Origin of the sequence: Streptomyces albidoflavus, assembly GCF_000719955.1 — a bacterium.
GTDB classification, from domain to species: Bacteria; Actinomycetota; Actinomycetes; order Streptomycetales; family Streptomycetaceae; genus Streptomyces; species Streptomyces albidoflavus.
Window position 1 is genome coordinate 57057 of record NZ_JOII01000009.1, and the last position, 57671, is coordinate 114727.

Annotated in this window: 48 protein-coding genes (2 of these 48 cut by a window edge); 26 read left to right on the forward strand and 22 right to left on the reverse strand. The window is 71.5% G+C overall.

The genetic code is table 11. The annotated features are described in order from the left end of the window. Nucleotides 1–809, forward strand: the 3' portion of a protein-coding gene (locus tag IF45_RS0112855) for a Cof-type HAD-IIB family hydrolase (RefSeq protein ID WP_174905211.1). Its footprint begins 85 nt before the window's first position; 809 of the gene's 894 nt are visible here — the last part of the coding sequence; its start codon lies off the left edge, out of view; it ends in the stop codon at nt 807–809. A gap of 2 nt (nt 810–811) precedes the next feature. Here the strand turns inward: IF45_RS0112855 and IF45_RS0112860 are convergent, their stop codons facing one another. From IF45_RS0112860 to hisC, 6 genes are all read right to left on the reverse strand, one after another. Next, entirely contained in the window at nt 812–1858 is a 1047-nt protein-coding gene (locus IF45_RS0112860) for a murein hydrolase activator EnvC family protein (RefSeq protein WP_030307472.1), read from the reverse strand. Nucleotides 1859–1982: 124 nt separating this feature from the next. Continuing rightward, on the reverse strand, nt 1983–3698 hold the full coding sequence (locus IF45_RS0112865) for a sensor histidine kinase (RefSeq protein ID WP_030307473.1): 1716 nt from the start codon (nt 3696–3698) through the stop codon (nt 1983–1985). 77 nt (nt 3699–3775) lie between these two features. Then, nucleotides 3776–7441, reverse strand: a complete 3666-nt coding sequence (gene cydD, locus IF45_RS0112870; RefSeq protein WP_030307475.1) for a thiol reductant ABC exporter subunit CydD — start codon at nt 7439–7441, stop codon at nt 3776–3778. Between the two features lie 63 nt (nt 7442–7504). Continuing rightward, entirely contained in the window at nt 7505–8506 is a 1002-nt protein-coding gene (gene cydB / locus IF45_RS0112875; protein WP_030307476.1) for a cytochrome d ubiquinol oxidase subunit II, read from the reverse strand. Nucleotides 8507–8520: 14 nt separating this feature from the next. Then, the gene (locus IF45_RS0112880) at nt 8521–10029 is read right to left on the reverse strand and encodes a cytochrome ubiquinol oxidase subunit I (protein WP_003949443.1); all 1509 of its coding nucleotides are present in this window, start codon (nt 10027–10029) and stop codon (nt 8521–8523) included. 192 nt (nt 10030–10221) lie between these two features. Further along, nucleotides 10222–11304: a histidinol-phosphate transaminase gene (gene hisC / locus IF45_RS0112885; protein ID WP_010644328.1), complete on the reverse strand. Its 1083-nt coding sequence runs from the start codon at nt 11302–11304 to the stop codon at nt 10222–10224. Between the two features lie 385 nt (nt 11305–11689). Between hisC and IF45_RS0112890 the strand changes: the two genes are divergently transcribed. The 3 genes from IF45_RS0112890 (at nt 11690) to IF45_RS0112900 (ending at nt 15187) form a co-directional block, all read left to right on the forward strand. Further along, nucleotides 11690–12811, forward strand: a complete 1122-nt coding sequence (locus IF45_RS0112890; RefSeq protein WP_003949441.1) for a LacI family DNA-binding transcriptional regulator — start codon at nt 11690–11692, stop codon at nt 12809–12811. A 182-nt stretch (nt 12812–12993) separates the two neighbouring features. Then, the gene (locus tag IF45_RS0112895) at nt 12994–14061 is read left to right on the forward strand and encodes a metallophosphoesterase (protein WP_008408200.1); all 1068 of its coding nucleotides are present in this window, start codon (nt 12994–12996) and stop codon (nt 14059–14061) included. A gap of 208 nt (nt 14062–14269) precedes the next feature. Next, nucleotides 14270–15187, forward strand: coding sequence for a hypothetical protein (locus IF45_RS0112900; RefSeq protein ID WP_030307478.1), 918 nt, complete (start codon nt 14270–14272; stop codon nt 15185–15187). 139 nt (nt 15188–15326) lie between these two features. On the opposite strand, the gene thiC is transcribed toward IF45_RS0112900, so the two are convergent. After that, nucleotides 15327–17120, reverse strand: a complete 1794-nt coding sequence (gene thiC / locus IF45_RS0112905; RefSeq protein WP_030307479.1) for a phosphomethylpyrimidine synthase ThiC — start codon at nt 17118–17120, stop codon at nt 15327–15329. A gap of 221 nt (nt 17121–17341) precedes the next feature. On the opposite strand from thiC, the gene IF45_RS0112910 reads away from it, so the two are divergent. Next, nucleotides 17342–18730: a YibE/F family protein gene (locus IF45_RS0112910; protein ID WP_030307480.1), complete on the forward strand. Its 1389-nt coding sequence runs from the start codon at nt 17342–17344 to the stop codon at nt 18728–18730. Between the two features lie 43 nt (nt 18731–18773). Here the strand turns inward: IF45_RS0112910 and IF45_RS0112915 are convergent, their stop codons facing one another. The 4 genes from IF45_RS0112915 to IF45_RS0112930 all read right to left on the reverse strand — a co-directional run bounded on the left by IF45_RS0112915 (nt 18774) and on the right by IF45_RS0112930 (nt 21034). Then, the gene (locus IF45_RS0112915; RefSeq protein ID WP_008408208.1) at nt 18774–19211 is read right to left on the reverse strand and encodes an SsgA family sporulation/cell division regulator; all 438 of its coding nucleotides are present in this window, start codon (nt 19209–19211) and stop codon (nt 18774–18776) included. Between the two features lie 97 nt (nt 19212–19308). Further along, entirely contained in the window at nt 19309–20127 is an 819-nt protein-coding gene (locus IF45_RS0112920; RefSeq protein WP_030307482.1) for an IclR family transcriptional regulator, read from the reverse strand. A 170-nt stretch (nt 20128–20297) separates the two neighbouring features. Continuing rightward, on the reverse strand, nt 20298–20513 hold the full coding sequence (locus tag IF45_RS0112925; RefSeq protein ID WP_003949434.1) for a DUF5326 family protein: 216 nt from the start codon (nt 20511–20513) through the stop codon (nt 20298–20300). 203 nt (nt 20514–20716) lie between these two features. Next, entirely contained in the window at nt 20717–21034 is a 318-nt protein-coding gene (locus tag IF45_RS0112930; protein WP_003949433.1) for a cupin domain-containing protein, read from the reverse strand. Between the two features lie 117 nt (nt 21035–21151). On the opposite strand from IF45_RS0112930, the gene IF45_RS0112935 reads away from it, so the two are divergent. The 7 genes from IF45_RS0112935 to IF45_RS0112965 all read left to right on the forward strand — a co-directional run bounded on the left by IF45_RS0112935 (nt 21152) and on the right by IF45_RS0112965 (nt 26719). Next, the gene (locus IF45_RS0112935) at nt 21152–21532 is read left to right on the forward strand and encodes a phage holin family protein (protein ID WP_003949432.1); all 381 of its coding nucleotides are present in this window, start codon (nt 21152–21154) and stop codon (nt 21530–21532) included. Between the two features lie 180 nt (nt 21533–21712). After that, nucleotides 21713–22837 carry a cystathionine gamma-lyase gene (locus IF45_RS0112940; protein WP_030307484.1) on the forward strand — a complete coding sequence of 375 codons (1125 nt, stop codon included), beginning with the start codon at nt 21713–21715 and terminating at the stop codon, nt 22835–22837. Between the two features lie 203 nt (nt 22838–23040). Then, nucleotides 23041–23946: a LysR family transcriptional regulator gene (locus IF45_RS0112945; protein ID WP_030307485.1), complete on the forward strand. Its 906-nt coding sequence runs from the start codon at nt 23041–23043 to the stop codon at nt 23944–23946. 46 nt (nt 23947–23992) lie between these two features. Continuing rightward, the gene (locus IF45_RS0112950; protein WP_003949429.1) at nt 23993–24475 is read left to right on the forward strand and encodes an NUDIX domain-containing protein; all 483 of its coding nucleotides are present in this window, start codon (nt 23993–23995) and stop codon (nt 24473–24475) included. A gap of 200 nt (nt 24476–24675) precedes the next feature. After that, entirely contained in the window at nt 24676–25554 is an 879-nt protein-coding gene (locus IF45_RS0112955; protein WP_030307487.1) for a GNAT family N-acetyltransferase, read from the forward strand. Nucleotides 25555–25706: 152 nt separating this feature from the next. Further along, entirely contained in the window at nt 25707–26165 is a 459-nt protein-coding gene (locus IF45_RS0112960; RefSeq protein WP_003949427.1) for a MarR family winged helix-turn-helix transcriptional regulator, read from the forward strand. 50 nt (nt 26166–26215) lie between these two features. Further along, on the forward strand, nt 26216–26719 hold the full coding sequence (locus IF45_RS0112965; RefSeq protein ID WP_051720693.1) for a GNAT family N-acetyltransferase: 504 nt from the start codon (nt 26216–26218) through the stop codon (nt 26717–26719). Nucleotides 26720–26876: 157 nt separating this feature from the next. Here the strand turns inward: IF45_RS0112965 and IF45_RS0112970 are convergent, their stop codons facing one another. The 3 genes from IF45_RS0112970 to IF45_RS0112980 form a co-directional block, all read right to left on the reverse strand. Continuing rightward, nucleotides 26877–28280, reverse strand: coding sequence for a serine hydrolase domain-containing protein (locus IF45_RS0112970; protein WP_030307489.1), 1404 nt, complete (start codon nt 28278–28280; stop codon nt 26877–26879). Nucleotides 28281–28447: 167 nt separating this feature from the next. Further along, complete coding sequence (locus IF45_RS0112975; RefSeq protein WP_030307492.1) at nt 28448–29596, reverse strand: serine hydrolase domain-containing protein; 1149 nt, start codon at nt 29594–29596, stop codon at nt 28448–28450. 112 nt (nt 29597–29708) lie between these two features. Then, nucleotides 29709–30251: a DapH/DapD/GlmU-related protein gene (locus tag IF45_RS0112980; RefSeq protein WP_008408225.1), complete on the reverse strand. Its 543-nt coding sequence runs from the start codon at nt 30249–30251 to the stop codon at nt 29709–29711. Between the two features lie 156 nt (nt 30252–30407). Here IF45_RS0112980 and IF45_RS0112985 point away from each other — a divergent pair, with 156 nt between their 5' ends. Next, on the forward strand, nt 30408–30977 hold the full coding sequence (locus tag IF45_RS0112985) for a dihydrofolate reductase family protein (RefSeq protein WP_030307493.1): 570 nt from the start codon (nt 30408–30410) through the stop codon (nt 30975–30977). 24 nt (nt 30978–31001) lie between these two features. On the opposite strand, the gene dnaB is transcribed toward IF45_RS0112985, so the two are convergent. Then, on the reverse strand, nt 31002–32471 hold the full coding sequence (gene dnaB, locus IF45_RS0112990) for a replicative DNA helicase (protein ID WP_003949406.1): 1470 nt from the start codon (nt 32469–32471) through the stop codon (nt 31002–31004). 469 nt (nt 32472–32940) lie between these two features. Here dnaB and IF45_RS0112995 point away from each other — a divergent pair, with 469 nt between their 5' ends. Beyond that, nucleotides 32941–34278: an MATE family efflux transporter gene (locus tag IF45_RS0112995; RefSeq protein ID WP_030307495.1), complete on the forward strand. Its 1338-nt coding sequence runs from the start codon at nt 32941–32943 to the stop codon at nt 34276–34278. A gap of 137 nt (nt 34279–34415) precedes the next feature. Here IF45_RS0112995 and rplI read toward each other — a convergent pair whose 3' ends face one another. From rplI to rpsF, 4 genes are all read right to left on the reverse strand, one after another. Beyond that, nucleotides 34416–34862 carry a 50S ribosomal protein L9 gene (gene rplI, locus IF45_RS0113000; RefSeq protein ID WP_003949404.1) on the reverse strand — a complete coding sequence of 149 codons (447 nt, stop codon included), beginning with the start codon at nt 34860–34862 and terminating at the stop codon, nt 34416–34418. A gap of 18 nt (nt 34863–34880) precedes the next feature. Beyond that, nucleotides 34881–35117, reverse strand: a complete 237-nt coding sequence (rpsR, locus tag IF45_RS0113005) for a 30S ribosomal protein S18 (protein ID WP_003949403.1) — start codon at nt 35115–35117, stop codon at nt 34881–34883. Nucleotides 35118–35183: 66 nt separating this feature from the next. Next, nucleotides 35184–35777: a single-stranded DNA-binding protein gene (locus IF45_RS0113010; protein ID WP_003949401.1), complete on the reverse strand. Its 594-nt coding sequence runs from the start codon at nt 35775–35777 to the stop codon at nt 35184–35186. 78 nt (nt 35778–35855) lie between these two features. After that, complete coding sequence (rpsF, locus tag IF45_RS0113015; protein WP_003949400.1) at nt 35856–36146, reverse strand: 30S ribosomal protein S6; 291 nt, start codon at nt 36144–36146, stop codon at nt 35856–35858. A 303-nt stretch (nt 36147–36449) separates the two neighbouring features. Here rpsF and IF45_RS0113020 point away from each other — a divergent pair, with 303 nt between their 5' ends. The 3 genes from IF45_RS0113020 (at nt 36450) to IF45_RS0113030 (ending at nt 39181) form a co-directional block, all read left to right on the forward strand. After that, nucleotides 36450–36764 carry a hypothetical protein gene (locus IF45_RS0113020; protein ID WP_003949399.1) on the forward strand — a complete coding sequence of 105 codons (315 nt, stop codon included), beginning with the start codon at nt 36450–36452 and terminating at the stop codon, nt 36762–36764. 175 nt (nt 36765–36939) lie between these two features. After that, entirely contained in the window at nt 36940–38061 is a 1122-nt protein-coding gene (locus IF45_RS0113025; RefSeq protein ID WP_003949398.1) for a lipid II:glycine glycyltransferase FemX, read from the forward strand. A gap of 88 nt (nt 38062–38149) precedes the next feature. Beyond that, a complete protein-coding gene (locus tag IF45_RS0113030) occupies nt 38150–39181 on the forward strand; it encodes an alanine racemase (protein WP_003949397.1) in 1032 nt (343 codons plus the stop codon). A 78-nt stretch (nt 39182–39259) separates the two neighbouring features. Here IF45_RS0113030 and IF45_RS0113035 read toward each other — a convergent pair whose 3' ends face one another. Further along, a complete protein-coding gene (locus IF45_RS0113035; protein ID WP_026282397.1) occupies nt 39260–40789 on the reverse strand; it encodes a glycosyltransferase family 87 protein in 1530 nt (509 codons plus the stop codon). A 122-nt stretch (nt 40790–40911) separates the two neighbouring features. Further along, entirely contained in the window at nt 40912–43587 is a 2676-nt protein-coding gene (locus IF45_RS0113040) for a transglycosylase domain-containing protein (protein ID WP_242536796.1), read from the reverse strand. 384 nt (nt 43588–43971) lie between these two features. Between IF45_RS0113040 and IF45_RS0113045 the strand changes: the two genes are divergently transcribed. The 4 genes from IF45_RS0113045 to IF45_RS0113060 all read left to right on the forward strand — a co-directional run bounded on the left by IF45_RS0113045 (nt 43972) and on the right by IF45_RS0113060 (nt 47836). After that, nucleotides 43972–44649: a PadR family transcriptional regulator gene (locus IF45_RS0113045; RefSeq protein ID WP_030307500.1), complete on the forward strand. Its 678-nt coding sequence runs from the start codon at nt 43972–43974 to the stop codon at nt 44647–44649. 58 nt (nt 44650–44707) lie between these two features. Further along, complete coding sequence (locus tag IF45_RS0113050; RefSeq protein WP_030307502.1) at nt 44708–45790, forward strand: inositol-3-phosphate synthase; 1083 nt, start codon at nt 44708–44710, stop codon at nt 45788–45790. A 141-nt stretch (nt 45791–45931) separates the two neighbouring features. Beyond that, nucleotides 45932–47191 carry an MFS transporter gene (locus tag IF45_RS0113055; RefSeq protein ID WP_030307504.1) on the forward strand — a complete coding sequence of 420 codons (1260 nt, stop codon included), beginning with the start codon at nt 45932–45934 and terminating at the stop codon, nt 47189–47191. A gap of 117 nt (nt 47192–47308) precedes the next feature. Continuing rightward, nucleotides 47309–47836 (forward strand): LppU/SCO3897 family protein, encoded by a 528-nt coding sequence (locus tag IF45_RS0113060; RefSeq protein ID WP_030307507.1) that lies wholly within the window; start codon nt 47309–47311, stop codon nt 47834–47836. 155 nt (nt 47837–47991) lie between these two features. On the opposite strand, the gene IF45_RS0113065 is transcribed toward IF45_RS0113060, so the two are convergent. Further along, complete coding sequence (locus tag IF45_RS0113065) at nt 47992–49458, reverse strand: CCA tRNA nucleotidyltransferase (protein WP_030307509.1); 1467 nt, start codon at nt 49456–49458, stop codon at nt 47992–47994. A 178-nt stretch (nt 49459–49636) separates the two neighbouring features. Here IF45_RS0113065 and IF45_RS0113070 point away from each other — a divergent pair, with 178 nt between their 5' ends. From IF45_RS0113070 to IF45_RS0113090, 5 genes are all read left to right on the forward strand, one after another. Next, nucleotides 49637–52000: a DUF6049 family protein gene (locus IF45_RS0113070; RefSeq protein ID WP_030307511.1), complete on the forward strand. Its 2364-nt coding sequence runs from the start codon at nt 49637–49639 to the stop codon at nt 51998–52000. A 48-nt stretch (nt 52001–52048) separates the two neighbouring features. Then, the gene (gene murJ, locus IF45_RS0113075; protein WP_003949388.1) at nt 52049–54238 is read left to right on the forward strand and encodes a murein biosynthesis integral membrane protein MurJ; all 2190 of its coding nucleotides are present in this window, start codon (nt 52049–52051) and stop codon (nt 54236–54238) included. A gap of 109 nt (nt 54239–54347) precedes the next feature. Beyond that, the gene (locus tag IF45_RS0113080; RefSeq protein ID WP_030307514.1) at nt 54348–56045 is read left to right on the forward strand and encodes a protein kinase family protein; all 1698 of its coding nucleotides are present in this window, start codon (nt 54348–54350) and stop codon (nt 56043–56045) included. 27 nt (nt 56046–56072) lie between these two features. Then, entirely contained in the window at nt 56073–56789 is a 717-nt protein-coding gene (gene sigM / locus IF45_RS0113085; RefSeq protein ID WP_030307516.1) for an RNA polymerase sigma factor SigM, read from the forward strand. A 5-nt stretch (nt 56790–56794) separates the two neighbouring features. Next, nucleotides 56795–57671, forward strand: partial view of an RsmA family anti-sigma factor gene (locus IF45_RS0113090; RefSeq protein WP_008408272.1) — the 5' portion only. 164 nt of this gene lie beyond the right edge of the window; only the first 877 of its 1041 coding nucleotides appear in the window; its start codon is at nt 56795–56797; its stop codon lies off the right edge, out of view.

The following is a 57671-nucleotide window of genomic DNA, read 5'->3' on the forward strand; positions in this document are numbered from 1 at the left end:
CGGACCTCGACGGCACACTGCTCCGCGACGACAAGACGATCTCCCCACGGACCCGTGCCGCCCTCGGCGCCGCGGAGCGGGCGGGGATCGGCGTGCTGTTCGTGACCGGCCGGCCGGCCCGGTGGATGGAAGTGGTCCGCGACCACGCCCACGCCGACGCCCTCGCCATCTGCGGGAACGGCGCCGCCGTCGTCGACCTCGCCGCCGACGACGAGAGCGGGCGCCCGCGCTTCGTCCGGGTCCGCCCGCTCCTGGAGGAGACGGCGCTCCAGGTCGTGTCCCGCCTGCGCGCCCACGCGCCCGGCACCAGCTTCGCCGTGGAACGCACCAGCGGCCTCTTCCACGAGATGAGCTACCCGCCGCTCCACCTGGACCCGGCGCAGGGCATCGCCCCCGCCGAGAAACTGCTGGCGGAGCCCACCGGCACCGCGCCCCAGCCGGTGCTCAAGCTCCTCGCCCACCACCACGAGCTGGCCCCCGACGCCTTCCTGACCCGTGCCCGGGCGATCCTCGGCGACCTGGCCTCGGTCACCAGGTCCAGCCCCACCGCGCTGCTGGAGATCAGCGCCCACGGCGTCTCCAAGGCCAGCACCCTGGCGCTGAGCTGCGCGGAACGCGGCATCCGCCCGGAGGAGGTGGCCGCCTTCGGCGACATGCCGAACGACATCGAGATGCTGAGCTGGGCCGGTTCCTCGTACGCCATGGGCAACGCGCACCCCGATGTCCTGGCCGCCGCCACCGGCAGCACGCTCGGGAACAACGAGGACGGCGTGGCCCTCGTCATCGAGCGCCTTCTCGCGGGCGGCTGACCTCAGAGGACGACGCCCCGCTCCGCGAACCACGGACCGGGGTCGACGGCCGAGCCGTAGTACGGGGTCAGCCGGATCTCGAAGTGCAGGTGGGGGCCGGTGGAGTTCCCGGTGCTGCCGGACTGGCCGATCCAGTCGCCGGCCTGGATCCGGTCCCCCTGGTCGACGGCGGGCGCCGACAGGTGCGCGTACTGGGAGTAGTAGCCGCCGTCGTGCCGCACCACGACCTCGATGCCGTACGCGCCGCCGCAGCCGACCCGGATGACCCGGCCGGCCCCGATCGCGCGGACCGGGGTCCCCGTGTCGACGGCGAAGTCCTGCCCGCTGTGCCGGTTGGCCCACCGGTCGCCCTGCCCGCCGTACCCGGCCGAGAGGGTGTAGGAGCGGACCGGCGTCATCCAGGGCCGTCCCGTACGGGCCGGGCTGCCGGCGTTGCCGAGGCGGACGGCGCCGCGGCACTTGCCGGCCGTCACCGAGGTCTCGGCCTGCCGCTCCAGCCGCTGCTGGGCGTCGCGCAGCTGGGTCTCGATCCGCGTCTTGAGCCTGCCCAGCTCGTCGGCGCGGCGGGCCAGCGTCCGGGAGACCTTGACGGCGGTCCGCTCGCCCTCGGCCAGCCGCCGCTCGGCCCGCTGGGTACGGCCGATGGCGTTGGTGACGGCCAGATCGGCCTGGTTGGCGGCGTGCTGACTGCGGAGCAGGCCCTCGGGGTCGTCCGCCAGGAGCAGCCGCGCGGTGTACGGCAGTCCGGCCCCGGCGCGGTACTGGGCGCTGGCGATCCGCCCCAGGTCGGCGCGGTAGGTGGCGAGCACCCGGCGCTCCTCGGCGAGCCGCCGCTCCAGCCGCTGCGCCTCCCTGCGCTGGGCCCGCGAGGCGCGCAGCCCCGCCTCGTACCGCTGGGTGGCGTCGGACGCCTGCTCGTAGAGACGCGCCACCTCGGCACCGGGGTCGGGGGGCGTGTCGCCGCTCGCGTCGTGCGGGGCGAGGTACCCGAGGGCGAGCAGCGCACACAGGACCGGCAGGAAGAGGTGGCGGCGGTCTCGGGAGCTCATGCCCGGATCGTTGCCCGCCCGGCGGGGCCCGCTCTCGCCGGACTCGTACGGGCGAGGGACGGCGTGCCCCGTACGGAGCAGGCGCGTACCGCTGAACAGGGTGGGCGCGGACGGGGCCGCGCCTTCAGAGGGCGGCCTCCCAGACGACGGAGGTGCCGCCGCCGCCCTCGCCGATGCCGGGGCCGTACCAGCTGGAGCCCCCGAGGGACTCGGCGCGCCGCCTGAGGTTGCGCAGGCCGCTGCGGCGACCGCCGGGCGCGATGCCGACCCCGTCGTCGGCGACGGTGAGGCGGACGCCCGGCGTGCCGTCGGGCAGGGCGCGTCCGGCCTCCACGACCACCTCGATGCGGCCGGCGCCGGAGTGGCGGAAGGCGTTGGAGAGGGCTTCGCGGAGCGCGGCGACGAGGTTCTTGCCGGTGGTCTCGCCGACGAGGGTGTCGACGGGGCCGAGGAAGCGGTGGGCCGGGGTGAAGCCCAACGGCACGGCGGCCAGGTTGATCTCGCGCAGGACGCGGGTGCGCAGCCCGGTGGGAGCGTCGGCGGGACCCTGTTGCAGGGCGAAGATCGCGGTGCGGATCTCCTGGATGGTGACGTCGAGTTCGTCCACCGCCTTGCCCAGCTTCTCCCGCACGGCGGGGGCGTCGGAGCGGCGCTGCGCCGTCTCCAGCATCATGCCGGTGGCGAAGAGGCGCTGGATCACCAGGTCGTGCAGGTCGCGGGCGATGCGGTCGCGGTCCTCCAGGACGGCGAGGCGCTCGCGGTCACGCTGGGCCTCGGCCATCCGCAGGGCCAGCGCGGCCTGGGTGGCGAACTGGGTGGCCAGGGTCCGTTCCGTCTCGGTGAAGTGCCGGGCGCCGACGGAGCGCGGGGTGACCAGTGCGCCCAGCACCCGGTCGTCGCTGACCAGGGGCAGCATCATGCTCGGCCCGAACCCGGCACCGACCTCGGTCCGTACGCGGGGGTCGCCGGCGGCGTCGTCCACGAGGACCGGGCGGCCCGCCAGCAGTTCGCGGACGAGCGCGCTGTCGGCGGGGATGACCAGGCCCATGGCGCCGCGTGGCGCGTCCTCCCGCGAGGAGGCGGCGACCACCTCCATCCCGCCCTCCTCGGTGGGCAGCAGGACGAAACCGGCCCGGGCGTCGGCGAGGTGGCGTGCCTGTTCCGCCACGACGGTGAGCGCCTCGTCGGCGTCGCTGCCGGAGAGGAGGCTGGTGGTGACGGCGACCGAGCCGTCGATCCACCGCTCGCGCTGCTTCGACGCCTCGTGCAGCCGGGCGTTGCCGATGGCGATGCCGGCCTCGGTGGCCAGCACCCGCAGGATCTGGAGGTCCTCCTCGGTGAAGTCGGCGCCGCCCTCCTTCTCCGCCAGGTAGAGGTTGCCGAAGATCTCCTCCCCGACCCGGATGGGGACGCCGAGGAAGGACCGCATCGGCGGGTGGTGGGGAGGGAATCCGCAGGAGCGCGGGTCGGTGGCGAGGTCGGCGAGGCGGAGCGGGCGCGGGTCGTGGATCAGCGCCCCGAGCAGTCCTCGGTGTCCGTCGGGGAGGTGGCCGATGGCGCGGGCCGTGGCGCCGTCGACGCCGTGGTGGACGAAGTCCGACAGGCCCTGCCCGTCCTCGGCGACGACCCCGATCGCCGCGTACCGCGCGCCGCCCAGTTCCGCGGCGGTCTCGCAGAGCTTGTCGAGCGTCTGGTGCAGCTCGGTGCCGGAGCCGACGGAGCGCATCGCCGCGAGCAGTTGCGGGATACGGACCGCCAGCTCGGCGGAGATCCCGTGCGGCCCGGGGAGGTCGGCCTCGTCCGGGAGTGAGCCGGAGCGGTTCTCGGCGGGGGGCGGCATGGAGGGAGCGTAGTTTGTCCGGTTGACGGCGAATGGCCGCGGCCCGGACGTGTCGAGTCCCGCCCGGGCCGCGCGGCTCATGCCGGCACCCCGGCCCGCCCGAGCAGCAGCGCGTCCGTGGCCCGCTCCCGCTCCCGCAGACGCCGGAAGGGCCCGTCCTCCGCGCTCAGTTCCTCGTACGTGCCGCGCTGCACGATCCGGCCCTCGTCGAGCACGAGGATCTCGTCGACCGCCTCCAGTCCGGCGAGCCGGTGGGTGATGAGGAGGGTGGTACGCCCCCGGGTCGCGGCCAGCAGGTCGGCGGTGAGGCGGTCGGCCGTCTCCAGATCGAGGTGTTCGGCCGGCTCGTCGAGGACCAGGAGCGGGAAGCCGGCCAGGAGCGCCCGGGCCAGGGCCAGCCGCTGCCGCTGCCCGCCGGAGAGCCGTGCGCCGTGCTCCCCGACCGGAGTGTCCAGCCCCTGCGGCAGCGTCTCGACCCACTCCAGCAGACGGGCCCCTCCCAGCACCTCGCGGAGCCGGGCCTCGGTGGCCGAACGGTCGGCGAGGAGCAGGTTCTCCCGGAGGGTGCTGTCGAAGACGTGGGCGTCCTGCGCGCAGAGTCCCACCAGCCGCCGCACGTCGTCCCCGTCGAGCCCCGGGGCGGAGGCACCGGCGAGCGTGTAGCTCCCGGTACGAGGGTCGAGGAACCTGAGCAGGAGCTGGGCCAGCGTGGTCTTGCCCGAACCGGACGGGCCCACCACGGCGATCCGGCGCCCCTCGGTCACGGTCAGGTCGATGCCGGTGAGGGCGTCGCGCGCCTGCCCGGGGTGGCGGGCGGCCACCCCGCGCAGCTCCACGGGGAACGGGCTCTCCGGCGCCGGGCCGGCCGCCTCGGGCTCGGTGACCGGGACGGGCGCGTCCAGCACCTCGTGGACCCGCTCGGCGCTGCGGCGTACCCGCTGCCGGAACTGGACGGCGAGCGGGAGCGCGGTCACCGCTTCGAAGGCGGCGAGCGGGGTCAGCACCACGACGGCGAGCGCCACCCCGTCCAGGGCGCCCGCGCTCACGCCCCGGATGCCGACGTACGCGGCGGCCACCGTGGTCAGGCCGGTGATGACCGCGGTCAGGCCGGCCCCCAGGGCGTTGGCGGCCGCGCCCCGCGCTCGGATCCGGGTCAGTTCGCGGTCCGCGTCGCCGGTCCGGGCGGTGCGGTGGGCGAGCGCGCCCGCCACCGTCAGTTCACCGGTGCCGGTCAGGACCTCGGCGACCCGGGTGGCCAGCGCTCCCCGGGCCGGTGCCAGCCGCCGTTCGGCGCGCCGGGCAAAGCCACCGCTGACCAGCGGCACTCCCACGGCCGCCGCCAGCAGGCCGATCGCGAGGATGGCCCCGGCCGCCGGCAGCAGCCAGGTCATGAAGAGGACGGAAACGGTGGAGACGAGGGCGGCCCAGCCGGCCGGGAGGAGCCACCGCAGCCAGTAGTCCTGGAGCGCGTCCACGTCGGCGACGAGACGCGAGAGCAGATCGCCCCGTCGCGTCCCGCGCAGCCCTGCCGGGGCCAGCCGCTCCAGCCGCCGGAACACCGCGACCCGGGTGTCGGCCAGCATCCGCAGGACCACGTCGTGGGAGACGAGCCGCTCGGCGTAACGGAAGACCGCCCGCCCGATACCGAAGGCCCGCGTCGCCGTCACCGCCATCATCAGGTAGAGCACCGGGGGCTGTTGCGAGGCGCGGGAGATCAGGTAGCCGGAGGTGGCCATGAGGCCCACCGCACTGCCGAGCGCCAGACTACCCAGGACCAGCGAGAGGATCAGGCGTCCGCGCGCCTCGCGACCCGCCGCGCGTACCCGCACCAGGGCGGAGCCCCGTCCGGGGAGTCGTCGGTCCGCCGTGGCCTCCGCCGCCGATGTTTCACGTGAAACATCGGCCTCGGACTCCTCCGGCCGTGACGTGGTTTCACGTGAAACATCGGAGAAGAACCACTCCCACTCCTCCGGCCGCGTTTCACGTGAAACATCAACGCCCCGAGGGCCGTCCGCCACCGTCATGGAGTCGGCGGCCGAGACGACCGGGGTCCGGACGGTGGCTCCGCGCTGCGCCGGGACACCGCGCTCGTCCTCCCCGGCCGACGCCTTCGTCACCTCGTCGAGCCGCACCACCCGGTCGGCCACGGCGAGCAGCGCGGGCCGGTGCACCACCAGGAGCACCGTCCGGCCCACGGCGAGCCGGCGTACCGCCTCGACGACGGCTTCCTCGCTCGCTCCGTCGAGCGAGGCGGTGGGCTCGTCGAGGAGCAGGACCGGCCGGTCGGCGAGGAACGCCCGGGCCAGGGCGACCCGCTGGCGCTGGCCCGCGGAGAGCCCGGCACCGTCCTCCCCCAGTTCCGTCTCGGCGCCTGCGGGGAGGCCGGCGACGAACTCCCGCGCCCCTGCCTGTTCGAGAGCCCGCGCGACCTCCACCTCACTGGCGTCGGGGCGGGCCAGCCGGACGTTCTCCGCGACGGTGCCGGCGAAGAGCTGCGGGCGCTGGGGGACCCAGGCGATGCGCTGGTGCCACAGCTCCCGGTCGACCTCCGCCAGGTCCGTCCCGCCGACGGTGACGCGGCCCTCGGCCGGGGCGACGAAGCCCAGGGCCGCCTGGAGCAGCGTGGTCTTGCCGCAGCCGCTGGGGCCGACGAGGGCGACGGTCTCCCCCGGCTCGACCGTGAAGGTGGCTTCGCGGACGGCGGGAGCGTCGCGTCCCGGGTAGCGGACGGTCACCCCTTCGAAGGCGAGGGCGCCGGCCGGCGGGGCCTGCGTCCCCGTGTGCGGCACCGGCGTCTCCAGGACGGCGAAGACCTCCTCGGCCGCGGCCAGTCCTTCCGCGGCGGCGTGGTACTGCGCCCCGACCTGGCGCAACGGCAGGTACGCCTCGGGGGCCAGGACGAGGATGACCAGCCCCGTGTACAGGTCCATGTCTCCGTGGACGAGCCGCATGCCGATGGTGACGGCCACCAGGGCCACGGAGAGCGTGGCCAGCAGTTCCAGCGCGAAGGAGGAGAGGAAGGCGATCCGCAAGGTGCGCAGCGTCGCCCTGCGGTAGTCGTGGGTGATGCGGCGGATCGACTCGGCCTGCGCCTTGGCCCGCCCGAAGATCTTGAGAGTCGGCAGTCCGGCGACCACGTCGAGGAAGTGGCCGGAGAGCCGCGACAGCAGCCCCCACTGCCGGTCCATCCGCGACTGGGTCGCCCAGCCGATGAGCGCCATGAAGAGCGGGATCAGGGGGAGGGTGACGACGATGATGGCCGCGGAGACCCAGTCCTCGGTGACGATCCGGGCGAGCACCGCGACCGGCACGACGACGGCGAGACCCAGCTGCGGCAGGTACCGGGCGAAGTAGTCGTCCAGGGCGTCCACGCCGCGGGTGGCGAGGGCGATGAGGGAACCGGTCCGCCGGTCCCCGAGCCAGCCCGGGCCCAGTTGCCCGGCCCGCTCGACCAGCCGCATCCGCAGTTCGGAGGTGACGGCGGCACTGGCCCGGTGGGCGGCGAGTTCGGTCAGCCAGGAGACCAGCGCCCGGCCGAGGGCGACCGCCACCAGGAGGAGTAGCGGCGTGGTCAGGTCACCGGTGTCGAAGCGCTGCTCGAAGGAGGAGACGATCAGCTCCGCGAGGAGCATGGCCTGGGCGATGACCAGCCCGGCGCCGAGCGCGCCGAGCACCACCACCGCGGCCAGGAAGAACCTGGTGGCGCGGGCGTACCTGAGGAGTCGCGGGTCGATCGGTTTCACGTGAAACACCCTCCGGGGGCGGGCCGGGGGCCGGGCCGTACGCTCCGGCCCCCGCGTGAGCGGTCAGTGGGCTTCGGCGATGTGGTGGGTGCCGATGCGCTTGCGGAAGACCCAGTACGTCCACCCCTGGTAGAGGAGGACCACCGGCGTCGCGATCCCCGCACACCAGGTCATGATCTTCAACGTGTACGGGCTGGAGGCGGAGTTGGCCGCAGTGAGGCTCCACGCCGGGTCCAGGGTGGAGGGCATCACGTCGGGGAAGAGCGAGACGAAGAGCATCGCCACACTGGCGACGATGGTCAGCCCCGAGAGGGCGAAGGCCCACCCCTCCCTGCCCTTGGCGACGGCGCCGAGGGCGGCGAGCAGCGCCAGGACGGCGACGGCGAGCAGGACGGCCCCGGCGGTCCTGCCGTGGTCCACCTGGGTCCAGAGCAGGAAGCCCAGAGCCGCCACGGCGGTGACGGCGCCGAGCCGCAGCGCCAGCTTGCGGGCCCGCTCCCGAATCTCCCCGACCGTCTTCAGCCCCACGAACACCGTGCCGTGGAAGGTGAAGAGGGTGAGGGTGACCACACCGCCGAGCAGGGCGTACGGGTTGAGCAGGTCGAGGACGCCGCCGATGTACTCCTTGTCGGCGTCGATCGCCACACCGTGCACGATGTTGCCGAAGGCGACCCCCCAGAGGAAGGCCGGCAGCAGGGAGCACCAGAAGATGGCGTGCTCCCAGTTGGTCTGCCAGCGGTCGTCGCTCCGCTTGGCCCGGTACTCGAAGGCGACCCCGCGGACGATGAGGCAGACCAGGATGAGCAGCAGCGGCAGGTAGAAGCCGGAGAAGAGCGTGGCGTACCAGTCGGGGAAGGCGGCGAAGGTGGCGCCGCCCGCGCTGAGCAGCCACACCTCGTTGCCGTCCCAGACGGGCCCGATGGTGTTGATCAGGACCCGCTTCTCCCGCCGGTCGCGGGCCAGCAGCTTGGTGAGGACCCCGACTCCGAAGTCGAAGCCCTCCAGGAAAAAGTAGCCGGTCCACAGGACGGCGATCAGGACGAACCAGACGTCGTGGAGTTCCATACCTCAGCGCTCCCTCAGTACGAGAAGGCCATGGGCCGGTCGGCGTCGCTGGGATCGCCGCCGATCTTCTTGGGCGGGTTGAGGTCGGCCTCCGTCAGCTCGGGCGGTCCGGCCTTGACGTACTTCACGAGCAGCCTGACCTCGATGACGGCGAGGACGGCGTAGAGCAGGGTGAAGACGATCATCGAGGTGAGGACCTCGCCCTGGGAGACGCCGGGGGAGACCGAGTCGGCGGTGCGCAGGACCCCGTAGACGGCCCAGGGCTGGCGGCCCGTCTCGGTGAAGATCCAGCCCCAGGAGCTGGCTATCAGCGGGAACGCCAGCGTCCAGAGGGTGAGGCGCCAGTAGAGGCGGCTCAGCCGGGGGCTCAGCAGCTTGGTGCGGGTGAGCACGAGGTTCGGGACCTCGTCCTCGCCGGTGCGCAGGCGGTGGGGGAGGAGGAACTTCCGCCGGGTGAGCCAGAGCCCGAGCAGGCCGATCCCGAAGGAGGTCATGCCGAACCCGATCATCCAGCGGAAGCCCCAGTAGGCGACCGGGATGTTGGGCCGGTAGTCCCCGGGCCCGTACTTCTCCTGGTACTGGGCGTTCAGCTCGTTGATGCCGGGCACCCGGTCGGTGAAGTTGTTGTGGGCGAGGAAGGAGAGGAGCCCAGGCACCTCGACGGTGACCACGTTGTGGCCCTTGTCGACGTCGCCGACGGCGAAGAGGGAGAAGGGCGCCGGCTCCTCGCCCTCCCAGAGCGCCTCGGCGGCGGACATCTTCATCGGCTGCTGCTGGTACATGATCTTGCCGAGGGTGTCGCCGCTGACCGCGGTGAGCAGGCCGCCGACGGCCAGGGTGACCAGGCCCAGGCGGAGCGAGAGCCGCATCGAGTCGATGTGCTTCTTCCGCATCAGGTGGTAGGCCGCGATGCCCGCCATGAAGGCACCGCCGGTGAGGACGGCCGCCGCCATGGTGTGGAAGAACTGCGCCAGGGCGGTGTTCTGGGTCAGGACCAGCCAGAAGTCGGTCAGCTCGGCGCGGCCGGTGACCTCGTCGATCCGGTAGCCGACCGGGTGCTGCATCCAGGAGTTGGCGGCCAGGATGAAGTACGCGGAGAGAATGGTGCCGATCGACACCATCCATATGCAGGCGAGGTGGATCTTGGGCGGCAGCTTGTCCCAGCCGAAGATCCACAGACCGATGAAGGTCGACTCGAAGAAGAAGGCGATCAGCGCCTCGAACGCCAGCGGTGCGCCGAAGACGTCCCCGACGAAGCGCGAGTAGTCGGACCAGTTCATGCCGAACTGGAACTCCTGGACGATGCCGGTGACGACCCCCAGGGCGATGTTGATCAGGAAAAGCTTGCCCCAGAACTTGGTCGCCTTGAGGTACTTCTCCTTGCCTGTCCGCACCCACGCGGTCTGGAGCCCGGCGGTGAGACCGGCGAGCGAGATCGTCAGGGGGACGAAAAGGAAGTGGTAGACGGTTGTGATGCCGAACTGCCATCGCGACAGGGTTTCCGGCGCCAGTGCAAGATCCACGTCTCCTCCTTGGATCACCCGTGGACGGCGCCCACTTCGCCCACCTTGATCCCCCGCAAAGGGGTGGAAAACAGGATGCGCTTGTGAACGCGTTCACATTCACAAGCATTATGTCCTACCACCTGACAAGCGAAAGAGGCGGGGCCCCCTTTCCGGGAACCCCGCCTCCGTGCGCCCTGTCCGGCGCCGCCGTCAGCCGCTCTTGCGGAACGCCTCCGCCGCCTTCAGGAAGAGATCGTTCGCCTCGGCCTCCGCGATGGTGACCCGCACGCCCTCGCCCGCGAACGGCCGGACCACGACGCCGGCCCGCTCACAGCTCTGGGCGAACTCGGCCGTCCGCTCCCCCAGCCGCAGCCAGACGAAGTTGGCGTGCGTCTCGGGCACCGTCCACCCCTGCTCCTGGAGCGCGGCGACCACCCGCGCCCGCTCGCCGACCAGCGAGCCGACCCGGCCCAGCAGCTCGTCCTCCGCACGCAGCGAGGCCACGGCCGCGTCCTGCGCGAGCTGGCTCACGCCGAAGGGGACCGCCGTCTTCCGCAGCGCCGCCGCCACCGGCTCGTGGGCGATGGCGAAGCCGACCCGCAGACCGGCCAGGCCGTACGCCTTCGAGAACGTCCGCAGCACGGCGACGTTGGGCCGGTCGCGGTAGAGCTCGACCCCGTCCGGCACGTCGACGTCCCGGATGAACTCGCGGTACGCCTCGTCCAGCACGACCAGCACATCGCTGGGGACCTGGTCGAGGAACCGCTCCAGCTCGGCCCGGCGGACGACGGTGCCCGTGGGGTTGTTGGGGTTGCAGACGAAGATGAGCCGGGTGCGGTCGGTGATCGCCGCCGCCATCGCGTCCAGGTCGTGCACGTCACCCGGCGTCAGCGGCACCTGGACCGACTTCGCCCCGCTGATCTGCGTGATGATCGGGTACGCCTCGAACGACCGCCAGGCGTAGATCACTTCGTCGCCCGGCCCCGAGGTGGCCTGGAGCAGCTGCTGCGCCACCCCGACCGACCCGGTGCCGGTCGCCACGTGCTCCAGCGGCACCCCGAACCGCTCGGCCAGCTCGGCCGTCAGTGTGGTGCACGCCATGTCCGGGTATCGGTTGAGCTGGGCGGCCGCGGCCAGCGTGCTCTCCAGGACACCGGGGAGGGGCGGGTACGGGTTCTCGTTGGAGGACAGCTTGTAGGCCGCCGGGCCCTCGGAGGCGGAGGCGGGCTTCCCGGGCTTGTAGGTCGGGATGCCCGCCATCTCCGTACGCAACGTGGGGGTCGACTCGCTCACCGCGGTCCTCCTCGTGATCACCGGTTCGAATACTTCTCACCTTATGAGGATTGGGCTTCCCGGCGCAGGGGCTCGGCGGAGAGAACACGGTGCGTGCCACGGCGCACACCGAACGGAACCGGGCCGGGGGCGCACGCGAGACAGCCGCACGCCGGTGGCCCACGCCGTGGCGCGCATCCCTCGTGAAGGTGAGTTGAACCTCGGCCGCCCCCTCATCCGATAAGCGTGACCGTTCCTCCAGAGCATCCGATTCACCGGGCCGAAGGCGCCAAGCACCTGGCATTCCAGCGGTGTTGAGCGGAAACGACCATGCAGAAACGTCTCCGTCAACGCCTGCATATGCACCCGGGCCACCCGCCTCCATGAGCCCTACTATCGGCTCGCCATGACAGCAGCAGGGAAGCACCAGGTGAGCCGAGCGGACACGACCCGCCGGGGGAGCCGGCCAGTGCGAGCGGGCATCAGAGATGTGGCCGCCGCCGCCGGCGTCTCCATCACGACCGTGTCCGACGCCCTCAACGGCAAGGGGAGACTTCCGGATGCCACCCGCCGCCACGTCCGTGAGGTGGCGGAACGACTGGGCTACCGCCCCTCGGCGGCCGCCCGCACCCTCCGTACGGGCAAGTCGGGCCTCATCGGTCTGACCGTGACCACGTACGGGGATGAACCTTTCACCTTCACCGAGTTCGCCTACTTCGCGGAAATGGCGAGAGCCGCCACCTCCGCCGCGCTCGCCCGTGGCTACGCCCTGGTGATCCTCCCGGCGACCTCTCGGCTCAGCCCCGTCGACGTCTGGTCCAACGTGGCGCTCGACGGCACCGTGGTGGTCGACCCGGCCGACGACGACCCGGTCGTCCGCGAACTCGCCCGCCAGGGGCTCCCCGTCGTCTCCGACGGGCGTCCCGCGGGCTCCCTGCCGGTCACCGCCTGGGTCGACAACGACCACGAGGCGGCCGTCCTCGACATCCTCGACCACCTCGCCGCGGCGGGCGCCCGCCGCATCGGGCTGCTCACCGGCACGACCACGGACATGTACACCCGCCTCTCCACCGCCGCCTACCTGCGGTGGTGCGCCCGGATCGGCCAGGACCCGGTGCTGGAGGCGTACCCGGCGCACGACCCGTGCGCCGGCGCCGTCGCCGCCGACCGGCTCCTGGCCCGGCCGGACCGCCCCGACGCCGTCTACGGGCTCTTCGACCCCAACGGCACCGACCTCCTCGCCGCCGCCCGCCGCTACGGGCTGCGCGTCCCCGACGACCTCCTCCTGGTCTGCTGCAGCGAGTCCACCGTCTACGCCAGCACCGAGCCGCCCGTCACCACGCTCTCCCTCAAACCCCGCCGGATCGGCACCGCCGTCGTCCAGCTCCTCATCGACGCGATCGAGGGCATCAACCAGGACCAGCCGGTGGAACAGGTGATACCGACCGAGCTGATCGTCCGGACCTCCTCGATGCGGCGCTCCCCGCGCACCACCGTCAACCCGCCCCGCTCCCCCCGACAGGGGTGAGCGACACGGAGAGCGCCGGGGAAAAGTCCTCCCAATTCGGAAGGAATCCCCGGTGAACAGAGGTCCCGTCGTTATTCACCACCCCTGGTGCACCACACAGCGCGATCCTCATTCCTATGATGGGCGGACGACACCGCGGGCCGCTGCGACCAGGCAGTCCGAACCGGTGCAGAGGCGGCGCGATGGTGGTGGAGGGGTCGATGACTCAGGGGGCCAGTCAGGGACCCACGGTGCGCACAGCGACACTGCGTGACTTCCGGGTACCCGCGTACGTCCAGCAGGCGGGGCCCCCGGCGGCCACCGCCCCGGTCGACGAAGAACCGCCGGACGGCTACACGCCGACCCAGCGGGACCTGCCGGTCATCAACCGGGGCGACACCGTGCAGGTGGCGGTGGCCCCGGAGGAGACCGCTCCGCGCCCCGCGAGCGAGGGCCTCGGGCCGCTCTACGCGGTGGGGGACGTCCACGGCTACCTCGACGAGCTGCTCGCCGCGCTCCAGGCGCAGGGGCTGGTCGACGCCGACGGCACCTGGTCGGCGGGGAACGCCCGGGTCTGGTTCCTGGGCGACTTCACCGACCGGGGCCCCGACGGCATCGGCGTGATCGAGCTGGTGATGCGCCTCTCCGCGGAGGCGGCCGCGGCCGGCGGGTACTGCAAGGCCCTGATGGGCAACCACGAACTGCTGCTGCTCGGCGCCAAGCGGTTCGGCGACACCCCGATCGACTCCGGCGCCGGCACCGCCACCTTCCAGGCCGCCTGGCTCCTCAACGGCGGGCAGAAGACCGACATGGAGCGGCTGGAGGACCACCACCTCCAGTGGATGTCCCGGCTGGACGCCATCGTCGAGGAGGACGACCACCTGCTCCTCCACTCGGACACCACGGCCTACCTGGACTACGGGGACTCGATCGAGGCGGTCAACGACACCGTCCACTCCATCCTCACCCGCAACGACGCCGACGAGTGCTGGGACCTCTTCCGCAAGTTCACCAAGCGGTTCGCCTTCCGCGACGAGGGCGCCTCGGCGGCCCGCGAACTCCTCGGCGTCTACGGCGGCCGCCGCGTCGTCCACGGCCACAGCCCCATCCCCTACCTGCTCGGCGAGTCCGGCTCCGAGGACGGCTCGCCCGACAGCGGCCCGCAGATCGACGGCCCGCACGTCTACGCCGACGGCCTCGCGGTCGCCCTCGACGGCGGCGTCACCATGGCGGGGAAGCTCCTGGTCAGCGGATTGCCCCTCGCCGACTGACCCCCGAGACCGGACCCCTCGCAGACGGCAGGCACACGGACGGGACAGCGTACGAGACGGCGCTGTCCCCTGTCCGAATTCCGCAAAGTCCCTGTCGTGGCGGGCCGTTGCCGCTCTACCATCGGGATATCCGTAGCAGGCTCTCCTCCGTTCCCACCGACCCGCCCGCGACGTCGCGAGCGGCGATGCCCTACGGACACCTCGGGGGATGCACATGAACAGCGCTCCGCACCTGCTGAACGAGGACCGTGCCGCGTACGAGCGGCTCCTCGACGAAGCCCTGCGCACCATCACCCACGACGAAGGCCACCAGCGAGCCACCCCGCCCGGCCGGCTCCCCGTCGCCGAACTGCGGCGGCTCGCCCTGGGAGGTACCGCCGCGATCACTGCGGCGGCCGCAACCGAGTACCGGCACCTGCTCTCCCTCCGCGAGGAGCTGGGAGAGACGACCACGGCCGGAGCCGCCACCGGCGACGACCCCGCCCCCGCTCCCGGTGGCACCGGACTCACCACCGCGGTGAGCCAGATGACCGAAGCCACCGGCGCGGGCGCCCTGGCCGTCCTGGCCGTCCTCGCCCCGCTCCTCGCGGGCACGGCGGCCCTGATATTCCTCCTCGTCGGCTACGGGCTGCGGATGCTGGACCCCGCGCCCGCCCTCGCGCAGACCCTGCTCACGACGGGCTGGGTGTTCGCCGCGTTCGCGGCGGCCGCCCTGCTCGCCGCCGGCCTGGCCCTTCTACTCACCGCCCTGCGGAACAAGGCGCTCTTCCCGGCGGCCCCGGTGCCGGCCGATCCGCTCCGCCTCGAGGTGCAGCAGGCCGCCGACGCCTGGGAACGGGCCCTCACCGAACGAGGGATCCTGCCCTTCCTCCGCACCACGCTGGCCGAGGCGGCGGCGTCGGGCCCCGAGCCGAGGCCCGGGAAAGCAGTGGAGCCCGCCGGTTCCACGCCGGCCGACGAGGCGGACCGTATGCCTCAACTCGGCTACGGACGGCCCGGATTCAGCAGCCCTTCGGAAAGCGGCCAGGACCGGCCCGCCCCCGACTCCCGTCCCTCCTACCAGAGCCCCCAGTTCAGCAGCCCCGACTTCAGCGGTCCTGACTTCGACGGGCCGGGGCACGAGTGAACGGCAGGGCGGCCGGGGCTCGGGCCCTGGCCGCCCGCTCGTCATGTTTCACGTGAAACGTCGCACGGGCTGACGTTTCACGTGAAACATCGGCTGTTGGGGTGTTTCACGTGAAACATCGTCTCGGCGGCGGGGCCCGTCAGTCCGCCAGCGGCAGGTAGACCCGGTTGCCGGATTCGGCGAACTCCTTGGACTTCTGGAGCATCCCGGCCTCGATCTCCTCCTGGGAGGCCCCGTCACCGGCCGAGTCCCCGAACCGGGTGGCGATGTCCTGGCTGATCTTCATGGAGCAGAACTTCGGGCCGCACATCGAGCAGAAGTGGGCCGTCTTCGCCGGTTCGGCCGGGAGCGTCTCGTCGTGGAACTCCCGGGCGGTGTCCGGGTCGAGCGCCAGGTTGAACTGGTCCTCCCAGCGGAACTCAAACCGCGCGTCCGAGAGCGCGTCGTCCCAGTCCTGCGCCCCCGGGTGTCCCTTGGCGAGATCCGCCGCGTGCGCCGCGATCTTGTAGGTGATCACGCCGGTCTTCACGTCGTCCCGGTTGGGCAGGCCGAGGTGCTCCTTGGGGGTGACGTAGCAGAGCATCGCCGTCCCCCACCAGCCGATCATCGCCGCGCCGATGCCCGAGGTGATGTGGTCGTAGGCGGGAGCGATGTCCGTGGTCAGCGGTCCGAGCGTGTAGAACGGCGCCTCCTCGCAGATCTCCTGCTGGAGGTCGATGTTCTCCTTGATCTTGTGCATGGGCACGTGTCCCGGGCCCTCGATCATGGTCTGCACGTGGTGCCGCTTGGCGATCGTGTTCAGCTCGCCGAGCGTCCGGAGTTCGGCGAACTGCGCCTCGTCGTTGGCGTCCGCGATGGAGCCGGGCCGCAGTCCGTCGCCGAGCGAGTAGGTGACGTCGTAGGCTGCGAGGATCTCGCAGAGTTCCTCGAAGTGCGTGTAGAGGAAGCTCTCCTGGTGGTGGGCGAGGCACCAGGCGGCCATGATCGAGCCGCCGCGCGAGACGATGCCGGTCTTGCGCCGGGCGGTCAGCGGCACGTAGGCGAGCCGGACACCGGCGTGCACCGTCATGTAGTCGACGCCCTGCTCGGCCTGCTCGATGACGGTGTCCTTGTAGACCTCCCAGGTCAGCTCCTCGGCCTTGCCGTCGACCTTCTCCAGGGCCTGGTAGAGCGGCACGGTCCCGATCGGCACGGGGGAGTTGCGCAGGACCCACTCGCGGGTGGTGTGGATGTTCCGGCCGGTCGAGAGGTCCATGACGGTGTCGGCACCCCAGCGGGTCGCCCAGGTCATCTTCTCCACCTCCTCCTCGATCGAGGAGGTGACGGCCGAGTTGCCGATATTGGCGTTGACCTTCACCAGGAACCGCTTGCCGATGATCATCGGCTCGGTCTCCGGGTGGTTGACGTTGGCCGGGAGCACGGCCCGGCCTGCCGCGATCTCGTCCCGGACGGTACGGGGGTCGAGGTTCTCCCGGATGGCCACGTACTCCATCTCCGGGGTCACCTCGCCGCGCCGCGCGTAGGCGAGTTGCGTGACCGCGCGGCCCGGGACGGCGCGGCGCGGCTTGCGGGGGCGGCCGGGGAAGACCGCGTCGAGGTTGCGGAGCCCACCGCGCGGGCTGGTGTGCTTGATCCCGTCGTCCTCGGGGCGGACGGGGCGCCCCGCGTACTCCTCGGTGTCCCCGCGAGCGGTGATCCAGTGGTCCCGCAGGGGCGTCAGACCCCGGCGGACATCGGTCTCCACCGCCGGATCGGTGTACGGGCCGGAGGTGTCGTACAGCGTGACGGCGTTTCCGTTGGTGAGGTGCACCTGGCGGACCGGCACGCGCAGATCGGGGCGGGAGCCCTCGATGTACGCCTTGTGCCAGCCGATGGACTTCCCGGCCTCGCTCTTCGGTGCGGAGGCAGGCGTGCGTGCGTCCTGTGTGGTCATGAGACCTACTCCCTACGCCGGCATTACCCGGTAACAGGTTCGGCGGTCGACGCAGCGATGTCCGCGATCCTGACCGGTGTTGACGACCGGTCGGCCGGCGGAGGTCAGCGCCCTCTCAGCCCGGTGCTCCGAGCTCCCGCGTGTACAAAGGTGGCTCCACGCTAACGCCCTGTCGGCCGTGCTGAACAGTGGGCCTCGCCGACTCTTGCGATGATCGACCCGTGACCTCGACGACGCCTCCGCCTCCGCCGCCCCCGCAGCCCCCCTCGGGCGGTCCGCCGTCCGGACCCGGCGGCCACGGCGGTGAACCGCCGACGGGCGGCCACGGCCACTCCCACAGCCATGGCCCGGCCGCCCCCGTCTCCCAGCACCTGCGCAAGGTGATCGCGGCTGTCCTGATCCCCTTCGCCGCCGCTGTCGTGGTCGGGCTGCTCGTCCTGTGGCCGGGGGGCGCCCCGTCGCACGAGCGGACCGGTGTCGGCATGGACCGGCAGACGGAGCAGGGGTCGGTCACCAAGGTGGACCAGGTGGACTGCGCCGACGTGAACGTCTCCCAGCCGCCTCCCAACGGCGACACCTCCACCCCCGAGGGCCGCTCGGCACAGGAGCAGGCGACCGGGAAGTGCGAGAAGGCGACCGTCGAGGTGACCTCCGGTCCGCACGCGGGCCGGACCTTCACCGAGATCGTCCAGCCGGACGCCTCCCGCAAGCTCCACCAGGGCCAGGGCGTGGTGGTCGCCTACGCCCCGGACGCGCCGGAGGAACTCCAGTACTCCGTCACCGACGTCGACCGGAAGTTCCCGCTGGCCCTGCTCGCCGCGATCTTCGCGGTGGCGGTGGTGCTGGTCGGCCGGATGCGGGGGCTGATGGCGCTGGTCGCCCTCGCCGCGAGCTTCGCGCTGCTCACCCTGTTCATCCTGCCGGCGATCCTCCAGGGCTCGAACCCGCTGGTGGTCGCGGTGGTGGGGGCCAGTGCCATCATGCTCATCGCCCTCTACCTCTGCCACGGGCTGACGGCGAGAACCTCGGTGGCGGTGCTCGGCACGCTCGTCTCCCTCCTGCTGATCGGCCTGCTCGGTTCGATCTTCATCGGCTGGGCGGCGCTGACCGGCAACACCGACGACAACACCGGGCTGATCCACGGTCTCTACCCGGAGATCGACATGAGCGGCCTGCTGCTGGCGGGCGTGATCATCGGTTCCCTGGGTGTCCTGGACGACGTGACGGTCACGCAGACCTCGGCGGTGTGGGAGCTGCACCAGGCGGACCCGACGATGGGCTGGCGCAAGCTCTACCGGGCCGGTATCCGGATCGGCCGGGACCACATCGCCTCGGTGGTGAACACCCTGGTGCTGGCGTACGCGGGTGCGGCCCTGCCGCTGCTGCTGCTCTTCTCCATCGCGCAGAGCAGCGTGGGCATGGTCGCCAACAGCGAGCTGGTGGCGGAGGAGATCGTGCGGACGCTGGTGGGGTCGATCGGTCTGGTGGCCTCGGTCCCGGTGACGACGGCGCTGGCGGCACTGGTCGTGTCGGCGGACAAGGGCACGGGGGTGCGCGTGGGCGGCGCTCCCGCGGCGCGGGGCGGCAGGGGGCGCCGCAGGAAGCGCTGAGACCACGGTGGGCGCCGGCACGGGATGGGCCGGCGCCGCCTGTTCAGCCGGCGCTCTGCTCCTCGGCGAGGATGCGGTTGAGAGCGTCGTCGAGGTGGCTGTCGAAGTCGGCGTGTGCCCGCTCGCTGCCGAGCGGGACGAGCCGGTCGGTGCGGTCGAGGAAGGCGAGCAGCGGCGCCTTGCCGGCGCGGAAGAGCGCCTGCTCGGAGCCGACCTGGAGGGTGATGTGCACCTCCCTGGTGGCCGTCTGCCCCACCGGGCAGACCCGGACGTCGCCGTCGCCCGCGGCGTCCAGGACTCCCTCGACCAGCAGTTCACGCCCGAAGACCCAGGTGACCGGGGCGTCTCCGGGGAGGTGGAACGTCAGCCGCACCGCGTACGGATCGACTGTCTCGTACCGCAGCTCCACCGGGATGCGGAAGGCGAGCTCCTCGGAGACGAGGAAGCTCATCATGACCTCTGCCTGTACTGACTCGCGCATGGACTACCCCGCCAGTTGCCGCCATGTGGCCGAAATCCGTCCCGGCCCTTCATGGCATCTTGCAGAACGCCATCATTGGATCACAAGGAGTGAGTTTTCAGATGCTGATAGAGAACCGGAGCCGCCGCATAATGCTGCCGACGTCCCGGTGCAGCAGCTGTGTGGTGACCCTCAGGCGTTCCGCCTGAGCGGCGGGCAGGGAGACAGCGAGAACGGCGGCGGTGGACCCGACGGTGATCGGCACCGCCGCGCAGGCCACACCGAGCGCGTACTGCTGGTACTCGACAACCGGCTGCATACGCTCGGCCGCGGCCAGCCGGCGCAGCAGACGCTGGCTGTCCGGGACCGAGTACGGGGTGAGCGGCCGGACCGGGTGCCGGGAGAGATGGTCCCGGCGGCCTTCCTCGTCGAGCTGCGACAGGAGGCACTGGCCGATGGCGTGGGCATGGGCCGTCTCGCGGAAGTCGGCCCATTCTGCGACGGCGGGATTCCCGGGCGTGTCCGCCGTCGCCACGAGGTCGACCTCGCCGTCCCGGTACAGGGCGAAGTAGACGGGTGCGCCCAGACGTTCGTGCCAGTGGCGCAGGACGTCGTCGATGAGGTGGCGGCGGCTCTGCTGGGCGTGCGCATCGTCGAGGCGGCCCACGGCGGGCCCCAGCACGTAGACCCCGTCGACCCGGCGCAGGTACCGCTCGTGGGTGAGGGTGCGCAGCAAGTGGTAGGCGGTGGGCAGGGCGACGCCCGCCTCCCGGGCCAACTGCTTGGCGGGAGCGCCGCCTTCGTGGAGGGCCGCCGCCTCCAGCAGCCGCAGCGCCCGCTGGACGGAGCCGATGAGCGTGGGCGCGGCATGGCCGTCGTCCTGATGTGAACCCGTGGACCAGTGATCCGGTCGGTCCGCGGGCGTGGCGTGGGCCATGGCCTGGTCACCCCCGGAAAGCATGTGCCCCGGGCGCGGCCGCCCGGAGCGGTGCGAAGGCGGGGCCTTCGCGCCGGATTCCGGACTGTAGTGCGTGGCCTGGCGGCGGGTTCGCTGCTTGGGGAGGCGTTCCCCCGGGTGGACGAACCGCCGCGCCTCTGTGCTGGCTGCTACCAGCTGCCCCGGTCCGACGAGGGGAAGAACTTCCGGACCACGTAGATGAGTCCGCCGACGAGGGCGACGAAGACCAGGATCTTGAAGAGGAGCCCGACGACGAAGCCGACGACGGAGGCGATGAGCCCGCCGAAGATGAAGAGGGCGAGGACCGGGATCGCGATCCACTTCACCCACCACGGGAGTCCGATGAATACCTCGCGTGCGCCCATGACCTGTCCCCTCTCTGCCTGTCGCGCCCGGGTGGCGCGGCCGACGGTGCGGCCCGGGCCCGGGTGGGCCCTCGCGCTGCCGTGTCGTCTTCGATGCTAGGCGGGCGGCGGGCACGACGGGCCGCCTGGACCCCCCGTCTCTCCCTGACCCTCCCCCTAGGGAACCACCGGGGTGGCGCCAGGGTTCCCGCCCGCGCCCCCGGTCAGCCCTCCGGCGGGGAGAAGACCACCATCACCCGCAGGTCCTCGCTGATGTGGTGGAACTTGTGCGGCGTCCCGGCCGGTACGTAGACGACGCTGCCGCGCGCCACCTCGGTGGTCTCCTCGCCGACCGTGATGGCCGCCCGGCCGCTGACGACGAGGTACACCTCGTCCTGCCGGTGCGGCTGCTGCGGGTCGAGCTGGCCGGCGTCGAGGGCGTACAGGCCCACGGACATGTTCCGCTCACGCAGGAACTGGAGGTAGGCGCCGTCGTTGGCGGCGCGCTCCGCCTCCAGTTCGTCGAGCCGGAAAGCCTTCATCAGCCGGTGGCCTCTCTGTTCGGTTCTCGCTGTGCGCCTTCGGTCCGGCCCGCTGCCCGACCGGCCGTGCGAGTGGACACCCGGCCGGCGCCGATCTTGTCTGTCACGATCAGACACATGACCAATTTCCTAGTCAAGACGCTGGCCAACGCGGCTGCCCTTCTGGTGGCCGTGTGGCTGCTCAACGACATCACCCTCACCGGCGACAGCACCGGCAACAAGGCGCTCACGCTCATTGTCGTCGCCCTGATCTTCGGGCTGGTCAACTTCCTGGTGAAGCCGGTGGTGAAGGTCCTGACCTTCCCGCTCTTCGTGCTCACCCTCGGCCTGATCACGCTGGTGGTCAACGCGCTGATGCTGATGCTGACCTCCTGGCTGGCGGGCCAGTTCGACCTGAGTTTCCACGTCGACGGCTTCTGGACCGCTGTCCTGGGTGGCCTGATCATTTCGGTGGTCTCCTGGGCTCTCAACGTGGCCCTGCCCGACCGCAAGGACTGACGGCTCCGACACGCTCCGCCTGGGCGGGCCGTCCGCACGGCCCGCCCGCCGAGCCCGTCTGTCCAGGTCGTGGACGTGTGGTGCGGCGCCGGGAGAGCGTGTCCGATGCTGTGGGCGGGCGGCCCTCCGGTCGGCGTCCGCCCCGACGGGGGCCCGAACGACGCGAGAAAGGCGGCCACGATGACGGGCGAAGGTACGAGGGCGGTACGAGCGGGGCTGCCCGAAGCGGTCAAGAACGAGCCAACGCTTCCCGGGCCGGTCTTCGCCGCCCACTTCCACCTGCCCGGTGACGTGAGCGGGCCCTACTCCTACGGCCGGGACTCCAACCCGACCTGGAGCCATCTGGAACGCGCCATCGCCGAGCTGGAGGCACCGGGCGAGGAGGCGCACACGCTGGTCTTCGCCTCCGGCATGGCGGCCATCTCGGCCGTGCTCTTCTCCCAGGTCGGCACCGGCGACGTGGTGGTCCTGCCGGACGACGGCTACCAGGCCCTGCCGCTGGTCCGCGAGCAGCTGACCGCCTTCGGTGTGGAGGTCCGCACCGCCCCGACCGGCGGTGACGCCCAGCTGGAGGTCCTGGAGGGCGCCAAGCTGCTGTGGATCGAGACGCCGTCCAACCCCGGCCTCGACGTGTGCGACATCCGCCGTCTCGTGGAGGCCGCCCACGCCCAGGGGACGCTGGTCGCGGTGGACAACACCCTGGCGACCCCGCTCGGCCAGCGGCCGCTGGAGCTGGGCGCGGACTTCGCGGTGGCCTCGGACACCAAGGGCATGACCGGCCACGGCGACATCCTGCTGGGCCACGTGACCTGCCGCGACGCCGAGCTGGCCGCCGGTGTCCAGCGCTGGCGGAAGATCGTGGGCGCGATCCCGGGCCCGATGGAGGCGTGGCTCGCCCACCGCTCCCTCGCCACGCTGCAGCTCCGCGTCGAGCGCCAGACCGCCAACGCCCTGGCGCTGGCCGAGGCGCTCCGGGCCCGTGCCGAGGTGACGGGGCTGCGCTACCCGGGGCTGCCCGACGACCCCTCGCACGCGGTCGCCGCCCGGCAGATGCGGCGCTTCGGCTCGGTCGTCTCCTTCGATCTCGGGACGAGGGAGCGGGCGGAACGATTCCTGGCCGCACTGCGGCTGGTCGAGGACGCGACCAGCTTCGGCAGCGTGCGCTCGACCGCCGAGCGGCGGGGCCGCTGGGGCGGGGACGCCGTCGGCGAGGGATTCGTCCGCTTCTCCGTCGGGGCGGAGGACGCCGAGGACCTTCTCGCGGACGTGACGCGCGCCCTCGACCTCTCCCTCGACGGCGCCTGAGCCGGCCGCACGGGAACCCCCGCACACGGACGGCCCGAGCCTCCCCCCTCGTGGCTCGGGCCGTCCCGGCTCCGGTACTGAAGAGCCGCTCTGTCCAGGCTAGTTGACCCTGCGTCAGTGTCCAATCACTGTGGCAGCAGCGACCTATCGACATATTTATCGTTGAACTGCGAGTGACGGCCTGCGACGAAGGGGTTGAGGGCGTGGATCTGGCGCTGCTGCGTACGTTCGTCACGGTCCACCGAGCCGGGTCCTTCACCCGCGCCGCCGCCCTGCTCGGCCTCTCCCAGCCGGCGGTCACCTCGCAGATACGCACCCTGGAGCGCCAGCTCGGCCGCCCGCTCTTCCTCCGCAAGGCCCGTGGCGTGACGCCCACCTCGGTCGGCGACGAGCTGGCCCACCGGGCGGCGCCCCATCTGGACGCCCTGGTGGAGATCGCCGAGGGCGGCCTGGAGGTGGAGGCGCCGCTACGCACCCTGCACCTGGCGGGCCCGCCCGAGTTCATGGCGGAACGCGTCCTGCCGGCTCTCGTCGGGATGACGGGGTCGGAGGGGCCGGCGGTCCGGCTCCGCACCTCCTTCGGCTCCACGGACGACGTCCTCGAAGGGCTCGCCGCCGGGCACCACGATCTGGCGGTCGCCACCCGCCGCCCGCGCGGCACCCTGCTCAGCGCCGGAACGCTCTGCGACGAGGAGCACCTCCTGGTGGCGGGAGCGCGCTGGGCCGGGCGGTTCGCCCCCGGTGCCGTCCGGCGTGGCGGGGCCGAGGCGCTCGCCAAGGTGCCCGTCGTCGACGTGCACGAGTCCCTCCCCTTCGCCCGGCGCTACTGGACCACCGTCTTCGACGCGCCTCCTCCCGAGCACGCCGCTCTGGTCGCCCCCGACCTGCGGGCCGTCCTGTCGTGCGTCGTCTCGGGCGCAGGACTGGCCGTCCTGCCCCGGTACCTCTGCGAGGACGCCCTGCTCCGGGGCGAGCTGGTCACGCTGCTGGAGCCGCCGGTCCCTCCCCTGCGGACCTACTTCGTCGCCGTACGGGCCGGTACGCAGGCTCTGCCGCACATCGCGACGGCCCACGAGTGGCTGCTGCGGGCCGCCGTCGCCTGGGGGTGAGCCCCGGCGATGTTTCACGTGGAACATGTGGGGCCAGATTTCCCCCATGACCGTTCGCTCCGTGGTCAAGCGCACCGCCCGCGCCGTCCTGCTCGACGGCGACCAGCTCGTCCTGATCAAGCGCACCAAGCCCGGCGTCGATCCGTACTGGGTGACTCCGGGCGGCGGGGTCGAGCCTGAGGACAGCAGTGTCGTCGCCGCGCTCCACCGCGAGGTCCTGGAGGAGCTGGGTGCCAAGATCACTGATGTCGTCCCCTGCTTCGTCGACACCGTCGAGCACATCGGTGAGGACGCCGAGACCACCGGCGTGAAGGTGCAGCACTTCTTCGTCTGCCGCCTCGGCTCCATGGACCCGGCTCTGCGCCACGGCCCGGAGATCGAGGAACCCTGCGGGGAGTACGAGATCGTGCGCATCCCGTTCACCCGCCTCGGCATCGCCTCGGTCCACATGGTCCCGCTGTCGCTGCGGCACTATCTGGACGGCAACATCGAGGGCGTCCAGGCGCTGCTCGCCCCTGATCTCGGCTGAGCGGGAGCGGGCCCGCCCCCGATGTTTCACGTGAAACACAGCACATCCCGGCCGGGCCCGAGGCGCGAGGCTCTCTGCACTTCGCCCATGAGCTGCACGGATGTCTGCCGGAGGCCGCGCTCCGGCCGCCTTGGAAGTGCTCGCTCCACGGCTGAAAAGACGGTGGACGGGAGGGACCCCCGTCGGTCAACCTGGGCCGCGTGTCGACACCTGCGCTCTCCGCTCTACCGGTTCGCCCGCTCACCCTCCGGGACCTCCCGGCCTGCACGAGCCTCGCGTACGACCGGGGGTGGTCCCCGGAGGAGCACAAGTGGCGGCTGCTGCTCGCGGCCGGGCACGGGGTCGGCGTGGACGCCCCGGACGGACGCGGGCTGCTGGGCGCCTGCACCCTGACCGACTTCGGCCCGCACGAGGCCCCGGCCTTCACCGCGATCGGCATGATGCTGATCGCCGACCGGTACGCGGGGCGGGGCTTCGGCCGCCGCCTCCTGGAGCACGTGGTCCAGTACAGCGAACGGGTGCCGCTCACCCTCTACGCCTCCGGGAGCCTGCTCCCGCTCGCCCGGAAGCTCGGCTTCACCTCGGTCGGCCGCGCGGCCGCTGCCACCGGCCGCCTCACCGGTCCGGCCACCTTCCCTGAAAGGGCCGGGCTCACCCTCTCTCCCGCGCGGGCAGGGGACCTCCCCCGCATCCTCCAGCTCGATGCCGAGGTGTTCGGGACCGACCGCACACCCCTGATCGCCCGGCTCCCGGCCTTCGCCGACCGCTTCCTGGTGGCAGAGGGGGACGGGGAGCTGACGGGCTTCGCGGCACGCTGGCCGAACACCGCGACCGAGGTCGTCGGCCCGCTCGTCGCCCGCGACACCCGCACCGCCCAGGCCCTGATCACGGGCCTGGCCGAGGGAAGCACCCGTCCGCTCCGGGTGGATGTCGACGTTCGGCACACCGCACTGCTGGAGTGGCTGGGCGAGCGCGGGATGCCGGTGGTCGCCACCAGCGAGCTGATGACCCGCGCCCTGCCCGGCCTGCCCGGCGACTGGACCAGGCGGTTCGCTCCCCTCACCGTGGCCGCGGCCTGAGAGCGCCCGGCCGGCGCGGGAACATGTGATTGCAGGCGCGCGTTACATGCATACGCCTGATATTGCGCGCATGTCTTAAGCTGGACGGCACCCGGGCTTTCGGCGCCCGCCGGGATGAGCCGAGGGGCACCGACAAGGAGGAGCGAGGACCCATGACCGCCACGGACCCCGCACTGACCGCACTCGCCCAGAGCTGGTGCGCACTGTCCCTGCTGCACGGCCGCATCGAGACGCACGTGGAGCGGGCCCTCCAGTCCGGGCACGGGCTCAGCACCCGCGAGTATTCCCTGCTGGACGTCCTCAGCCGGCAGCACGACGGCGAGGGCGGCCATCTGCAGATGAAGCAGGTCGCCGACGCCGTCGTCCTCAGCCAGAGCGCCACCACGCGCCTGGTGAGCCGCCTGGAGGACCGCGGCCTCCTCTCCCGCTACCTCTGCCCCACCGACCGGCGCGGCATCTACACCGACGTCACCCCGGCCGGAAGGGCCCTCCTCGACGAGGCCCGCCCCACCAACGACACCGCCCTGCGGGAAGCCCTTGACACCGCGGCCCAGAACCCCGAGCTCGCCCCGCTCGTCCAGGCCGTGGAGACCTTGCGCACCCCCGCCTGACTCCTCCTCGCCCTCCGGCGACCGCTGCCGGCCCGTCTACTGTGCCGCTCATGGATCATTCCCAAGACGCACCCCTGCCGGACAGCTCCCGGGGTTCCTCCGGCGAGACGCTCCTGATTCGCCGCGCGGAGGCCTCCGACGTGGCCGCCATCGTCGCCATGCTCGCCGACGACCCCCTCGGAGCCACCCGGGAGTCCCCGGACGACCTCACCCCGTACCTGGCCGCGCACACCCGGCTGGCGGCCGACCCGAACCAGCACCTCGTCGTCGCCGAGCGGGCCGGGAAGGTCGTCGGCACGCTTCAGCTGACCCTCATCCCGGGTCTCTCCCGCCGGGCCGCCACCCGGTCCCTGATCGAAGGGGTGCGCGTCCATGCGGACGAGCGGGGCAGCGGGCTCGGCACCCTGCTCATCGAGTGGGCCGTCGAGACCTCACGCGCCGAGGGGTGCCAGCTCGTCCAGCTCACCTCCGACGCCACCCGCGAGGACGCCCACCGCTTCTACGAGCGCCTGGGCTTCGTCGCCTCCCACGTGGGGTTCAAGCTCCAGCTCTGAGCCGGAGCCGCTTCCTCTCGACGAGTGCCCCAACAGGCGGCTGACGAACGATGTTTCACGTGAAACACCACATGGGTCATGTTTCACGTGAAACATGACGGACCACCCCGCGCAGAGCGGGTGTTTCACGTGAAACATCCCGATCGAGGCAGCTCGGTCAGCCCAACTCCCCAGCCGCGCGCCAGCCCTTGGCGTCCACGCCACCAGGTACCACCGAATCCGGCGCATAGGGCTCCCGCGTGAAGACGAATGAGCCCAAGTCCAGGTGTGTCACCGTGCCTTCGGCATCTCGCACCGGGCGCAGGGTCTCCCCCAGGAAGTAGCCGTCCAGGCCCCGCCATCTCCCGTCACCGGCGGGAACGAAGCGTGCGGCCCGTCCGACTCCCTTCAGCGGTCGCAGCTCCACCCCGCCGTCCGCCCCGTAGTGCAGCCCGTAGGGCGTCACACCCCAGTACCAGGCACCCGCCAACTCCAGCACCTGCGGGTCGGCTTCGGCCATCGGGCGCCAGAGCCGGGGCATCGACGGCTCGGCCTCGGCCACGATGCCGATGAGTTCGGCGGCCAGGCTGCCGACGAGGGGACCGGAGGTGGTGTTGGCGAGGACCACGGCGGCCAGGCCCTCGTCCTCACGGGTCAGCAGGGCCGCGAGGTACCCGGGCAGCGAGCCCATGTGGCCGGTGAGCGTGGTCCCGCCGCCGACGCTCAGCACCTGTGTCCCGAGTCCGTAGGCGCTCTCCTGCGCCCCGGGCAGGCTCGGGGCGGCGGGCGTCCGCATCTCGCGCACCGACGCGGCACCGAGCACCGCGTCGTCGCCCTGGACCAGGAAGGCGGCGAAGCGGAGCAGGTCACGGGTGGTCGACCAGAGCTGGCCGGCCGGCGCCATCCGGCCCAGATCGTGGGCGGGCTCCGGGAGGAGGGTGTCGGCCCAGGGGTGCACCGCCCAGCCCTGCGCGTAGGGAGCCTGCGGCGCGTAGCTGGTGCGGGTCAGCCCCAGCGGCTCCAGCACCTCGGCGCGCAGCACCTTCTCCCACGGCTCGCCCCGTACTTCCTCGACCAGCGCACCGAGCAGGGTGTAGCCGGGGTTGGAGTAGTGGTGGACCCGGCCGACGGGGTGGCGGTGCGGTTCCTCGCCGAGCACGTCGGCCAACTCGGGACGCAGCGTGCCGGGGCTCCGCTCCCACCACTCGCCCGGGGCCTCGGCGGCGAGGCCACCCGTGTGGGAGAGCAGGTCCGCGACGGTGGCCCGGCCCGCGCCCGTACCGGGCAGATGCTTCTCCAGCGGGTCGGTCAGCTCCAGGAGCCCCTCGTCGCGGAGCCGCATGACCAGAACAGCCGTGAAGGTCTTGCTGATCGACCCGATCCGGTACTGGGTGTCGCCGTCGGCCTCGACCCCCTCCAGCGCCGAGAGGGCGCCTTCCCAGATCACCTCGCCGTCCCGTGTCACTCCGGCCACCAGCGACGGCACCCGGGACTCGCTCTGCGCCCTGGCGAGGCGGTGGCGCAGCGCCCGGCGGGTGGCGGGCAGGAGGCTGAGGTCTTCCGGGGTCTCATGAGTCGTCATGGCCCCACTCCACTCGTTCGGTCCGGCGAGGTCCAGCCCTTTTCCCGGTCACGTCAGGAGTGGCTCACCCGGCCGACGCGGGGCCCCGGCTGCTGTAGAGGACCTGGTCAGCTCCCCATCGCCCGAAACCACCCGGAGCGTCCTCCGCCCCCGCTCCGGTGGGGCCGTCATGCCTTGAGGCTCTCCCGCAGCGCGGTGATGAGCCGGTTGGCGCGGTCGTCGCCGTGGCCGATCATCCGGTTGGCCACGTAGGCGAAGCCGACGCCGAACTCGTCGTCGCCGAAGGCGAACTGGCCGCCGGCTCCGTCGTTGCCGAAGCTGCGGGCGCCGAGCATGGGGCGGGGCCGCTCGGAGTCGAGGAGGAAGCCGGAGCCCCAGCGCTGACCGAGGTCGTACCCCTGCCAGGTGGGGCCCGCCGACACCTCGCGCACCGCGTCGGTCAGGGTCTCCTCGGAGAGCAGGCGCGGTCCGCCGTCGAGGCCCGTCACGGCGGCGCCGTACAGCGCGGCGAGTCCGCTCGCGGAGGCGACCGCGCCGGCGCCGGGGAGTTCGGCGCCGAGCAGTTCGGGGTCGTTGAAGCCGTGCGGCTCGTCCAGGCCGGGGAAGACCAGCGCGCCGTTCATCGTGACGATGCGCATCAGCAGCGACTGCGGATCGCCGGCGGGGCGCCCCTCGGCCTCGACCAGGCGCGCCAACTGCCCCCTCTCGGCGGCGGGCAGGCCGATCCAGGCACGCAGCCCGAGCGGCTCGCCGATCGCCTCGCGGAAGAACCGGCCGGGGGTGAGCCCGGTGATCCGGCGGACGACCTCGCCGACCAGGAAGCCGAAGACGTGCCCGTGGTACTCGTACGCCTCGCCGGGTTCCCAGAGCGGTCGCTGTTCCTCGATCGCACGGACGACGGGGGTCCACTCCGTGATCTCGCCGAAGCTCACGGTGCGGTCGAGTACCGGGACCCCGGCCCGGTGGCCGAGGACCATGCGCGTGGTGATCCGCTCCTTGCCCTCGGCGGCGAACTCCGGCCAGTAGGCGGCGACGGGTGCGTCCAGGTCGAGCCGGCCCTGCTGGGCGAGGAGATGCGCGCAGATGCTGACGAGGCCCTTGGCGCAGGAGAAGACGGGGACCACCGTCTCCTGGTCCCAGAGGCGGCCGGACCGCTCGTCGGCGATCCCGCCCCAGAGCTCCACCACCGGGCGGCCGCCCACCCGGACCGAGACCGCCGTGCCCAGTTCCCCGAACGCCTCGAAGTTCTCCCGGAAGACGTCCGCGACGCCCCCGAAACCCTCGTCCGCCCAGCCGCCGATCTCCACCGTGCCCACCCCAGTTCCCGAATGCTTCCCGGCCCGGGCCCGGGCCGTCGGACCGCGACAGGCTACGAGTTCCTCCGGCGGGCTGCCATGTCTTTTCGGCGCGCCGGGGCCCCGGCGCGCCTCACCACTGCCGGTTGACGGTCGCCTTCGGGCCGGTCACCAGGGTGGCCGGCGGAACGTCCTCGGCCACCACCGCGCCCGCGGCGACCACGGCGTCCCGGCCGATGCTGACGCCGGGCAGGATCGTGGCTCCGGCGCCGATCCACACGTTCTCCGCCACGTCGATGGGGCCGCCGCTCAGCCACTCCCGCCGCGCCCCGGGGTCGACCGGATGCCCGAGGGTGATGAAGGTGGCCTTCGGGCCGACCATCACGCGCTCGCCGAGCCGGATGCCCGCGTAATCCAGGAAGGTGCAGTTCTGGTTGATGAACACCCGCTCGGCCAGCTCCAGGTGGAGGCCGTGGTCGGTGTAGAAGGGCGGGTAGATCGTGGTCCTGGCGGGCAGCGGCCGGCCGAGGATGCGCTCGAACAGCTCGGCCTTGCCCGCCTCGTCCTCGAACGGCAGGACGTTCAGCCGCGAGGTCAACTCGGTGGCCCGCAGGACCCGCTCGGACATCGCCCGGAACTCGTCACTGTGGATGCGCATGAGGCGGTCGTCGGCCATGGCCGAGCAGGCTACCAGCGCGCGGCCCGGCGATCTCGCGTGAACTGGGCGTTCCCGGTGGCCTCCCGGGCTTGTCGCCCGCGATTGTCCCCGGCCCGTGGTATGCCCGTCGGGGCGAGGCCGGTCGGCCCGCCCGGGTCGACGGAAGGCTGGGCCGTGCGAAAACTGATCTACGGCATGAACCTGTCCCTGGACGGCTACATCGCCGCGCCCGGCGACGACATCGGCTGGAGCGGACCACCCAGCGACGAGCTGTTCCAGTGGTGGCTCGACCAGGAGCAGGCGAGCGGCCTGACGCTGTACGGCCGCAAGCTGTGGGAGACGATGAGCGCCTACTGGCCCACCGGCGACCAGCAGCCCGACGCCACCCCGGCGGAGATCGCCTTCGCGCGGAACTGGCGGTCCACACCGAAGGTGGTCTTCTCCTCGACGCTCGACGGCCCGCTCGACTGGAACACCCGCCTGGTCACGGGCGACGCGCTCGCCGAGATCACCCGCCTCAAGGCCGGGGACGGTGCCCCGCTGCAGATCGGCGGCGCGACGCTGGCCGCGGCGGCCATGCGCGCCGGGCTGATCGACGAGTACGCGATCGCCACCCACCCGGTGCTGGTCGGCGGCGGTACACCGTTCTTCGGCCCGCTGGACGGCTGGGTGAGCCTGAACCTGCTGGAGACCCGGACGTTCCCCGGCGGCACCGTCCTGACCAGGTACGAGACGAGGCGCTGAGCGACGGCGCCCACGCGGCTCGCCTCAGCCGTGCGCCATGTCGACGAACCGGCTGTAGTGGCCCTGGAAGGCGACGGTGATGGTGGCCGTGGGGCCGTTACGGTGCTTCGCCACGATCAGGTCGGCCTCGCCGGCGCGCGGGGACTCCTTCTCGTACGCGTCCTCGCGGTGGAGCAGGATCACCATGTCGGCGTCCTGCTCGATGGAGCCGGACTCGCGGAGGTCGGAGACCATCGGCTTCTTGTCGGTGCGCTGCTCGGGGCCACGGTTCAGCTGGGAGAGCGCGATGACCGGGATCTCCAGCTCCTTGGCGAGGAGCTTGAGGTTTCGGGACATGTCCGAGACCTCCTGCTGACGGCTCTCGGCGCGCTTGGAGCCGCCGGACTGCATCAGCTGGAGGTAGTCGATGACGACGAGTTTGAGGTCGTTGCGCTGCTTGAGCCGGCGGCACTTGGCGCGGATCTCCATCATCGACAGGTTCGGGGAGTCGTCGATGTAGAGCGGCGCGGCCGACACGTCGGGCATACGGCGGGCGAGCCGCGTCCAGTCCTCGTCGGTCATCGTGCCGGAGCGCATGTGGTGGAGGGCGACCCGGGCCTCGGCCGACAGCAGGCGCATGGCGATCTCGTTGCGGCCCATCTCCAGGGAGAAGACCACGCTGGGCAGGTTGTTCTGGATCGAGGCGGCCCGGGCGAAGTCCAGGGCGAGCGTGGACTTACCCATGGCGGGACGGGCGGCGATGACGATCATCTGGCCGGGGTGCAGGCCGTTGGTGAGCGAGTCGAAGTCGGTGAACCCGGTGGGCACGCCCGTCATCTCGCCGCTGCGGGAGCCGATCGCCTCGATCTCGTCGAGCGCCCCCTCCATGATGTCGCCGAGCGGCAGGTAGTCCTCGGAGGTCCGCTGCTCGGTGACGGCGTAGATCTCCGCCTGCGCGCTGTTGACGATCTCGTCGACGTCGCCGTCGGCGGCGTATCCCATCTGCGTGATCTTGGTGCCCGCCTCCACGAGCCGGCGGAGCACCGCCCGCTCGTGGACGATCTCCGCGTAGTACTCGGCGTTGGCCGCGGTGGGCACCGTCTGCACGACGGTGTGGAGGTAGGGGGCGCCGCCGACCTTGGTGATCTCGCCGCGCTTGGTCAGCTCGGCGGCGACGGTGATCGGGTCGGCCGGCTCGCCCTTGGCGTACAGGTCGAGGATGGCCTGGTAGATCGTCTCGTGGGCCGGGCGGTAGAAGTCGTTGCCCTTGAGGATCTCCACCACGTCGGCGATGGCGTCCTTGGAGAGGAGCATGCCGCCGAGGACCGACTGCTCGGCGTCGAGGTCCTGCGGGGGCACGCGCTCGAACGCGGTCGCCCCGCCGCCCTCCCAGTTGTCGCCGTCGCGGTCACGACCTCCGTCGTTGCCCTTGCCCCGGCGCCGGGAGGCCGGCAGCCGGTCACCGGGTCCGGCGTCCGCCGCCCACGGGTCGTCCAAGGGCTCGGAGATACTCACCGTGCCGCCTCCATCCGTCCGCCGAGCGGACCTCGCCGTGCGCGCTTCCGTACGGCCCGACACTGACAAAGCGAGAGGCCCAACCCCTCATCTGACGCGTCGGAGTCGCGAGATTCCTCAGTCGGAACCCGGGCCGCACGCGGGTGGGTCGCCGGACCACGGTAGGCCCGTCGGCACCGTCAGCCAATCTGGTTATCCACAGGCCCTGTGGATGATCGACCCAATGCTGTGGAGAACTCGTCGAAACCTGTGCACGCCTCCGTGGACAGCGCTGTGAACAACCCCTCAGGGGCTCCGACATCCTAGCGCTGACCTGGCGTTTCGCCGTCCGCTGGCTGTGCAGGAGAAAAACTTCCCCAACTCGCGCGAGATCGTCGCCAAACCGTTGCCCGCCGACCCGCAACCTGGCCACACGTAAGGAGCCCAACGGCATTGCATCTATTACCTGTGGATGATTACATTGGGCGCCATGACCAAGGCAGCTCCGCAGGCCAAGCACCATCGCCGTCAGCACGACCGCGAGATCGTCGCCCTCGCCGTACCCGCCTTCGGAGCCCTCGTCGCCGAACCCCTCTTCGTGATGGCGGACAGCGCGATCATCGGCCACCTGGGCACCGCGCAACTCGCCGGACTCGCCGTCGCCTCCGCCCTGCTGACCACCGCGGTCAGCATCTTCGTCTTCCTCGCCTACGCCACCACCGGCGCCGTCGCCCGCCGTGTCGGCGCGGGCGAACTCTCCGCCGCCATCCGCCAGGGCATGGACGGCATCTGGCTGGCGCTGCTCCTGGGCGCCGCCGTCATCGCGGTGGTCCTGCCGACCGCCCCCGCCCTCATCGACCTCTTCGGGGCCTCCGAGACGGCCGCCCCGTACGCGGTGACGTACCTGCGCATCTCCTCGTTCGGCATCCCCGCGATGCTCGTCGTCCTGGCCGCCACGGGCGTCCTCCGCGGCCTCCAGAACACCCGCACCCCGCTCTACGTCGCCATCGGCGGCTTCGTCGCCAACGCGATCCTCAACGTCGTCCTGGTCTACGGCGCCGGACTCGGCATCGCGGGCTCGGCCTGGGGCACGGTCATCGCCCAGTGCGGCATGGCCGCCGTCTACCTGGTGGTCGTCGTCCGCGGCGCCCGCAAGCACGGGGCGTCGCTCAGGCCGGACGCGGCCGGCATCCGCGCCTCGGCACAGGCCGGGGCTCCGCTGCTGATCCGGACCCTGTCGCTGCGGGCCGTCCTGATGATCGCGACGGCGGTGGCGGCCCGCCTCGGCGACACGGAGATCGCTGCCCACCAGATCATCCTCTCCCTGTGGAGTCTGCTCGCCTTCGCCATGGACGCCATCGCCATCGCCGGCCAGGCGATCATCGGGCGCTACCTGGGCGCCGGGGACAGCGCGGGTGCCAAGGCCGTCTGCCGACGCATGGTCGAGTGGGGCATCGGCTCCGGCATCGTCCTGGGCGTCCTGGTGATCGTCTCCCGCCCGCTCTTCATCCCCCTGTTCACGAGCGACGGAGCCGTGAAGGACGCGGCCCTCCCCGCCCTCGTGGTGGTCGCCCTCTGCCAGCCCCTCTCCGGCATCGTCTACGTCCTCGACGGGGTCCTGATGGGAGCGGGCGACGGGCCGTACCTCGCCTGGGCCATGCTGCTGACCCTGGCGATCTTCACGCCCTTCGCCCTGCTGATCCCCAGCTGGGGCGGCGGCCTCACCGCGGTCTGGGGCGCCATGACGCTGATGATGGCCACCCGCGCGGTCACCCTGGGCCTCCGTACGAGGTCGGGGCGGTGGCTGGTCACCGGCGCCAGCAGGTGATGTTTCACGTGAAACCTCACTGAACCGGCCGGAGACCCCCAAGCCCGATGTTTCACGTGAAACATCGGGCCACCACACGACGGAGGGCCGCACCCCTGACGGGTGCGGCCCTCCGCTTCACGCTGCCAGATCGCTGATCAGGCGGCGACGACCTCGACGTTCACCTTGGCGGCGACCTCGGGGTGCAGACGCACGGACGCGGAGTGCGCGCCCAGCGACTTGATCGGCGCGTCCAGCTCGATGCGACGCTTGTCGACCTTCGGGCCACCGGCGGCCGAGATCGCCGCGGCGATGTCGGCCTGCGTGACGGAACCGAAGAGGCGGCCGGCCTCGCCGGAGCGGGTGCTCAGGCGGACCTTGACGCCCTCGAGCTCGGCCTTGACCTGGTTGGCCTGCTCGATGGTGGCGATCTCGTGGATCTTGCGAGCACGACGAATCTGCTCGACGTCCTTCTCGCCACCCTTGGTCCAGCGGATCGCGAAACCACGCGGGACCAGGTAGTTACGGGCGTAGCCGTCCTTGACGTCGACGACGTCGCCGGCCGCACCGAGGCCGGAGACCTCGTGGGTGAGGATGATCTTCATGATTCGGTCACCCTTCCCTTATCGCGCGGTCGACGTGTAGGGCAGCAGCGCCATCTCACGGCTGTTCTTCACAGCCGTGGCGACGTCACGCTGGTGCTGCGTGCAGTTGCCGGTCACGCGGCGGGCACGGATCTTGCCGCGGTCGGAAATGAACTTCCGCAGCATGTTCGTGTCCTTGTAGTCCACGTACGTGACCTTGTCCTTGCAGAACGCGCAGACCTTCTTCTTAGGCTTGCGCACAGGCGGCTTAGCCATGGTGTTTCTCCTGTGTGATCAAGAAGTGTGGTGGCGAACCCTGATCCCTCGCGGACGCGGAGCGTCCTAGAAGGGGGGCTCGTCCGAGTAGCCGCCACCGCCGCCGGAGCTACCGCCCCAGCCGCCGCCGCCACCCTGCTGCTGGCCGCCGCCGGAAGGCGCACTGGTGGCCCAGGGGTCGTCGGCGGGAGCACCGCCGCCGCCCTGCTGCTGGCCACCGCCGGGGCCGCCGCCCCAGCCGCCCTGCTGGCCGCCGCCACCCCCGCCGCCGCTGTAACCACCCTGGCCACCGCGACCGGTGGTCTTGGTGACCTTGGCCGTGGCGTTCCGCAGGCTGGCGCCGACCTCGTCGACGTCCAGCTCGTAGACCGTGCGCTTGATGCCCTCACGGTCCTCGTAGGACCGCTGCTTCAGCCGGCCCTGCACGATGACGCGCATGCCTCGCTGGAGCGACTCGGCGACGTTCTCCGCCGCCTGACGCCAGACCGAGCAGGTGAGGAAGAGGCTCTCGCCGTCCTTCCACTCGTTGGTCTGACGGTCGAAGGTGCGGGGAGTGGACGCGACGCGGAACTTCGCGACCGCCGCACCGGACGGGGTGAAGCGCAGCTCGGGGTCGTCGACAAGATTGCCGACCACCGTGATAACGGTCTCGCCTGCCATGGGGTACCTCTCGGCGGGTTTGCTGCTGGCTGCTGGCTGCTACTCGGAGCCCGAGTGGAACTACTGAGCGGAAGAAGCTCAGTGGGTCTCGGGGCGGAGGACCTTGGTCCTCAGGACCGACTCGTTCAGGTTCATCTGGCGGTCGAGTTCCTTGACGACCGCAGGCTCGGCCTGGAGGTCGATCACCGAGTAGATGCCCTCGGGCTTCTTCTTGATCTCGTACGACAGACGACGACGGCCCCAGGTGTCGACCTTCTCGACCTTTCCGTCGGCCTCGCGGACGACGGAGAGGAAGTTCTCGATCAGGGGGGCGACGGAGCGCTCCTCCAGATCGGGGTCGAGGATGACCATCACCTCGTAGTGACGCATGTAGAACCCACCTCCTTTGGACTCAGCGGCCACGGTCGTTCCGTGGCAGGAGGGTCTTGATGCGAGCGCAACGGTATCGGCCACCGCTGACGGCGGACCCCGCGAGCGGGAGCCGTGGTGAGCGGGTGATCCAGGATCTGGGCAGACACCGGTGCAGACGGTACACAGTACCCGCACGACCGCTTCCGGTTGAAATCCGGCCGCCGATGCCCGCAATCTGGGTATATCGGGTGCTTCGGCACCGGATGCGCAGCACCGGTGCCCCGCACCGAGGTGAGCGCCGCTTCCGCAGGAGGTGCCGTAATGGCCCAGACGACGCGTCCGAAGACAGCTGGTTCCCTCTTCGCCACCGACGGCAAGCCCCATCCGCTCCAGGACTCGCTGATGGTGGTGACCCTGGTGCTCGGGGCGCTGGCCCTGGTCACGGCGGGATTCCACCATCTGCACCTGATCAGTTCGTGGGCCGGCCTGGTGGGCATCCTCACCGGCGCCTACGGCCAGTTCATCTCCGAGACGACCCGGGAGCGCACGCTCCTCATCGTGGGCCTCGGCGCCTCCGCCATCGGCTTCTACCTGGGCGTCGCCCACGGTGGACTGTTCGGCGGCGTGATCACCTGACGCCGCCGCCTTCCGGCCGGGGGACCGTTCCACGACGGGACGGTCCCCCGGCCGGCGGTGCGTCCCGGCCGATTCGGTGGCGGCCCGACCGGGGCGATCACCGGCGAAGTAGGCTTCGCGCGAGAGCCGGAGCCCCTGACCCCATGGGGACACACCAGCCCGAGGAGCGCCCCGAATGAGTCTGACCCTCAGGACCATCAGCCGTGAGCAGCATCTGGCGTACATCCAGACACTGCCCGCGGCCAGCCACATGCAGGTCCCTGCCTGGGCGGACGTCAAAGCGGAGTGGCGCTCGGAGAGCCTGGGCTGGTTCGACGACCGGACCGGCGAGATGGTCGGCGCCGGCCTCGTGCTCTACCGCCAGCTCCCCAAGATCAAGCGGTACCTGGCGTACCTCCCCGAGGGCCCGGTGATCAACTGGTTCTCGCCCCATCTGGAGGAGTGGCTCCAGCCGATGCTGGCCCACCTCAAGCAGCAGGGCGCCTTCTCGGTGAAGATGGGCCCGCCGGTGATCATCCGGCGCTGGGAGGCCGCCAGCATCAAGAAGGGCATCCAGGACCCGGACGTCAAGCGCCTGCGGGACGTGGAGGCGGACTTCATCGAGCCGCGCGCCTTCGAGGTGGCGGACCGGCTGCGGCGCATGGGGTGGCAGCAGGGCGAGGACGGCGGCGCGGGCTTCGGCGACGTCCAGCCGCGGTACGTCTTCCAGGTCCCGCTCGCCAACCGTTCGCTGGAGGACGTCCACAAGGGCTTCAACCAGCTCTGGCGGCGCAACATCAAGAAGGCCGAGAAGGCCGGCGTCGAGGTCGTCCAGGGCGGCTACCAGGACCTGGAGGAGTGGCAGCGCCTCTACGAGGTCACGGCCGAGCGCGACCGCTTCCGCCCGCGCCCCCTCGGCTACTTCCAGCGCATGTGGACGGCGCTGAACAACGAGGACCCCAACCGGATGCGGCTGTACTTCGCCCGTCACGAGGGCGAGAACGTCGCGGCGGCCACCATGCTGGTCGTCGGCGGCCACGTCTGGTACTCCTACGGCGCCTCCGCCAACCACAAGCGCGAGGTCCGCCCCTCCAACGCCATGCAGTGGCGGATGCTCCGCGACGCCTACGCGCTCGGCGCCACCGTCTACGACCTGCGCGGCATCTCCGACTCGCTGGACGAGTCGGACCACCTCTTCGGCCTCATCCAGTTCAAGGTCGGCACCGGTGGGCAGGCTGCCGAGTACCTCGGCGAATGGGACTTCCCGCTCAACAAGCTCCTCCACAAGGCGCTCGACATCTACATGTCCCGCCGCTGACCCCGGCGGGCACGGCACAATTCATCCGGCGGGGCGCATCGGCCGCCCCGCCGCACCACGACTGACACAGGAAGGCTCCGGACCGGCCATGGCGCTCACGCTGTACGTCGACACCGCGCGCTGGCGGGATCACCACCACCAGGTGCGCGAGCAGTTCCCGGGCATCGTCCCCGTCTGCAAGGGCAACGGGTACGGCTTCGGGCACGAGCGGCTGGCCGAGGAGGCGATCCGCTTCGGCTCCGACATCCTCGCCGTGGGCACCACCTACGAGGCGGCCCGGATCAAGGACTGGTTCAGCGGCGACCTGCTCGTGCTGACGCCGTTCCGGCGCGGCGAGGAGCCGGTTCCGCTGCCGGACCGGGTCATCCGCTCGGTCTCCTCGGTGGACGGGGTGCACGGCCTGGTCGGCGCCCGCGTGGTCATCGAGGTGATGTCCTCGATGAAGCGCCACGGCGTGAGCGAGGAGGACCTGCCGAAGCTCCACGCGGCCATCGAGGACGTCCGGCTGGAGGGCTTCGCCATCCACCTGCCGCTGGATCGCACCGACGGCACGGACGCCGTCGAGGAGGTCATCGCCTGGATGGACCGCCTGCGCGCCCACCGCCTGCCGCTGCACACCATGTTCGTCAGCCACCTGAAGTCCAGCGAGCTCGCCCGGCTCCAGCAGCAGTTCCCGCAGACGCGGTTCCGCGCCCGGATCGGCACCCGGCTCTGGCTGGGCGACGAGGAGGCGACCGAGTACCGCGGGGCGGTGCTGGACGTCACCCAGGTCTCCAAGGGCGACCGCTTCGGCTACCGCCAGCAGAAGGCGGCCGGTGACGGCTACCTGGTGGTGGTCGCCGGCGGTACTTCGCACGGCGTGGGCCTGGAGTCGCCGAAGGCCCTGCACGGGGTGATGCCCCGCGCCAAGGGCGTCGCCCGCGCGGGTCTCGCGACGGTCAACCGGAACCTCTCGCCCTTCGTCTGGGCGGGCAAGCAGCGCTGGTTCGCCGAGCCCCCGCACATGCAGGTGTCGATCCTCTTCGTCCCCGCCGACGCCCCGGCGCCCCAGGTCGGCGACGAACTGGTCGCCCATCTGCGGCACACCACCACGCAGTACGACCGGGTCGTCGAGCGCTGAGCCGGCCGCCCCGTACGTGAAGAGGCCCCTGGCCGTCCCGTGAGGGACGCCAGGGGCCTCTGGCGTGGTGCGGGACGGTCAGGAGCCGGGCGTCGCCGGGCCGCCCGCGCCGAGGCCCTCCCCGACGCTCTGCCCGGCGCCCCAGCGCACCACCGGGCGGCTGAAGTGGGCGGCGTGCTGCGGGGGATGGGCCGCGTAGCCGAGGACGAACCGGTCCGGGGCACCGTCCAGCACCCCGCCCGAGGGATCGTCGTCCCCGTCTCGCCGCACCACGTCCCGCTCGGGCAGCAGCGCGTCCCGGACGACGACGGCGCAGAGGTAGAGCGTCCCGGCGAGGTGCAGGCAGATCGCCAGGTGGTACCCCTCCAGCGGCAGGCCGCGCTGGGCGTCGCCGCTGCTGGTGTAGGCGAGGTACATCCAGATGCCGAAGTAGTACAGCACCTCGCAGCTCTGCCAGATCAGGAAGTCACGCCACCGGGGCCGGGCGAGAGCGGCCAGCGGGATGAGCCAGAGCACGTACTGCGGCGAGTAGACCTTGTTGGTGAGGATGAAGGCCGCGACGACGAGGAAGGCCACCTGCGCCAGCCGGGGGCGGCGGGGCGCCATGAGGACCAGGACGGCGATCAGCGCGCACGCCAGGACCATCAGCAGGGTCGCCAGGGTGTTGACCGTCTCCGTCGCCAGCGGCTGGTCGGAGTTCTGGGAGAGCACCAGCCAGAAGGAGCCGAAGTCCACGCCGCGTTCCTCGCTGAACGTGTAGAACTTCGACCAGCCCTCGAAGGCGCCGATCATCACCGGCCCGTTGACCACCAGCCAGGCCCCCGCAGCTCCGGCGAGCGCGGTGCCGAAGGCCCGCCACTTCCCCGCCCGCCAGCAGAGCAGGAAGAGCGGGCCGAGGATCAGCGCCGGGTAGAGCTTGGCGGCGGTGGCAAGCCCGAGGAGGACGCCGAAGGCGAGCGGCCGCTCGCGGGACCAGAGGAAGAGCGCGGCGGCGGTCAGGGCGACGGCCAGCAGGTCCCAGTTGATGGTCGCCGTCAGCGCCATCGCGGGCGCCAGTGCGACCAGCAGGGCGTCCCAGGGGCGGCGCCGGTGGGTGCGCGCGACGCAGACGGCGATCACGGCGGCGCAGGCCATCAGCATCCCGGCGTTGATCAGCCAGTAGATCTGCTCACGCTCGACGAGCGAACCGGAGCCGGGGGTGAACCAGGAGGCCACCTCCATGAAGACGCCGGTCAGCACCGGGTACTCCAGGAACTGCATGTCGCCCGGCAGCCGGTCGAAGTACGGGACCAGCCCGTCGGCGAACCCCCGGCCCTGGAAGAGGTGGGGGATGTCGGAGTAGCAGGCGTGGGTGTACTGGGCACCGGCGCCGAAGAACCAGGCGCCGTTGTAGCAGGGCAGCTTCTGCACCATGCCGAGGGCGAACATGCCGATCATGACCAGGGCGATCACGCGGACCGGCGACCACCAGGAACCGCCGGCCAGGACGCGTCTCCCGGCGGGGCCGCCGATCAGCTCGGAGCCGGCGGCGGCCACTTCGTCCTGCCGGGTCGGCTGCACGGTGTCGCGCTGCGGCGCGTCGGCACGTGTCGTCTCTGGGCTGGGCATGGGCGCCATCCTGCCCCATGGCCCCCGGAACGCCGGGAGGGCCGCCGCACCCGTTGGTGCGACGGCCCTCCGTTTCACGTGAAACATGTGGTTTCACGTGAAACATGACGCGGGGAGCCCGGCTAGTTGTTGCCGAACCACGATCCGCCGTTGTCGTTCCCCTCGGTCTCGCCTTCCTCCGGTGGCGATTCCGTGGTGGGCTGGCCCCCACCTGGGTCACCCGAACCGCCGTTCTCGTTGCCCCCGTTCTCGTTGCCGCCGTTCTCGTTCTGGCGGCACTCCCAGTCCAGCGGCCGGCAGGTCGTGGTGGGATCGGGGTCCGGCGTCTCCGGCGGCGCCTCCGTGGTCGGCGTCGGGTCCGGGGACTCCTCCTGCTCCGTCTCGGTCGGCGTCGGGGTCGGGGTGGGCGTCGGCTCGCCGACGATCGTGCCCAGCTCGGACGGCTCCGGGAACTGCTGGGGGCTCTTGCCCTTCATCGCCGACAGCATGTACTCGGTCCAGATCTCGGCCGGGAACGAGGCACCGTGGATCGACTCCTGACCGCCGGTCCCGTACATCTCCAGGAACTTCTGGTTCTTCGCCTGGTCGTCCACGCGGAACATGCCGATGGCGGTGGAGAGCTGCCGGGTGTAACCGGCGAACCAGGCGGACTTGTTGCCGTCGGTCGTACCGGTCTTGCCGGCCGTCGGCCACTGGGCGTCGACCGGCTTGGCGGCCGTGCCCGTGCCCTCCTGGACGACGGTACGCAGGACGTCGGTGACGTTGTCCGCGACATCCGCCGGGATGCCCTGCTTCACCTTGGCGACGGAGTCGTGGTTCCAGACCTCGCCGTCCTTGCCCTCGATGGACTCCACCGAGTACGGGTCCACCTGCTTGCCGCTGGCCGCGTAGGTCGCGTACGCCCCGGCGAGCCGGATGGCGCTCGGCGCCGAGGTGCCGAGCGCGAAGGAGGGGCTGCGCCAGCCGGGGAGGTTGTCCTTCTTGATCCCGGCCGCCTCGGCGGTCTCGCGGACCTTGTCGAGGCCGACGTCCATGGCGAGCTGGATGTAGGGCGTGTTGGTCGAGAACTGCATCGCGGTCCTCAGGTCGATGTCGCCCTTCGACTCATCGCCGTCGTTGCGCTGATGCCACTCCTCGTCCTTCTCGTTGTGCCAGATGGTGCCGTCGTAGTTCTTCACCTTCAGCTTGTTGTCGCCGTCGTAGATGCTCTTCGGCGACACGATCGTTCGCTGTTCAGGCGTTTGCTCGGGCGGCAGGTCCGGGTTCCGGATGCCGTACTCCATGGCGGCCGAGAGGACGAAGGGCTTGAAGGTGGAGCCGACCTGGACGCCGGTGTAGTCGGCGTTGTTGGTGAAGTGGACCGTGGCGTCGGAGCCGCCGTAGATCGCCTTGATCTTGCCGGTCTTGGGCTCGACCGAAGCGCCACCGAACTGGACGTACTTGTCCGTCTTGGGCCGCTTCTTCGGGTCGATGTTCGCCTTCTCCACCTTGTCGACGGCCTTGGTGAGGGCCGCCATCTTCTTCTTGTCGAAGGTGGTGTGGATCTTGTAGCCGCCCCGGTCCAGCTCGGTCCGGCTGAGGGTGGTGTTGGCGACGATGTAGTTGTCGGCCAGGTCGGTCAGGTAGCCGATCTGGCCGGCCTTGTTGGTCGCGGGCTTGGGCGGATTGGGCATGGGGAAGCCCTTGTCCAGGATGTCCTGGCGCGTGGACTGGTCCAGCTTGCCGATCTCCACCATGCGGCGCAGCGCGAACTTCCAGCGGAGCGTCGCCCGCTCGGTGTTCTCCTTCGCCGAGGCACCGGGGCCCTGGCCGCCCGCCGGGTCGTAGAGGTTCGGGCCGTTGAGGGTGGCCGCGAGGAACGCCGACTCGGTGGTGTCGAGCTCGAGAGCGGGCTTGCCGTAGTAGGCGCGCGACGCCGCTTCGATGCCGTAGGCGCCCCGGCCGTAGTAGGCGGTGTTCAGGTAGCCCGCGAGAATCGTCTGCTTGGACTCGACACCCCCCACCTTCACCGAGATCAGCAGTTCGGTGAACTTGCGCTTGAGCGTCTGCTCCTGGCTGAGGTACGTGTTCTTGACGTACTGCTGGGTGATGGTCGAACCACTCTGGGTGCTGCCGCCCATCGCCATGTTGAAGACGGCGCGGGCGATGCCCATCGGGTCGACGCCGTTGTCCTCCCAGAAGGTGGCGTTCTCCGCGGCGACCACCGCGTTCTGCATAGACTCGGGGATTTCTTCGATGTCTACAATCTGGCGGTTCCTGTCACCGCCGCCCGCGATGACCATCTGGGTGTTGTCGGACCAGTAGTAGACGTTCTTCTGGACGTTGGCCGTCTTCTGCGCGTCCGGGATCTGCACCATCCACAGGCCTATGCCGGCCGTCGCCAGCAGCAGGCCGAAGAAGCCGAGACAGGTGCCGGTGACCTGCTTCCAGGAGGGCACGAAGCGGCGCCAGCCGTACTTCCCCGCGCGCGGGTAGTCGATGAAGCGCTTCTTCTCCGGCTCCCGTCCGCGGCCACGGCCACGTCCGCCTTCGGCCCCGCCCCCGCCACCACGACGGCCGCCGCCCGCTCCGGCACCGTGTCCGGCGCTGTGGTCGGCTGCCCTGCGACGGCCGCCCTTGGCCGCCCGGCGCGCCTCGGCGCGGCCTCCGTAGGGGCGCTCCTCGCCCTCGGAGGCGAACGAGGCGGAAGGCGCATGAGAGGCGCCACGCGGCGCGGCACGGCGGCCTGACTGGCTACGCCGGGCGGCAGCTCGTCCGCCACCCTGCTGCGGCGGCGGTTTGCGACGATGCTCGCTCATCGAACGACTACTCCTCGGGCAAGCGCGGATTCGCGCGCCTGGAACGGCAGCTGATTGTCGGTCCCCCCGACGCCTGGACACTCCTCATGGCGGCGGTCTTCCGCATGGTGTCCGGGCACGCCCCTATTGCTGACGCCACCTGGCGCCCCATAGTTCCCGGCGGTCTGCATGCCGCACAGACTACGCACCGTCAAAACCACCCGGGCGGCGAAGTTCACCTCAAATCAGGCAACTCCGGTACGTCGTTTCAGTGATGTGACGCCGTTCACCGTGCCCCCACTTGTCCATCCCGTGACCTCGATCTATCGTCGGGATGTATCGAGTCGATACATCAGCTCGGCATAAAGACCGGCCGGGGCACCACGCGGCAACGGAGAGGCGGACATGAGCAGACGCTCCGGCATCCTTGAGTTCGCCGTCCTCGGACTGCTGCGCGAGTCCCCGATGCACGGCTACGAGCTGCGGAAACGGCTCAACACCTCGCTCGGGATCTTCCGCGCCTTCAGCTACGGCACGCTCTATCCGTGCCTCAAAACGCTGGTGGCCAACGGCTGGTTGATCGAGGAATCCAGCGGTCCGCCCGAGGACGCCCTCGCGGTGCCCCTCACCGGCCGCCGGGCCAAGATCGTCTACCGGCTCACCGCGGAAGGTAAGGAGCACTTCGAGGATCTGCTCTCGCAGACCGGTCCCGACGCCTACGAGGACGAGCACTTCGCCGCCCGCTTCGCCTTCTTCGGCCAGACGTCGCGCGATGTCCGCATGCGAGTGCTCGAAGGCCGGCGCAGCCGGCTGGAGGAGCGGCTGGAGAAGATGCGGGCCTCACTGGCCCGTACCAGGGAGCGCCTCGACGACTACACGCTCGAACTCCAACGGCACGGAATGGAGTCCGTGGAGCGCGAGGTGCGCTGGCTGAACGAGCTGATCGAGAGCGAACGGTCGGGCCGCCACCGGCGGACCGGCCAGGACGGCTCACCTCAGCAGGGCACATCCGGAGAGAAGGACGATCTGCCCCGGTCGCGGGAGAACTCCCGCCCGGATTCGTCCGACGACACCGCCACATGAGACCCGGCACTCGCAGGGCCTCATCGGGAACACCGAGAACACACAGGGAGCAACCGGAATGGGTTCGGTTCGCGTAGCCATCGTCGGCGTGGGCAACTGCGCCGCCTCGCTGGTGCAGGGCGTCGAGTACTACAAGGACGCAGACCCGGACAGCAAGGTCCCGGGCCTCATGCATGTCCAGTTCGGCGACTACCACGTCAGCGACGTCGAGTTCGTCGCCGCCTTCGACGTGGATGCCAAGAAGGTCGGCCTGGACCTCGCCGACGCCATCGGCGCCAGCGAGAACAACACGATCAAGATCTGCGACGTGCCGAACTCCGGCGTGACCGTCCAGCGCGGCCACACCCTGGACGGCCTCGGCCGGTACTACCGCGAGACGATCGAGGAGTCCGCCGAGGAGCCGGCCGACATCGTCCAGACCCTCAAGGACCGCCAGGTCGACGTCCTCGTCTGCTACCTGCCGGTGGGCTCCGAGGACGCCGCGAAGTACTACGCGCAGTGCGCCATCGACGCCAAGGTCGCCTTCGTCAACGCCCTTCCGGTCTTCATCGCCGGCACCAAGGAGTGGGCGGACAAGTTCACCGAGGCCGGGGTCCCGATCGTCGGCGACGACATCAAGTCCCAGGTCGGCGCCACGATCACGCACCGCGTGATGGCGAAGCTCTTCGAGGACCGGGGCGTCGTCCTGGACCGCACGATGCAGCTGAACGTCGGCGGCAACATGGACTTCAAGAACATGCTGGAGCGCGACCGCCTGGAGTCGAAGAAGATCTCCAAGACGCAGGCCGTCACCTCGCAGATCCGCGACCGCGACCTGGGCGCCGACAACGTCCACATCGGCCCCTCGGACTACGTGGCCTGGCTGGACGACCGCAAGTGGGCGTACGTGCGCCTGGAAGGCCGCGCCTTCGGCGACGTCCCGCTGAACCTGGAGTACAAGCTGGAGGTCTGGGACTCCCCGAACTCCGCCGGTGTCATCATCGACGCCGTCCGCGCCGCGAAGATCGCCAAGGACCGGGGCATCGGCGGCCCCGTCCTCTCCGCGAGCAGCTACTTCATGAAGAGCCCGCCCGTGCAGTACTTCGACGACGAGGCCCAGGCCAACGTCGAGAAGTTCATCAAGGGCGAGATCGAGCGCTGAGCCGCCGGCGGCGCCGAGCCGCCGTCCGTGGGGCGGTCCTTCCTCCGGGGAGGGCCGCCCCTCGCTCGTTCGCGAGGCCGCCTGCCGCAGACCCGCCGAGTGGCGCGTTCCCCTCCCGCCCCCACATGCGATTCTGGCTCCATGGCTGTCGTCGGTGACCTACGAGTACTCCTGCGCGTGCGGGACTTCCGGCGGCTGCTCACCGTCCGCCTCCTCTCCCAGGCCGCCGACGGCGTCTTCCAGGTCGCCCTCGCCACCTACGTCGTCTTCTCCCCCGAGAAGCAGACCTCCGCCGCCGCCATCGCCTCGGCCATGGCGGTCCTCCTCCTCCCGTACTCCCTGATCGGCCCGTTCGCCGGGGTCCTCCTCGACCGCTGGCGCCGCCGCCAGGTCTTCCTCTACGGCAATCTGCTCCGGGCCGTCCTCGCCGCGCTGACCGCCGCCCTGATGGTCACCGGAGTGCCCGACTGGCTCTTCTACGTGGCGGCCCTCTGCGTGACCGCGGTCAACCGGTTCGTCCTCGCCGGGCTCTCCGCCGCGCTGCCCCGGGTGGTCGCCCGCGAGGAGCTGGTCATCGCCAACGCGCTCTCGCCGACCGCCGGCACCCTCGCCGCCACCGCCGGCGGGGGCCTCGCCTTCCTGGTCAGGCTCCTGGTCGCGGACTCCGACGCGGCGGTCCTGCTGCTCGGGGGACTCCTCTACCTCACCTCGGCCGGCGCCTCCCTCACCCTGGCCGTGCCCCTCCTCGGCCCCGACCCGGGCCAGCTCCAGCACCTGCGCGGCGCGGTCGCGGGGGCGGCCCGCGGACTCGTCGCCGGGGTACGCCACCTGCGCGAGCCCGGCCGGCGCGGAGCCGCGCGGGCGCTGGCCGCCATGGCGGCCCTGCGGTTCTGCTACGGGGCGCTCACCGTCATGCTCCTCATGCTCTGCCGGTACGCCTGGTCCTCCGACGAGGACGGCGGGCTCGCGCTGCTCGGGGTCGCGGTGGCCGTCTCCGGCGCCGGGTTCTTCGTCGCCGCGCTCGTCACCCCCTCGGCCGCCCGCAGGCTGGGGGCGGCCGGCTGGATCGTCGCCTGCGCCGCCGGGGCGGGGGTGCTGGAGCTGGCCCTGGGGCTCACCTTCGCGCCCGTACCGCTGCTGGCCGGGGCCTTCGTGCTCGGGGTGGCCACCCAGGGGGCGAAGATCGCCACCGACACCATCGTGCAGGCCTCGGTCTCGGACGACTTCCGGGGCCGGATCTTCTCGGTCTACGACGTCCTCTTCAACGTCGCCTTCGTGGCGGCCGCCGGAGTCTCCGCCCTGCTGCTGCCCGCTGACGGGAAGTCGGCCGGGCTGGTGGTCCTGGTGGCTCTGATCTACGGAGCGGTTGCGGTGCTCATGACCCGTTTTGACCGCCAGTAAGTGTCACATCAGTGACACAGACCCCCCGTTCACTTTTCGGCTGTCAGTGCGGCCGGATAGCTTACGGAGGTCTTATCGCACGAGGCCACGCCTCGTTTTCCACAGGGGGACCCCCAAGTGACCACTCCGCCGCCCCAGGGCCAGAACCCGTACGGCCAGCAGCCTCCGCAGGGCCAGAACCCGTACGGCCAGCAGCAGGCCCCGGGCCAGCCGCAGCAGGGCGTTCCCCCGCAGGGCCAGCCCCAGGGCTTCCCCCAGCAGGGCCCGTACGCGGCCCCCGGCATGCCCGGCGCGGCCCCGGAGCCGCCGGCCAAGAACAAGAAGAAGAACATCCTGCGGGTCGTCGGCGCCGTCATCGCCCTCGCCGTCATCGGCGGCGGCTGGTGGGCCAGCCAGAGCGACCCGGCGGCCGCCAAGGCGGGCGACTGCGTCGAGCGGGGCAACGACGACGACAACAACCCTGAGCTCAAGATCGTCGAGTGCAACTCCGACACGGCGGAGTACAAGGTCCTCGCCAAGATCGAGGGCAAGTTCATCGGCATGACCGCCCAGTCCAAGTGCGAGGACCAGGCGGAGGGCTTCAAGTACGCCTACACCCAGACCCAGGGCAACGACAGCTTCCTGCTCTGCCTGGACGACGCCTGATCCCCGGCCGGGCACCGCGCGCCGACCGAGGATGTTTCACGTGAAACATCGCGAGCGGGAGGCAAGGGACACCACCGGCTTACCCCGGCATAGACGAAGGGGCGGCATGTTTCACGTGAAACATGCCGCCCCTTCGCGCTGTCCGGAGCCGGCGGTCAGCTCTGCCCGGCCCACCACTCCTTGAGCGCGGCCGCGGCGGCCTCCTCGCTCATGGGGCCGTTCTCCAGCCGCTGGTCGAGCAGGAAGGCGTACGCCTTGCCGATCACCGGGCCGGGGCCCACCCCGAGGAGCTGCATGATCTGGTTGCCGTCCAGGTCGGGCCGGATGGCGTCCAGCTCCTCCTGCTCCTGGAGCTGCGCGATCCGCTCCTCCAGGCCGTCGTAGGCCCGCGAGAGCGCCGCCGCCTTGCGCTTGTTCCGGGTGGTGCAGTCCGAGCGGGTCAGCTTGTGCAGGCGGCTCAGCTGGGGCCCGGCGTCCCGGACGTACCGGCGGACCGCGGAGTCGGTCCATTCGCCGGTGCCGTAGCCGTGGAAGCGCAGGTGCAGCTCGACCAGCCGGGAGACGTCCTTCACCAGTTCGTTGGCGTACTTGAGCGCCGTCATGCGCTTCTTCACCATCTTGGCGCCGACCACCTCGTGGTGGTGGAAGGAGACCCGGCCGTCCTTCTCGAAGCGGCGCGTGCGCGGCTTGCCGATGTCGTGGAGGAGCGCCGCGAGCCGCAGGGTCAGGTCCGGGCCGTCCTCCTCCAGGTCGATCGCCTGCTCCAGGACGGTCAGGCTGTGCTCGTAGACGTCCTTGTGACGGTGATGCTCGTCACTCTCCAGCCGCAGCTCCGGCAGCTCCGGCAGCACGTGCGCGGCGAGGCCGGTGTCGACGAGCAGGGTGAGGCCCTTGCGGGGGTGGGTGGAGAGCAGGAGCTTGTTCAGCTCGTCGCGGACCCGCTCGGCGGAGACGATGGTGATCCGCTCGGCCATCGCCGTCATGGCGGCGACCACCTCCGGCGCAACGTCGAAGTCGAGCTGCGCGGCGAACCGCGCGGCGCGCATCATCCGCAGCGGGTCGTCGGAGAAGGACGCCTCGGGCGTCCCGGGCGTCCGCAGCACCTGGGCAGACAGGTCCTCCAGGCCGCCGTAGGGGTCGACGAAGGTCTTCTGCGGCAGGGCCACCGCCATGGCGTTGACCGTGAAGTCGCGGCGGACCAGGTCGTCCTCGATCGAGTCGCCGTAGGAGACCTCGGGCTTGCGCGAGGTGCGGTCGTACGCCTCCGAGCGGTACGTGGTGATCTCGATCTCGAAGGTCACCTCCTCGCCCTCGACCAGGGCCCGCTTCTGGCAGCCGACGGTGCCGAAGGCGATGCCGACCTCCCAGACGGCGTCCGCCCACGGCCGGACCAGCCGGAGGACCTGCTCCGGCCGGGCGTCGGTGGTGAAGTCCAGGTCGTTCCCCAGCCGCCCGAGCAACGCGTCGCGGACCGAGCCGCCCACCAGCGCGAGGGAGTGTCCGGCCTCCTCGAAACGACGGGCCAGATCGTCCGCGGCGGGGGAGACGCGCAGCAGTTCGCTCACAGCGCGGCGCTGCGCCTGGCTCAGTTCACGGGGCTTGTCTTCGTTGGCGTTCGGCACAACAGAAAAGGGTACGTGCCCGCGTCGGCCCGGGCCGACCCGATTCCGGGCGGGCACCCGCGCGAAGATCCCTCTGGAGCCCTCCCCGGCACTTCGGCTCAGTTCGCATCGTTACGATGCCTGGACGCATCACCCGACAACCACCGACCGAGCTGACGAACAAGGGACGGAACAGCGCGTGGCCGAGGCGGCAGACATCCCGAGGACCGGCCCGTCAGCTGCCCGCCGGTGGCTCGGCCGGGGCGCGGCCCTCCTCGCCGGCACGGCCCTTCTCGGCGGGCTGCTGAACCCGGCTACCGCCGAGGCGGCCGGGGCCCCGCAGGCACCCGCCGCCGACGCCAAGGCACGCACCGCCCAGCCGGTCTCCGTCTCCCTCGACTCGTTCGCCCCCGCGGCGCCGGTCAAGGGCGACCGCCTGACGATCTCGGGCACGGTCACCAACCAGAGCAAGCGGACGATCACCGACGCCCATGTCGGCCTCCGGGTCGGCCCGGTCCTCAACGGGCGCAGTGCCATCGATCACGCCGCCCGCCGCGACGGCTTCTCCCCGGGCGCCGACGGCCTGGAGATCGACGAGGAGTACGCCCAGGAGATCGACTCGCTCGCCGCGGGCCGGTCGCTGCCGTTCCGCCTCTCCGTGCCGGTCGACGACCTCGATCTCGACTCCGAGGGGATCTACCAGCTCGGCGTCTCGCTGAGCGGGCAGACCGCCGCCCAGCCCTACGAGCAGGTGCAGGGCATCGAGCGGACCTTCCTGCCGTGGCAGCCGAAGGCGGCCGGCGGGCAGACCTCGCTCACCATGCTGTGGCCGCTCATCTCCACCCCGCACCTCACCGCGGAGACCGACTCCGACGAGGAGCAGACGCCGATCTTCGAGGACGACAGCCTCGCCGAGGAGATCGCCCCGGGCGGCCGGCTGGAGCGGATGGTCGCCCTCGGCCGGGAGCTCGACATCACCTGGGTCGTCGACCCGGACCTGTTGGCCTCGGTCGACGCGATGCGCGGCGGCTACCGGGTGCGCAACGAGGACGGCACCACCCGGGCCGGCAGCGAACAGAGCGAGAAGCTCGCCACCGACTGGCTGGCCTCCGTGGAGAGCGCGGTGGCGGGCAAGAAGATCGTCGCCCTTCCCTACGGGGACCCGGACATCGCCTCGATCGCCCACCGGGGCAAGAACGTCTCCGGCTCGCTCGGCCGGCTGAAGGACGCCACCGACGTGGCCGCCAGCACGGTCGAGACGATCCTCCACGTCAAGCCCAGCACCGATTTCGCCTGGCCGGTGGAGGGCGCGGTCACCCCGTCCGTCATCGACGTGGCGACCTCGGCGGGAGCGCGGAACGTCATCGCCCGCAGCGACAGCATGCGCGAGGCGGGGAGCCTCACCTACACCCCCTCGGCCGCGCGGCCGATCGGCGGCGGGACGACGGCCGTGGTCTCCGACGACCGGCTCTCCACCCTCTTCCAGGGCGACATGACCAAGGCCGGCAACGCGACCCTCGCCGTCCAGCGGTTCGTGGCCCAGACCCTGATGACCACGCTCCAGGACGAGGGGAACGAGCGCAGCCTCGTCGTCGCCCCGCAGCGGATGCCCACCGCCAGCCAGGCCCGGACCATGGCCGAGGCGCTGCGGGCCCTGGACGACGAGCGCTGGTCCACCCCGCAGAACCTGACGGCGGCGGCGAAGACCGAGCCCGACGCCCGCGCCACGACCCGGGTGCCGGGCAACGGCTCGTACCCCTCGGCGCTGCGGAAGCAGGAACTGCCGAAGGCGGCGTTCGAGGAGATCAAGGGGACCCAGGACAGGCTGGACCGCTTCAAGGTCATCCTCACCAACCAGGACCGCGTGGTGCCGCCCTTCGGCCGCGCCGTGGACCGGGAGATGTCCACCTCCTGGCGCGGCCTGGCCGAGGAGGCGCAGCAGTTCCGCTCCGTGGTCTCGACGTACCTGAACCAGTTGATCGGCAGCGTGCAGCTGATCGAGAAGAGCGAGGCCAAGCTCTCCGGCCACAGCGCCACCATCCCGGTCACCGTGCAGAACAACCTGCTTCAGGGCGTCGACAAGCTGGTGCTGCGGCTGGAGTCCTCCAAGCCGACCCGCCTCAAGATCGGCGAGGGCCGCTACCAGGACCAGCCGGTCAAGGTCTCCGGCGGCCACAGCCAGTCGGTGAAGTTCACGACCACCGCCAACGCCAACGGCCCCGTCCCGGTCAGGGCCCAGCTGTACACCGAGGACGGCCGGGCCTACGGCGCCCCGATCCGCTTCGACGTGAACGTCACGGAGTTCACGCCGACGGTGATGCTGGTCCTCGCGGGCGGCGTACTCTTGCTCGTCCTCGCCGGTTTCCGCATGTACACGCAACGGAAGCGGCAGGCGCGGGAGCTGGAGGCGGAACAGGGCGGCACGCCGGGCGATCCGGGCGCCGGTCCGGCGGGCGAGGGGCAGGACGGGGACGGCGGCCCCGGGCAGCCGGGTGACCACGGCCCGGACACCGCTCCCGAAAGCCCGGCCCCGTCCGGCCCGGGTGAGACAGTGGACCGCTGAGCAATGTCGTGGCCCGTGGGCCCGGGGACGATGAGGTGGGGTTAGACCATGAACGCGCCGTACAACGGTGACCGTGGCCAGCGCGCGGAGGGCCCGGTGCCGCAGGGCGACCGGCCGGAGCCGCCGGTCCCGCCGGAGCCCGGCGGCCCCACGGGCGAGGGCTTCCCCCAGCAGCCCGGGCCCGACCCCTACCTCCAGCACGCCTACGAGCAGGACCCGTACCGCGCGCACGACCTCAGCGCCCAGGACCCGGTGGGCGAGGCCCTGTACGACCGCGCCTCGCACCCGCCGCCGGCCGGCCCGCCCCCGGCCCCGGTGTACGGCCCGCCCCGGCCGGAGCAGCCGGCGCCCGACCCCCGGCTCTGGGCCCAGGCTCCCGCGCCGGAGCCGGCCGGTCCGGGCAAGCACCTGCCGTACGGCGACGCCACCGGCACGACCCAGTTCGTGGGCGTGGACGACCTCGTGTCCCAGGCCGGTCAGGAGCGCCACGAGCCGGACGCCTTCGCCCACCTCTACAAGGACCAGCAGCAGAGCGGCGGCGGCCGTCCGCCCGCCGACCCGCCCACGCCGCAGGCCGCACCCGACCCGGCGCCGGCCCCGAAGAAGCAGGGCAAGGCGGCCTCGCTGCTGAAGTCCAGCGCCATAATGGCCGCCGGCACCATGGTCTCCCGGCTGACCGGCTTCGTCCGCTCGCTGGTCATCACCGCGGCGCTCGGCGCGGCCCTCCTCGGTGACACCTTCACCGTGGCCTACACGCTGCCGACGATGATCTACATCCTCACCGTCGGCGGTGGCCTCAACTCCGTCTTCGTCCCGCAGCTCGTCCGCGCGATGAAGAACGACGACGACGGCGGCGAAGCCTTCGCCAACCGCCTGCTGACGCTGGTGATGGTGGCGCTCGGCGCCATCGTGCTCCTCGCGGTCCTGGCGGCCCCGCTCCTGATCAACCTGATGTCGGACCCGGTGGCCAGCGATCCCGACGCCAACCGCGTCGGCATCACCTTCGCCCGCTACTGCCTGCCCACGATCTTCTTCATGGGCGTCCACGTGGTGATGGGCCAGATCCTCAACGCCCGCGGCAAGTTCGGCGCGATGATGTGGACCCCGGTCCTCAACAACATCGTGATGATCACCACCTTCGGGCTCTTCATCTGGGTCTACGGCTCGGCCGCCTCCTCCGGCATGAAGGTGGCGACCATCCCGGACGAGGGCGTCCGCCTGCTCGGCATCGGCACCCTGCTCGGACTCGTCGTCCAGGCGCTGGCGATGATCCCCTACCTGCGCGAGACCGGTTTCCGCTTCCGGCCGCGGTTCGACTGGAAGGGCCACGGGCTCGGCAAGACCGTCCGCCTCGCCAAGTGGACCGTCCTCTTCGTCCTCGCCAACCAGGCCGGCGTCATCGTCGTCACCCAGCTCGCCACCCTCGCGGGCACCGAGACGAACGTCGACGGCACCGGCATCCTGGCCTACTCCAACGCCCAGCTCATCTGGGGCATGCCGCAGGCGATCATCACCGTCTCCGTCATGGCCGCCCTGCTGCCGCGCATCTCCCGGGCCGCCAGCGACAACGACGTGGGCGCCGTCCGCGACGACATCTCGCAGGGACTGCGCAACTCCGCCGTCGCCATCGTCCCGATCGCCTTCGGCTTCCTCGCCCTCGGCCTGCCGACCGCCACCCTGCTCTTCTCCTCCGCCGGGCTCGAGGCCGCCCACTCGATGGGCTACATCCTGATGGCCTTCGCCCTCGGCCTCATCCCGTACTCCGTGCAGTACGTGGTGCTCCGCGGCTTCTACGCCTACGAGGACACCCGCACGCCCTTCTACAACACGGTGATCGTCGCCGCCGTCAACGCCGCCGCCTCCGGCATCTGCTACCTCGTGCTGCCGGCCCGCTGGGCCGTGGTCGGCATGGCGGCCTCCTACGGCCTGGCCTACGCGGTCGGCGTCGGGGTGGCGTGGAAGCGGCTGGCCAAGCGGCTCGGCGGCGACCTGGACGGCGCACACGTGCTGCGGACCTACGCGCGGCTGGTCGGCGCGGCGATCCCCGCGGCCCTGCTCGGCGGCGGCCTCTCCTTCCTCCTGATGCGTCTGCTCGGCAGCGGCGCGCTGGGGTCCCTGGTGGCGCTGGCCGGGGGCGGCGTGGTGCTGCTGGCGGTCTTCTTCCTCGTCGGCCGCAAGATGCGGATCAACGAGATCAACTCCCTGGTGGGAATGGTCCGCGGGCGTCTGGGACGCTGAGAGCGCACAACCATCAGCGGTGCCCGCGTGTCGTGCATAGCGACCGACTGTGGGCACAATTGGGTTTGGCGTCGTACGGAGTGCAACGGATGGGGAGGCAGGAACGACGGTGGCGGATCGGAGCACGGCTGCCGTCGACGTGGCCGACACCAGTGGTGAGGAACCGCTGACCGCCAAGGCGGGCGCGTCCACGGGCGACGGGAAGTCCCGGGAGCGGGATACGGCACCCCAGAGCACAGAGGAGACCGATCGGGCGGGCAGCTCCGCCACGGTCTCGGCCCCAGAGCTGCACAGCGGGCACAAACTCGCCCGGCGCTACCGGCTGGAGGAGTGCCTCACCCGTCTGGACGGTTTCAGCAGCTGGCGCGCGGTGGACGAGAAGCTCCGCCGCGCCGTCGGGGTCCACCTGCTGCCGGCCGAGCACCCGCGCGCCCGCTCCGTGCTGGCCGCCGCCCGCTCGGCGGCGCTCCTCGGCGACCCGCGCTTCGTCCAGGTCCTCGACGCCGTCGAGGAGGACGAGATCGTCTACGTGGTCCACGAGTGGCTGCCGGACGCCACCGAGCTGACCGCGCTGCTCGCCTCCGGCCCGCTGGAGGCGCACGACGTCTACCAGCTGGCCCAGCAGATCTCCCAGGCCATGGCCGCCGCGCACCGCGAGGGGCTCTCCCACCTCCGGCTCAACCCCGGCGCCGTCCTGCGCACCTCCACCGGCCAGTGGCGCGTCCGCGGCCTCGCGGTCAACGCCGCGCTCCGCGGCATCGACGTCGACAGCCCGCAGCGCACCGACACCGAGGCCATCGGCGCCCTCCTCTACGCCGCCCTCACTCAGCGCTGGCCCTACGAGGACGACGCGTACGGCCTCTCCGGACTGCCCAAGGGAATGGGGCTCATCGCCCCCGACCAGGTGCGGGCCGGGGTCCACCGGGGCCTCTCCGAGCTGGCCATGCGCGCCCTGGTCAACGACGGATCGACCGCCTCCCGCCAGGAGAGCCCCTGCACCACCCCGGACGAGCTGGTGCGGGCCATCGCCGAGATGCCCCGCATCCGCCCGCCGGAGCCGGTCTTCACCGCGCCGCCCGAGTACCAGCGGACCAGCTACCAGCAGGGCTCCTACGGCCGCCCGGCGCCGCGCACCGCGCAGACAGCCCCCGTGGTCGTCCCGCCGCCCCCGCTGCAGACCCGGACCGGCAAGGTCCTCAAGTGGGGCGTGGCCGCCCTGCTCATCGCCGCCCTCGGGCTCGGCAGCTGGCAGCTCGCGGACGCCCTGATGGAACGCGACACCCCGGAGCAGCCGGAGACGAGCCAGCCCGCGGACACCACCGACGAGAAGCCGAAGATCGCCACCCACAACATCACCGGCGCCGCCGAGTACGCCCCGGACGGCTCCCCGCAGAACGCCGACTCCGTCAGCAACACCTACGACGGCGACAGCTCCACCTACTGGCGGTCCAGGAGCTTCGTGGACGGCCCGCGGCTCGCCCCCTACAAGCAGGGCGTCGGCATCGTCTACGACCTCGGCGCGGAGAAGGACGTCTCCGCGGCCTCGATAGGGCTCCGCTACGCCGGCGACCGCACCACCGTCGAGCTGTACGCGGCCGACTCCATGAGCTCCGGCACCCCGGTCGGCTCCATGAAGAAGATCGGCACCACCACGACCCAGTCCACCACGGCGAAGGTCGACGGCAAGGAGGCGGTCACCACGCGGTACGTCGTCGTGTGGCTGACCCACGTCCCCCAGGCGCCGGGGGATCAGTACAGCGGCTCCGGGTACAAGCAGGCGATCACGGATGTGAAACTCAGGGGCTGAGCGGGGCTCTGGGGGGAGGGTTCCACGGTGGACGAGGCCATATCCGGGGCGCCGGACGACGCCGAACTGCTCGCCGCCCATGTCGGCGGTGACCCGAACGCCTTCGGCGAGCTGGTCAGACGCCATCGCGACCGCCTCTGGGCGGTCGCGATCCGGACCCTCGGCGACCGTGAGGAGGCGGCGGACGCCGTCCAGGACGCCCTGGTCTCCGCCTACCGGCGGGCCCACACCTTCCAGGGACGTTCGGCGGTGACCACCTGGCTCCACCGGATCACCGTCAACGCCTGCCTCGACCGGGCGCGCAAGGCGGCCTCCCGCCGTACCTCCCCCATGGACGACCCGGAGCGCCTGGAACAGGTGCTCGAACCGCACGAGTCGGCCTCGGCCCCCGCCGAGCGCGGCGACCTACGGCGCCAGCTCGCCGAGGCCCTCGCCACCCTCGCCCCCGACCAGCGCGCCGCCCTGGTCCTCGTCGACATGCAGGGCTACCCGGTGGCGGAGGCGGCCCGCATCCTGGGGGTGCCCACCGGCACCGTGAAGAGCCGGTGCGCCCGGGGCCGGGCACGGCTCCTACCACTCGTCACCCATCTGCGGGCGGACTCCGCAGCTCCGGACAGGGATAACGACGCCGTCGGCGGGGGAAGGAACCGGACGCAGGGGGCATCCGTCCCACCAGCGGCAGGCCCGAGAGACCAGGGGCCGGCCAATTCGGCTGCCATGAAGGGCGGAGGTGGGCGAGCGTGACATCCATGACCGACGCGAACGGCGACGCCGGGCACCCGGACGTGGCGGAGATCTCCGACCTCGCCGAAGGACTGCTGGGCCCGGCCCGCAGCGGCGAGGTCCGCTCCCATCTGGACGCCTGCGCGCTCTGCGCCGACGTCCGCTCCTCCCTGGAGGAGATCCGCGGACTGCTCGGCACACTGCCCGGGCCGTCCCGGATGCCGGCCGACGTGGCCGGGCGGATCGACGCCGCCCTGGCGGCCGAAGCGCTCCTCGGGACCATGGAGCCCGGCACGGGGGAGGCCAGCCGGCCCGAGCCCGTCGAGCACCCGCACGACGATGTTTCACGTGAAACATCGCGTGAAACGGTCGCCGCGGGGGCCGAACCACAGGAGGCGGGCGCCGGCGGGCCGACGCCTCCCTCACCCGCCGGTGCTTCGGGCCAGGGCGGGGCCGCGCGGTCCGGCCGTCCCGAGGGACGAGGCCGCGGGTCCACGGGTCCCGGGCGGAAGACCGGAAACAGGGCCAGGCGCCGGCGCCTCGTCCTCTCCTCGGTCCTCGCCGCCGCAGCGATCGGGCTCGGCGCCATCCTGGTGCCGACACTGACCGGCACCGGCTCCTCCGGCGGCAACGACACCGCCGCTTCCGCCGACGCGGGCCCGGTCTACTCCGACGAAGCCCTCCAGGAACAGGTGTCCACGCTGCTGTCGGACACGGCGGCGGGCGGCGGCCGACAGGAGAAGGAGGGCCCGGGAGCAGGGGCGGGCGAGAAGGACGAGGACGCCTCGCTCGGCATCCAGTCCAGCCCCGGGGCGCCCGAACTCAACGAGCCGATGATGGGAACCGGGCCCGAGGTACCGCCCTGCGTGGAGCGCGCCATCGCCCGGACCGAGCCCGCCCTCG

Coding starts and splice junctions, on each gene's coding strand:
- IF45_RS0113050 (WP_030307502.1), top strand. CDS start 44,708: ATGGGTTCGGTTCGCGTAGCCATCGTCGGCGTGGGCAACTGCGCCGCC.
- IF45_RS0113030 (WP_003949397.1), top strand. CDS start 38,150: ATGGCGCTCACGCTGTACGTCGACACCGCGCGCTGGCGGGATCACCAC.
- rpsR (WP_003949403.1), bottom strand. CDS start 35,117: ATGGCTAAGCCGCCTGTGCGCAAGCCTAAGAAGAAGGTCTGCGCGTTC.
- IF45_RS0113020 (WP_003949399.1), top strand. CDS start 36,450: ATGGCCCAGACGACGCGTCCGAAGACAGCTGGTTCCCTCTTCGCCACC.
- IF45_RS0112860 (WP_030307472.1), bottom strand. CDS start 1,858: ATGAGCTCCCGAGACCGCCGCCACCTCTTCCTGCCGGTCCTGTGTGCG.
- rplI (WP_003949404.1), bottom strand. CDS start 34,862: ATGAAGATCATCCTCACCCACGAGGTCTCCGGCCTCGGTGCGGCCGGC.
- IF45_RS0112865 (WP_030307473.1), bottom strand. CDS start 3,698: ATGCCGCCCCCCGCCGAGAACCGCTCCGGCTCACTCCCGGACGAGGCC.
- cydB (WP_030307476.1), bottom strand. CDS start 8,506: ATGGAACTCCACGACGTCTGGTTCGTCCTGATCGCCGTCCTGTGGACC.
- IF45_RS0112980 (WP_008408225.1), bottom strand. CDS start 30,251: ATGGCCGACGACCGCCTCATGCGCATCCACAGTGACGAGTTCCGGGCG.
- rpsF (WP_003949400.1), bottom strand. CDS start 36,146: ATGCGTCACTACGAGGTGATGGTCATCCTCGACCCCGATCTGGAGGAG.
- IF45_RS0112965 (WP_051720693.1), top strand. CDS start 26,216: ATGGATCATTCCCAAGACGCACCCCTGCCGGACAGCTCCCGGGGTTCC.
- IF45_RS0112915 (WP_008408208.1), bottom strand. CDS start 19,211: ATGCGCGAGTCAGTACAGGCAGAGGTCATGATGAGCTTCCTCGTCTCC.
- IF45_RS0112900 (WP_030307478.1), top strand. CDS start 14,270: ATGCACATGAACAGCGCTCCGCACCTGCTGAACGAGGACCGTGCCGCG.
- IF45_RS0112895 (WP_008408200.1), top strand. CDS start 12,994: ATGGTGGTGGAGGGGTCGATGACTCAGGGGGCCAGTCAGGGACCCACG.
- IF45_RS0112890 (WP_003949441.1), top strand. CDS start 11,690: ATGACAGCAGCAGGGAAGCACCAGGTGAGCCGAGCGGACACGACCCGC.
- IF45_RS0113010 (WP_003949401.1), bottom strand. CDS start 35,777: ATGGCAGGCGAGACCGTTATCACGGTGGTCGGCAATCTTGTCGACGAC.
- IF45_RS0113025 (WP_003949398.1), top strand. CDS start 36,940: ATGAGTCTGACCCTCAGGACCATCAGCCGTGAGCAGCATCTGGCGTAC.
- IF45_RS0112930 (WP_003949433.1), bottom strand. CDS start 21,034: ATGAAGGCTTTCCGGCTCGACGAACTGGAGGCGGAGCGCGCCGCCAAC.
- IF45_RS0112995 (WP_030307495.1), top strand. CDS start 32,941: ATGACCAAGGCAGCTCCGCAGGCCAAGCACCATCGCCGTCAGCACGAC.
- IF45_RS0113035 (WP_026282397.1), bottom strand. CDS start 40,789: ATGCCCAGCCCAGAGACGACACGTGCCGACGCGCCGCAGCGCGACACC.
- IF45_RS0112960 (WP_003949427.1), top strand. CDS start 25,707: ATGACCGCCACGGACCCCGCACTGACCGCACTCGCCCAGAGCTGGTGC.
- IF45_RS0112925 (WP_003949434.1), bottom strand. CDS start 20,513: ATGGGCGCACGCGAGGTATTCATCGGACTCCCGTGGTGGGTGAAGTGG.
- IF45_RS0113055 (WP_030307504.1), top strand. CDS start 45,932: ATGGCTGTCGTCGGTGACCTACGAGTACTCCTGCGCGTGCGGGACTTC.
- thiC (WP_030307479.1), bottom strand. CDS start 17,120: ATGACCACACAGGACGCACGCACGCCTGCCTCCGCACCGAAGAGCGAG.
- IF45_RS0112935 (WP_003949432.1), top strand. CDS start 21,152: ATGACCAATTTCCTAGTCAAGACGCTGGCCAACGCGGCTGCCCTTCTG.
- IF45_RS0112970 (WP_030307489.1), bottom strand. CDS start 28,280: ATGACGACTCATGAGACCCCGGAAGACCTCAGCCTCCTGCCCGCCACC.
- IF45_RS0113040 (WP_242536796.1), bottom strand. CDS start 43,587: ATGAGCGAGCATCGTCGCAAACCGCCGCCGCAGCAGGGTGGCGGACGA.
- IF45_RS0112940 (WP_030307484.1), top strand. CDS start 21,713: ATGACGGGCGAAGGTACGAGGGCGGTACGAGCGGGGCTGCCCGAAGCG.
- IF45_RS0112920 (WP_030307482.1), bottom strand. CDS start 20,127: ATGGCCCACGCCACGCCCGCGGACCGACCGGATCACTGGTCCACGGGT.
- murJ (WP_003949388.1), top strand. CDS start 52,049: ATGAACGCGCCGTACAACGGTGACCGTGGCCAGCGCGCGGAGGGCCCG.
- IF45_RS0113045 (WP_030307500.1), top strand. CDS start 43,972: ATGAGCAGACGCTCCGGCATCCTTGAGTTCGCCGTCCTCGGACTGCTG.
- IF45_RS0112950 (WP_003949429.1), top strand. CDS start 23,993: ATGACCGTTCGCTCCGTGGTCAAGCGCACCGCCCGCGCCGTCCTGCTC.